The following is a 56995-nucleotide window of genomic DNA, read 5'->3' as shown; positions in this document are numbered from 1 at the left end:
TCCCCCGTCGACTTGGTGCCGGTCGTCTCCACCGTGATGATGCCCTGCCCCGGCCGGGACCGGGACAGCCGCTTATCGAGGATGCGGCTCGTCGCATAGAGGGTGTCGCCGACGAAGACGGGGCTCTTCAGACGGACCCTGTCCCAGCCCAGGTTGGCCACCGCCCGCGCCGACAGCGCCTGCACGGTCATCCCGCCGACCAGGCACAGCGTGATGCCGCTGTTGACCAGGACCCTTCCGTACTCGGCGCCGGCGCCGTAGTGCTGGTCGAAGTGGAGCGGGTGCTGATTCATCGTCAGCAGGGTCAGCCAGGTGTTGTCGGCCTCGGAGAGGGTACGGCCCGGCCAGTGTCGGATCACCATGCCCGGTTCAAAGTCCTCGTAGTCCCCGCCGTGCTCCTCGACGTACTCGTTGTCCTTGACGTGACGCAGGGTCATGCGGCATCTCTCCGGTGATGTCACTCGATCAGGGGCGGCGCGGGCGGGCGCGCCGGTACGCGGGGCGGGGCGTGAGCGGTGCTGCGGTCAGATCGCCACCATCACGTTGTCGGAGCTGCTCGTTCCGCCCCGGACGCTGACGATCCCGGCGGAGCCGTCGCCGAAGAACCGGCAGAACAGCCCGGCCGGCCGGCCGCCGAAGATCAGGGGCCCCAGCACCGGGGCGACATCGGCGTCGTACGGCTCGTCGACCCCGTCGGCGATCAGCGATACCCGGCAGGTCCCCGGCTCCACGAACTCCTGCACCACGCTGGTGCGGCCCTGGACGGCCTCGCCGACGGCCGACTCCCACGCGGCCTGTTCGGCTTCGCGGCCGATGGTCACCTGTTGTCCGCTCTCCCCGAGCGCGGCCTTGAGCACCAGCCGCTCACGGTTCTTCAGGACGAACGGCACCAGGTCGACCTGCCGTCCCTCGCGGTCGGTCCTGCGCTCGGAGAGGATCCGCGTCCACGGCAGGTACCGCGCGATGAGCCCGCGCTCGCCCTCGGTCATCCAGGGCCGGCCCTCCGACAGGAGCCCCATGGTGAGCTTGCTGTGCAGGAACGTCGATGTCTGGGTGCCCACCAGCAGGCAGCCGTGGTCCAGGGCGTCCTGGACCGGAGTGGTGTCGAGCCCCGCGTCGAGCCAGTCCGGAATGGTGAAGTTGCGCAGTCCCACCGGATAGCGCAGGTGCGGGGCGCAGTCCCACGCCTCGGGCAGCTCCTCCGGTTCGAAGAAGCGTGCGGTCAGGCCGTGGCTGTTGTAGTAGTCGGCCTCCATCTCGAAGTACCGTCGCTCCACGCCGGTCACCCGGGCGCTGCCGACGACGGCCACCCTCGGCGCCACCGCCGTCTCCGCGCTGAGCGACCGGAACATCTCGGCGCGTACGGCGAACGGGCTCGGCGACCGGAACGGGGCCCGGCCCTCCTCGTCGGCGTGCAGCGCGCGCCACACCGCCAGACGGCTCTGGGTCTCCACCACGCCACCGAGCGCGCCGCTGACGTTGAACTCCAGGAACTGCGGCCCGTCGGGCCCGATGACGAGATCCGGGCGGACCACGGAGTCGGCGTACCGCTCCTCGACGAACGGGTCCCGCGTCCACAGCCGGTCCTCGGTGGCGGGCATCGCGTAGGCGGTCAGCCGGTCGGCGGTGGTGTGCCCGCTCTCCAGGGCGGCACGGCGCAGCAGATCGACCAGCGCGACGCTCACCCGGAAGATCTCGGCGTAGGACGCGCGCGGGATCGCCAGCGGCGCCGCGGGAAGAACCTTCTGGTACGGCCAGCCGGTGTCCCGCAGTTCGTGCCGCAGCATCCGCCGGATCGCGTCGGCCGACGCGGCGGGCCTCAGCCGGTGGCGGCCGAACCACGGGTGCCCGTGGCCCGGACCGAGGTCCTCATGCGTGTCCATCCGGCGCTTCCTCCTCTGTCGGCGGGACGGCGGCCGGGCCGCCGGTTGTCTGCTCGGCCGTACGGTGCTCCTCGAACAGCGCCACCGCGGCGGCGGTGTCCTCGATGGCCATGCCGACCGTCCGCAGGACCGTGGTCCGGCCGGTGACGTCGACCGCGCCGCTCACCAGGCCGCCCAGTTCGTACAGGTCCCCGGCCTTGATCAGGCCGCCGGCCAGTGCGGCCCGGATCTCACCCGCGCCGTCCAGCGCCGCGGTCCGGTCCTCGACGACGGTCACGGCGTCGGCCAGCAGGGCGGGGGCGAGCTCGACGGCGTCCGGGTGGGTTCCGCCGATCACGTTCACATGCGCCCCGGGGGCCACCCAGTCCGCCTCCACCACGGGGGTGCCGTCGTCGGTCGAGGTGGCCGTACAGATGATCGCCGCGTCGGTGACGGCGTCCCTCGCGGTGGCGCAGACGGTCACGTGGACGGGCTGTGGTGCGGTGTCGCGGATCCAGTCGGCGAACTTCTCGGCCCCGGCGCGCGTGCGCGAGTGCAGGCGGAGGTGACGGATCGGGCGGACCGCCGTCACCGCCCGGAAGAGGGCGCGTGCCTGGACCCCCGCGCCGATCACCGCCAGGTCGTCGGCGTCGTCGGGCGTGCAGGAGCGGGTCGCCAGTGCGGCGACGGCGCCGGTGCGGACGGCGGTGAGCTCGGCGCCGTCCAGGAGGGCGGTGATCTGCCCGGTCTCCAGGTCGGTGAGCGCGACGATCCCGTGGATCAGCGGCAGCCCGCGTACCGGGTTGTCGGGGGTGAGCGTGGTGACCTTGACGCTGCCCACCGCGCGCCGCTCCCAGACGGCCGGGCTGACCAGGAGGACGCGCCGGTCGCCGTGTTCGAGCACCGTGCGGGCCGGGGATCGGGTGCGGCCGGCGGCCAGGTCGACGAACATCTCGCCGAGTACGTCGACCACGCGGAGCATCCGCCGGGTTCCGGCCATGTCGGCGGCCCGGACCATCACCGGCGCGCTCACGCGGTTCCTCCGGCGCGGCCGAACCGGCTCGTCCAGGCGTCCTCGCGCGCCACGGTGGTGCGGGCCAGCCGGGCGAACGGCGGGCCGACCATGTTGCCCTCCAGGACGGCGACCCCGCCGTCGGCCGCCGCGACGGCCTCCACCACTCGACGCGCCTGTCCCAGCTGTTCGGGGCGGGGCCGCAGGAGGCGGTTGATCACGTCGAGTTCGCCCGGGTGCACCGTCGCCTTGCCGTGGAAGCCGAGCGCCCGCGCCCGGGTGGTCTCCTCGGTGAGGACCGCCGGTTCGGCGAGCCGGTAGTTGGCGGTGTCGACGCACGCCGTGCCGTACCGGGCGCAGGCCATCGCCATCGCCTGCCGGGCGGCCAGCATGGCCTCCCAGCTGATGTCGACACCGAGTGTGGCGGCCAGGTCGGCCGAGCCGAGCACCAGGCCGTCGGCACAGCGCGCGATGGAGTCGATGCGGGTGACCGCCTCGACCGTCTCCACCGTCGCGTAGACCTCGGGGGACGCGCCCGCCGAGGCCAGCATCCGGCGCAGCAGGTCGACCTCGTCCGCCGAGGTCACCATCGTCATCAGGACGATGCCGGGCCGCACCGGGCCCTCGGCCAGCATCGACACGTCCTGGACCCCCGCGAGGCTGCCGAGCTCGTTCATCCGCACGGCGACGTCGGCCGGTCTCGGAGTCTTCTCCAGCGCGGCCCGGCAGACCGTGCGGGCGGCCTCCTTGTCGGCGGGCGGTACGGAGTCCTCCAGGTCGATCAGGTGGACGTCCGCGTCGTAGGACCAGGCCTTCATCACCTTTTCCGGCGACAGGGCCGGCGTGTAGAGGATGGAGCGCGGGATCGCCCTTGCCGCCCCGGTCACCGGTTCACCGCCCCGGAGGGTGCGGCCGCCGGGCGCGCCCCGGCCTCGGTCAGCGCGGTGCAGAGCCGCTTGATCTGGTCCGCGCTCTGGCCGGCCCGCAGCATCACCCGCAGTCCGGCGGTACCGCGTGCGACGATCGGGAAGAACACCGGTGAGGTGTAGAACCCGGCCGCGAAGACCTGTTTGGCGGCCTCGACGACCGTGTCGTCGCTCATCGGCACCACCCGGATCGGGTAGGTGCCCTCGGCCTGCTCGGTCAGGACGAGCGAGTCGAACAGCGCGATGTTGGACCGCAGACGCTCCTGCAGCCGGGTGAGTTCCTCGGTGCGGTGGATCTCGGCCGAGGCGAGTGCCGCGCCGACCGCGGCGGCGTTCATCTTCTGCGAGTAGCCCAGCGGGCCCGCGAACCGTTCGACGATCCGGCGCGTCTCCTCGGGGTAGCCGTCGAGGAGGACCGCCGTGCCTCCGGCTCCGAAGCCCTTGGTCAGGGTCGCCACGGTGATGGTCCGCTCGTCGAGCACCGGGGAGTGGGTGCGTACGTAGCCGATGCCGCGTTCGCCGTACGCGGACAGCGAGTGCGAGTCGTCGTAGAAGACCAGGAGGTTGTACTTCTCCTGCAGTTCGGCCAGCTCCTCGACGGGCGCGTAGCCTCCGAGACTGTCCGAGCCGTCCACCACGTAGCAGACGCGTTCGTAGGTCCGGCACATGTCCTCGACGAAGTCGAGGTCGTGGTGGCCGCAGGTGACGACCTCGCTCTCGTCGGCACAGCTCGGCTTGGCGTTGCCCAGGGAGACGTGGGCGTTCTTGTCGAAGACCATCAGCGGCTTGACGCCGTTGCCGAGGTGTCCCGAGGCGATCATCGGCAGCAGACCGGTGCTGGCCGCCGCGGTGGAGATCGCGCTGATCACCATCGCGCCGAACAGCTCGCCCAGCGACTCCTCCAGCTCCAGCAGCACCGGTGTCTGGACGCGGGTGCGCGGGATGCAGTGGTCGAGCACCCCGAAGCGCCGCAGCGAGGCGACCGCGCCGTCGATGACCTTGGGGTGGGTGTCCAGGTCCAGGTAGGAGCAGACGGTGAAGTTGACGAATTCATGCCCGTCGGGCATGTGGAACACGCCGTCCTCCAGGTCGCCGACGATGCCGGCGACCCCGTTCTCGTAGGACTGGTTCCAGAAGGCGTTGCCGATCCCGATGAGTTTGTCGTTGTTGCGGTACCGGTGGGTGGGGGTGATGGTCCTGCGCTCGCTCATCGGGAGTTCTCCTCGGTGGGCTTGTAGCTGTAGACGCCCTTGAGCCTCCGGTAGGCGTACGTGTACAGGGCGACGCCGAGCACGTGCGGCCTGCGGAGGATCTTCTTGGACTTGAGCCAGAAGTTGACGTTGATGTTCATCTCGTCAAGCGACTCGGCCTGGTGCCACCAGCCGAGCGGCAGGTAGAGCATGTGGCCCGGTTCGAGGACGAAGTCGCGGCGTCGGGCGAGCTTGGCCGCGAGCCTCGGGTAGCGCGCCAGGTCGACGTCGTCGAGGTCGACCACGTTCGACTTGTCGCCGAACCCGCGCAGGACCGACCTCGGGTAGTAGGCCCGAACGCCCGGTGGAGCGATGATGAACCGCTTGCGGCCTTCCAGCGCGATGTTGAAGTTCTCGAACTCGTCGAAGTGGTTCTTGGTGAAGACGCCCCGGTGGCTGATCCACAGGTTGGCCGCGTACAGGCTGTCGCCGTAGCCGAAGAACTCCTCGGCGTCGAAGCCGATGACGGCGTTCACGTCGGCCGGACTGCTGCGGATGTTCGACACCACCCGGTGCCAGGTGTCCGTGCTGGTCAGGTGCCGCTCGTCCGCGAAGAAGTCGCGGAGCTTGATGTCCCGTGTCTCCCAGCGGCCCGGGTGGTTCTTGTCGCCCGGCTCGGTGAACAGGGTGACGGTCATCTCGGCCAGGCGCGCGGCTACTTCGTCCCGTCCGAGTCCCTGCACGCCGGCGGGCAGCTTGATCACCACGGGGCGGTCGGCCCGGTACAGCCCCCGGGGGCCCACGGCCAGGAACTCGTCGAACGACATACGGGTGATCTCGACCCCCGCTGTCCCGTTCTCCCCGGGCACAGCTTCCGGAACTGCCATGTCGCTGGTCCTCCTCTCTTCGCCGGGTCTCATTCCGCGTCAGCCGTCGGTCCCGCGGCCGACGCCGGGTCTCATGCCGCGTCAGCCGTCGGTCCCGCGGGCGCTCAACTCCGCCACCACGTCCACGATCAGGTCCTCCTGCCCGGCGATGGCCTGCCGTCGGCCGAGTTCGAAGAAGACTTCGCGCGGGTCCACGCCCGCGGCTCCGGAGAGTTCGACGACCCGGTGCTTGAAGCCGGAGAAGACTCCGGCCAGACCGCTGACGATGCTCATCGAGGCGGTCACCGGTGGTGCCGGCATGAGTTCGCGCTCGGCGAGGTCGGCGGCGTCCAGCAGCGCGTACAGGTCGATGCCCGTGGCGAAACCGCTCCGCTCCAGCACCGGCACGAGCACTTCGAGCTGGGTGTTGCCCGCCCCGGCTCCGAAGCCACGGGCGCAGCCGTCGATGATCAGGGCGCCGGCGTCGGCGGCGGCCACCGAGTTGGCGACGGCCATACCGAGGTTGTTGTGCCCGTGGAAGATCACCGGGACGGCGCCGACCGCCTCGACGATGGCGCCGATCCGCGCGGTGACGTCGGGAGGGAGGAAGTGCCCCGCGGAGTCCATGATCCCCACACCCTGCGCCCCGTATCCGACGGCCCGTGCGGCCTGCTCGGCCAGCTCGTCGGGGGAGGCCATATGGCTCATCATCAGGACGCAGTGGGCTTCGGCGCCCGCGTCCCGCAGGAAGCCCAGATGGTGTTCGGCCAAGGACGCCTCGGTGGCGTGCACGCCGACGCGGAAGACGTCGACCCCGTGGGCGATCGCCCGCCGCAGGTCGTCGGAGGTGCCCCAGCCGGGCAGCATGAAGGTGCCCAGCCGGCTGTGGCTCAGCGCCTCGCGGACCGTCGAGAGCATCTCGTCGTCGGTCGCCGCGGCAAGCCCCACCTGCAACGAGGAGGCGCCCAGACCGTTGCCGTGGCCGACCTCCACCACCGGGATCCGCGCCGCGTCCGCCGCCTCCGCGTAGCGGCGCAGTGCGGTCAGGCCGAGCTGGTGGCGGACGGCGTGCTGACCGTCGCGCAACGTCGGGTCGTGGATCACCACCTGTTTCACGGCGACACCCCCGTCCGGGACGCCCGGTCCGGCCGGGCCGCGTACTGCTCGGCGACCATGACGGCGGCGGCGTTGATGATGTCGAGGTTCCCCGCGTGCGGCGGCAGGACCTCGCTGTGCGCCGTGACCTTGAGGACGATCGTCACCAGGTCGTCGACGGCGGTGCAGGCGACGACCTCGTACCCGGGGGCGAACGACCGTACCTGCTCGGCCGCCCGGTCGACCACCGCTCGCACCGCGGTCGCGTCGGCGTCGGGCACCCGGGCGTGGACGACGGTGCGGAAGGTGGCCGGCGGCACCGCCGGGCTGATGTTGAGGATCACCTTGACGTCACTCACGCCGGAGAACGTCGTCACGGCGTGACCGGTGGCCGTCACGTACTCGTCGAGGTTCAGCCTGGTCGCGCGGCCGGCCACGTCACTCGCCACGGTCGACACGACCTCCAGGTACGTCACCGGGAACCGGGCCGCGAGCGCGTGCACGACCGGAACGGACGCCTGGCCTCCGCAGCTGATCAGATTGACGTTGCGCGCGGCCTCGGCCGCGACCCCGGTCACGGTGGGCGCCACCATCTGCCCGACCTTGCTGGGGGTCAGGTCGATCACCAGCGTCCCGAGCGGCTCCAGCAGCGGCCAGTGGTCCCGGTGGGACGCGGCGCTGGTGGCGTCGAAGACGACGTCGAACGGGGTCGGCGCCGCCAGTACGGCCACGATGCCCGCGGCGGTGGTGGCGCAGCCGAGGCTCTCGGCGTACCGCAGGCCCGCCGACTCCGGATTGCGCCCGGCGACCAGTCGGCAGTCCAGCCCGGGCGACCGGTCGATCTTGCTGACCAGGTCCCGCCCGATCGCCCCGGTGCCGATGACGGCGACCGTCACCATCTCGACGATGCCCGGGCGGGCGTTCGTCAGGCCCGCCGCGAGACTCAACGGATGCCTCCGGGGCGCCGGAGGCGGGGGGCCGGCGGATGATGTGAGTGGCGACGGCGGGCGCCGGCCGTCCGGCTCGCCGCGTCGGGTCCGTAGGTTCTCATGAACGTTGTTCCCACCCTTCCATCTGCGCGCGGCTGCTCCGTGGCGGTCCTGGCCGCGGGCGGCCGGGTGCCTCACCGGGATCTCCGTCCGTTCCGGGCCGTGTGCCGACGCGGTCGGTCACGATGCCTCTCCCACCTGCTCGGGCGACCGTCGGTCAGTCGTCTGCGCCGGTCGGCCGCCGAGAGGTGAAGCATCAGTGAGGCGATGCGCGGTCGCACGTGGAGGACGAGGAATCACCAGCCGCAGGTCGTCGCGCCGAAACAATCGGCCGTGAGCGCGAACCGGAGGCTTGACTCGGTGTGCTGAAGCCCCGTTGACGGCATGTCCTCCCCTGCACGCACGTCGCCGGCCGCCGATTCACCCGCCCAGCGGCGGTGAACATATCAGAAGACCGCAGGACACAACCCCCCTCATTCGCACATGGGTTGATCTTCGGGGGAGGCGCTCGGCGGCTCCTCCCGGACACCTGAGCGCCGGATACGCGCCTTTCCCCGCAGGACCTGATCTTTCCCTCGACTCCACCACGGACGCCGACTACTCTCGGGAACCCCGTGCACCTGGCTGCGCGGGTCTCGGCGCACGACGACGGGCTGGTGGGGCGTCGACGGCGGGGCAGCCACATCGAAGGGGGAGGCAATGTACTGCCGATTGCGCCGCCACGCGCGCTCATGACCGCGTCGACGACCGACAAGGCCGACGCGCAACGGCCCGTTCTGGGACGTGACTTCTCCCGGCTGTGGTGGTCCGCCGCGGTGTCGTCGCTCGGTGACGGGGCCACGATCGCCGCCGCGCCCCTGCTGGCCACCCGTCTGACCGACGACCCCCGCCTGATCGGCGCGGCCTCGGTCGCCTTCACCGCGCCCTTCCTGCTGTTCGGCATCCCGGCGGGACTGCTGGTGGACCGCATCGACATCCGGGCGATGATGGTGCGCGTCGACGTCGGCCGGGCCGTCCTGCTGGCGGTGCTCACCTTCGGGATCCTCGTCGGCTGGGGCGGGTTGCCGCTGCTCTACGTCTGCATGTTCCTGCTCGGCGTCGGCGAGGTCCTCTGCCGCAACGCCGCCCAGGTACTCGTGCCCTTCATCACCCCGCAGGCGGGTCTCTCCACCGCCAACGCCCGCATCATGGCCGCGCAGGAGGCCGGCACCGGCTTCATCGGTCCGCTCCTCGGCGCGCTGATGTTCGGTGTGGCGACGGCCCTGCCCTTCGGCGTGGACGCGGCCACCTTCCTGTGCTCCGCCGTCCTGATCAGCCGCATCCGCCGCACCAGGCCCGTCGGGCGCGCACCGGACAGGTCCGGCGTGATGTCGGAGATGCTGGCCGGCGCAAGATGGCTGTTCTCGCATCACCTGCTGCGCAGCCTCGCCCTGGTGTCCTGTCTGATCAACCTCGCCGGGAGCGCGATGCTCGCGGTCCTCGTGGTGCACAGCGGGAAGGAGCTCGGCCTGGGTCCGTTCGGGTACGGCGTCCTGCTCGCCTGCCAAGCGGTGGGAGCCGTTCTGGCCTCACGCTTCGCGCCCGCGCTGACGGAACGGCTCGGCCGGGAAGGCGCGTTGGTCGCCACCGCCGTCCTGATCACCACGAGCGAGACGGTGCTCGCCGCCGTGCCCTCGGTGTACGCGGCCGGCGTGGCCCTCGCGATCTTCGCCTGTGGGACGGTGACGTGGAACGTCGTCGTGGTCGTGCTGCGGCAGACCCTGGTGCCACAGCACCTGCTCGGGCGGGCGAACAGCGTGTACCGGCTCGTGGCCTGGGGCGGACTCCCCGTCGGTGCGGCGGCCGGCGGGTTCGTCGCCGCCGAGGTCGGCACCCGCGCCGTGTTCGGGGCCGGCGCGGTCGTCATGGCGGTGGTCGCCATGGGGCTCCTCGTGGGCGCCCGCCGCCGGTGGATCACCCGCGCCGACCCGGCTCCACGCACGACGGAGACGGACTGAACGAGCAGCCGTCCGGCGCGCCGCGGGACGCCGGCACCGTCCGGACACGGCAGCGCCCTGGACCGCACCGCACCGAACGGGGCACCGTACCGAACGTGCCCATTCCGGAAAGGGACACCCCATGACGACGACCACGAGTCCGCGCACCCCGCCCAGGTCGCGGCTGGGCCACGCGTACGGGGAGCAGCTCGCGCGGAACGGGTCGACGGGCCGTCCCGCGGCCGCGGCCCTGGAGTCCGCCACGTTGAGACTGGCGTACCAGGACCGGTTCCTGACCGGCCCCGCCTTCCTCGGCGAGAGCGAGCTCCGCACCCTCGTGGGAGACCTCCACACGGTCTACGGGCTGCTGCGCTCGCTGCCGGAGCGCGGGTTCGGCGGAAGCGTCACCGCACTGGCCGCGGCGGTCGGGCTGGACCCTTCGCAGTCGGCGCTCATCACGCGGAGCGCCCGGACCGGGTCGCTCCTCCCGCTGGGGCGGGCCGATCTCTACCACGACGGTACGGGGTTCAGGCTTCTCGAATTCAATATCACCAGTGCGCTCGGCGGCTTCGAGAACGCTGACATCAACCGGGCGATGCTGGCCTATCCCCCGCTCGAAGAGTTCGTACGGCGGCACGGACTGCGCTACGAGGACACGCTGGGCCACATGGTGCGGACCATGTACGCGGAGTGCGCCGCGAACATCCCCACCGGCCGGGCCCCTGTCGTCGCCGTGGTGGACACGGTGGAGAACTTCGCCGTCGTGGGACCTCGACTGCGGGTGTTCGCCGAGAAGCTGGCCGACTTCGGGGTCGAGGGGATCGCCTGCGACCTCGGCTCGATCACGTACCCGAACGGCCGTCCGACGGCCTCGGGCCGCACCGTCGACGTCGTCTTCCGGTACTTCCTGCCCGAAGACCTCACCGACCCCACCGCGGCGGCCCAGCTGGAACCGCTGCTGACCGCGGTCGAGCAGGGGAGGCTGGGCCTGTTCAGCCGACTGGACGCGGAGCTGTACGGCAACAAGGGCACCTTGGCGATGCTCTCCGACGAGGAGCACCGTGACCGGTACGACGCCGCCGAACTGGCGTGCCTCGACCGGATCCTGCCGTGGACGCGGTACGTGCGCCCCCGCGCGACGGACCCCGGCGGCACCCGGGTCGACCTGCTCGCCCACGCCCTGGGGCACCAGCACGAGCTGATCCTCAAGCCGACGCTGCTGCACGGCGGCAACGGCATCATCGCCGGCTGGACGGTGGGCCCGGCCGAGTGGGAAAGCAGGGTCGCCTCGGCGATGGGCGGTCCGTTCGTGCTCCAGCGCCGTGTACGTCCCACCGCCGAGCCGTTTCCCGACGGCGCCGGCGGCGTGCGGGAACTCTTCCTGAACTGGGGCCTCTACCTGAGCGCACGCGGCGCCGAGGACGACGGCTACGCGGGAGGCTTCGTCCGGGGCAGCGCCGATCCGGCTGTGGGGGTCGTCAGCATGGGCAGCGGCGCCACGGTCGGCTGCGTCTTCCACGGCGGCGACCGCTGATCCCACGCGTCCGAACCCGGCCCGGCGGCGGCGGCCGCACGAACCGACCGGGTGGACGTGGTCCCCTTCGGTATCGATCACCTGCCCGCACCCGGGCGTTCGTCGGTGCGGGCCTGGTCCCTCGTTTTGCTGGCGCTGGTGCGCCCGAGGGTCCGTGGCCACACACGGCGGAAATGGGCGGGCATGCTCGTCTATGGCGCGGCCGGCGCCACAGTGGTCGCGACGCTGTTCTCCCTCGACCCGGTGATGGGCGCCCTCATCGGCGCCCTCGCCCTCGCCGAAGCTCTCTCCGCACCGGTGCTCGTCGGCATGGGACTGATCGTGTCGGCCGGCGCCGTAGCGACCTGGCGTGCTGAAAGCCTGCCGGTTTCACCGATGCCGACCAGCGCGGACCGCCCGTGACACGGCAACGGGAAAGCAGAGTGCTTCCAGACGCTAGCCGTTCTCCCGTCCCGGCAGAGGCGCGCCATCCAGGAAGGCTTCATAGGCAACGGCCGCGTCCGGCTCGACCTCAGGGTCCGAAGGGGCGTAGCGAGTGTCGGCACGATCCCGCTTTGGACCGGAGACCCAGAACTCCTCGCTGGTCTCGATGTCGTAGAAGTTGGCATCGAACATCCCCCCTGCACGGCGTAGCGTTCGCCCGTGGAAGTTCGCGGTCCCCCACGTCTTCGAAAAGTCCACCCACCCGATCCATGAGGGCCCACGGTCGGTGTCGAAACCCGTTTTCAGCTGCACAAACATGATTCGTCGAGGCATGCGCCCAGGGTCGCAGGATCCCGCTGGGATATCACCAGCATTCTCGCAGCACGCCCTGACAGCCGCGCAAGACACGGTCCCATACGTTTCGGTCGGCGCGGAAGCCAAGGCGCACGCTGCCGCCGTGAGTCAGTGCCTGACCGATCCGCTCGCCGGCCTCATGCCGACCCGGGAACTGGCGTCGCTCCACGGCCACGGGATCGCTCAGCTTCGCCACTCCCCCGCTGTTTGATCACAACTCCGTCACTAACGGAAGAAGTAGATCCTCCGGTCCTGTCCAGCTCGCTATGTTCATGCCTCCGCGAAGCAACCTGGGGGGACCATGGACTGGAACAGCCCGCAACACCCGTCGCGTCAGTCCGACTGGGGGCAGGGCGGTACGGTCACGCCGCCCCCGTCTTCTCCGCCTGGCGGTCCGCGGTGGGCCCGGAAGCGCGTCGTTCTCCCCGCCGCAGGCGCACTGTTCGTCCTGGGCGTCGGAATCGGCACTACCGGTGAACAGCCGCAGGACGTGCGGACAGCCGCAGCGAAGACGAAGCCGGGCCCCACCGTGACGGTGACGGAGACGGCAAGGGTCACGGTCACCGCGAGTCCGGAGCCGGCCCCTACGGTCACGAAGATCAAGAAGGTGCGGGTGACGGTCACAGCAGCGCCACCGCGGCCGAAACCCGAGAAGGAGCCAGTACCCCGCGAAGAGGACGCAGGCAGTGGCGGTTCAGGAAGCACGTCGGCGTACTACGAGAACTGCACCGCGGTCCGCGCCGCCGGCGCCGCACCCATCAGAGCCGGCGACCCCGGGTACGGACGGCATCTGGACCGCGACGGAGACGGGGTCGCCTGCGAATAGGGGCCGCCGGCAAGCTGCTGCGGGCGGTGCCGCCGGTGGGCCACATTCTCCTGCTCGGCAAGGTCCCGGGGAGCGGCGGGAGGGGATCGCGGCGGGAAGCCTGCGTGACGGTCTTCGGCCGGATGCAGGACGGTATGGCGCAGACGCAGCAGCTGTTCAGCGGGACGGGCCCGGCGAGATCTGGTGCGCACGCCGCTGCGGCAAGCCACCGGGTTCGTCGCGGACGGCACCCTCCGCGCGGGCGGCACCGTCGTGCCGCCCGCGCATCTCGCAGATCAGCGGAGTCTTCCACGCGGCTTCAGCGGTACCGCCGGCAGCTCAGGGGCAGGCAGCGGAGCCCCGTCGTACCCCTTGACCTGCCCGAACCGTGTCCCTTCCATCCAGTCCCGACGGGCCTGTTCGATCTCCTCGTGCGAACGTCCGATCCAGTTCCAGAACATGACCAGTTCCTCCTCGAACGGCTCGCCGCCCAGGAGCATCAGCCCGGCGTCGGAGACGGCGCGCAGAGGCAGTTCGGTGCGCCCGCAGCCGAGGTAGAGCATCGAGCCGGGCAGCACGGGGACGCCGTCGATCTCGGCCTCGCCCGACATGGACAGGACCGCGTACTCGAAGTCGGGGTCCAGGGGCAGGCGGGCCTCGGCGCCACCGGCCAGGGTCACGTCGGCGCCGACGATCGGGGTGTACGCGGTGCCGGGCGAGGCCGCGCCGTCCAGTTCGCCCAGGATGACGGTGGCGCTCACGCCGGGGGCGGTGACGACGGGCAGGTCCGTGTGGTGCTGGAAGTGCGGCTCAATGGTGCGGTGGGCTTCCGGGAGGGCCACCCAGAGCTGCGCTCCGTGCAGCAGCCGGGCATGCTCCTTCGGACTCTCCTCGGAGTGGCTGATGGCGCGGCCCGAGGTCATCAGGCCCAGTTCGCGGGGGCGTACCGTCTGCAGGCTGCCGAGACTGTCCCGGTGAAGGACTTCCCCGTCATGGAGCCAGCTGACGGTCTGGAGGCCCATGTGGGGATGCGGCGGGACCTGCATTCCGGGCTCGTCGGCGATGTCGTCGGGGCCGTAGTGGTCCACGAAGGCCCAGGCGCCCACCATGCGCCGGCCCAGATTGGGCAGCAGACGGCGGACCTCGGTGCCCTCGCCGAGCTGGACGCGGCGGGGGGCGAGAAGCTCGCGGACGGGCTCGGCGACGACGAAACCGCGTCCTCCGCAGACGGAGGGCGTGGCCTGGCGATCGAGATTGCTCATGGCGCTCAACCTATTCCCGCAGGGGCGTGGAGCACCGGGTCCCACGCCAGAACTTTAGTGGAATGTTCAACCATTGTGCGGTGTTGTCATGGCTGAACGTACGGCGGGGCGGCCCGGAGCCTGCCCCGCACCCCATGGAGGAGGACGCGTGAGCGAGACCGAGACCTACTACGAGTTCGGCACCGCCGCCGACCGGTGGGACCGGGCGCAGATGTTCTTCGAGGCCAAGGAGTACCTGACGGCCGCCCGGATCCTGGGCGGACTCGTCGGGGAAGCGCCGAAGCAGGTCGCGCCGCGGCTGCTGCTGGCCCGCTCCTACTACCACTCCGCCCGGCTGGGCAAGGCGGAGCAGGAGCTCCGGGCCGTTCTGGAGCTCGACCCGGTGGAGAGCTACGCGCACCTGATGCTGGGCCGGACGCTGGAGCGTCAGGGGCGGACCGCCGACGCGGCGCCGCACCTGCGGATGGCCGCCGCCCTCACCGGAGACTTCGGCCCCGGAGCCACGCGCTCCTGAGCAGTTCCGCGTCACTGGCCGGGCCCGCACCACTCGGTGCGGGCCCGGTCTACTTCACCCGCCGATACGAGCATCGGACCACGGGATCTCCAGGACGAAGGGGTCGAAGACGCACGGATCCAGGAGTGCCGCATTAGGGCGTGGCGCGGTCGGCCGCGCTCATCGGGCTGGCGGTGGCGGTCTCCGCCGGCTGCTCCGGTGCCACGCCTTCGTCAGCGCCCTCGCGCTGCCCGGCCGACCGGGCGTCACGCCCCCTCGCTCTCCCGCCAGTCGGGCCGGACCAGCACGGCCGTGGCGACGATGCCGTCCTCGATCCGCCACTGCCCGCGCAGCGTGGTCGGCAGGGCCGGGTCCGTGAGGAGCAGACGCGCGGCGAACGTGCCCTCGGCAGCGGTGTCCCCGTCGGGCGTATCACCCTTGCCGGCTCGACCGCCCGTCTGCTGGAACGTCAGGTCGGCCTGGATGAAGTCGAGTTCGATTCCCGTGACCGGATACCAGGTTTTGAAGACGCTCTCCTTTGCACTGAACAGAACACGGTCCCAGTGGATTTCGCTCTCGCCTGCCGGTGCGGGCTGACCGATCCGCGCACGTTCGGCGGGCAGGGTCACCAACTCCCTTACGCCGACGGGGAGCGGGGCGTGCGGTTCGGCGTCGATGCCGAGCGACAGCACACCCTTCGCGCGGGCCAGCGCGGCCGCCCGGTACCCCTCACAGTGGGTGAGGCTGCCGACGATTCCCTCGGGCCACAGCGGTCGTCCCCGGTGGCCGTGGAGCACGGCCACGGGTGGCAGGCCGAGTCCGGCCATGGCGCGCCGGGCACAGGCGCGGGCCGTCGCGAAGTCGTTCCGGCGTTTGGCCACGCTCTTGGCGACCAGCGCCTCCTCCTCCGGGAAGAGAGTCCCGTCGGGGGCGGTCTCCGCGCGGGTGGCAGCACAGGAGACGTCGGCGGGCATCAGTCGCTCGATCACGAGGAGCCTCCCGGGGTCCGCCGCTGTGCGGACGGTTCGGCGTCGGTGCGGGCCGGTGGGGCGGGTGGTTGCCCCTCGTAGGGGAGGATCTGCCGCAGCAGGCCTCGCGGGTGTCCCCTCTCGCGCCACTCCCTGGGGTAGCCGATGGAGACCTCTTCGAAGCGCACCCCGTCGTACCAGGTCGTACGGGGGATGTGGAGGTGCCCGTAGACGACGGCGGTGACGTTGAAACGGCGGTGCCAGTCGGCGGTCAGTTCCGTGCCGCACCACTGGGCGAACTCCGGGTACCACATCACCGACGTGGGTTCCCGGACCAGCGGCCAGTGCCCGGCGAGGACGAGGGGTATCCCGGGGTCGTGCGCCGCGAGCCGGCGGCCGGTCGCGGCGACCCGGGCGCGGCACCAGTCGTCCCGCGTCGGGTAGGGGTCCGGGTGCAGGAGGTATTCGTCGTTGCAGACGATGCCCGACTCGTGCGCGACGGCCAGCGACTCCTCCTTCGTGTGCGTTCCCGGGGCGCGGAAGGTGTAGTCGTACAGGAGGAAGAGCGGCGCGATCGCCACCGGTCCGTCCGGGCCCGGCCAGAGCGGGAACGGGTCTTCAGGAGTCGTCACTCCGAGGTCCCGGCACAGCTCGACGAGGTGGTCGTAGCGGGCCTGGCCGCGCAGTTGGACCGGGTCCTTGGCCAGGGTCCACAGCTCGTGGTTGCCGGGGGCCCAGATCACGTGGGCGAAGCGCTCCGCGAAAAGTCCGAGCGTCCACCGGATGTCTTCGGGCGTCTCCGCCACATCTCCGGCGACGATCAGCCAGTCCGCGTCGGACGTCGGGTGCAGGGACTCCACGATGGCCCGGTTGTCGGTCACCGCGGCGTGCAGGTCGCTCACGGCCAGCAGACGGCCCGCGCGCTGCTGTCGGCTCCCGTCGCCGGGGGCGGGAACGGCGGCGGGGGCGGGAACGGCGGCGGGGGCACCGTGCGGTGCGGGGTCGCTCGGAGGCGTCATGGGCGCTGTTTTCCCGATCTGTCGGCAGTGGTCCGGCTCCGTCCGCACGGTGGGGAGCCGCTGAACGTAGCCTCTCACGCCCCCTCCCGGTTCCTCCGGGGTTTCGGATGGCGGGCAGGTCGGGCGGGGTCGCTACCTCCGCTGACGTTCCATCAGTTCCCCTCTGTTCTACGGGAGTTCAGTTCGTTCACCGCACCGAGCGCGTCGCCGACCGTCGTGTAGTCGACGGCGATGAAGGTGACCGGGCTGCCTCGTTCCGCCTCGCAGGCGCGGGTCCGCTCCAGGACCCAGTCGCGGGCGTTGACGCGGCCGGCGTCCAGGCGGCTGCCGCCCGCGTTCGTGATGAAGTGGTTGAGCAGGAAGAGCCGTTTCCCGGTACCGCCCCGGTGGGGTTCGCACGTCATCTCGGAGGGGCTCCGGAAGGCGAACGGGGTCTCCATCCCGTACCGGTAGAAGTTGCGGTACCAGGGCGCCGGGCCATCGGCCTTCTCGGCGAACACCACCAGTCGGCGACCGCTGTCGATCATCTCCGCCAGGGTGGGCCACGGGGCGTCAGGATCCACCGGGGGAGTGTGCAGGAGGTCCTCCAGGCCGGCGGCTCGGAACGCCTCCTCGGTGTCCTCGGGGCCGATGTCGTCCTGGACGATGAGCGTCACGATCTCGGTCGGGTGGGCGCGCAGCCAGTCGCCGATGTCCTCCAGGGCCGGAACCAGTTCGACGGCCCCGGCGCGGCAGACGCCGTGGCAGAGCCAGAGTCCCTCGCGCGGCGGGTTCGCCCGGTCGATGGCGCCGGTGATCAGACGCCGTTGTTCGGGGGTGAATTCGGGAGAGTCGAGACGTCCGGCGATGTCCTGCGGGCGCTCCCAGCGGTACGTGTCGAGCTGGAGGGCCCGGACGCCCGTGTTGAGCTGGGTGGTGATGTCGGGATCCTGGAGAGGGCCGATGAACCGGTCCGCGGTGGTGGACATCGCGTTGTGCGAGGTGAGGTAGGTGGCTTCGTCGTACCGCAGTTCGCACAGGCGGCTGCTGCCCAGGCACTCGCGGGGTACGGACGGGCCGAACACGGGCGGCACGAGGAGTACGCCGGCCAGTGCGGCACAGGCCACGCCCGCCGCCGTCGTCCGTACCGCTCTCGGGGTCGGCATCCGACCCGGGCGCACCAGGAACGCCCAGCCCACGCCCGTGAGGAGCACGCCGCCGACGAGGGCCGTGAGGGCGGCGCTCAGCCCGGTGGCGACCGCCTGGTTCACGGCGTTGCGCTGGAGGTCGTCGACGAGCGCGGCGACGCTCGGGGCCCAGGAGGACGGTGTGGTGAGGAGGCGTCCTCCGGTGATCAGCCGGGCCAGGAGCACGGCCGCGGCGGTCAGGACTCCCGCGCAGGCGAGCGCCTGCCCCAGTCGCATCAGCCGGCGGGCCGGGGCGGCGGGTCCGGTGAACCAGAGCGTCGCGAGCGCGGCCAGGGCGACGGTGAGGGCGAGGGCCTGGAGCAGGGTCAGGAGCCTGATGGCGTCACGGGCCCGCTCCAGGGCCGTGAGGTCCATCCCGGCGGTGGTCAGGGTGCCGGTGAGGTCCCACGTACCGTCCTGGAGAGTGGTGCGGAGGCCGGCGGCGGCGGTCCGTGAGCCCTCGGAGAGCGCGGCGGCCGCGGTGGCTGCCAGCGCGGTCGATACGTCTCCCTCCTCCAGGGCCACCTCGATCTCGGGGCGCAGCGCCGCCCGCTCCCGCTCCGGGACCGTCGTGAGGAGGGCGTCGGCGGCGCGGTCTGCCTGGTCCTCGGTGAGCGGCAGCGTGGGGAGGTCGGGGGCGCGGCCCTCCTTGAGCGCGTCGAGCGCCGTGCCGAGGTCGGCGGCGAACCGTTCAAAGTCCGGCCGGTCGCTCCCCTGGAGGCTCGCCACCAGGTCGCCGAAGTAGACGCGTGCGAGGTCGGCGAGGTTCTCCAGCACCGGGGCCAGGTCGACGGTCAGCCGGAGCTCGTCACGGTCGCCGCGCAGATAGCCGGTCACCGCCTCGATCTGCTGGTCGGTGAGGGCCCGGACCGTGCCGGGCGGCAGCACGACCTTGATGTTCGACGTCACCAGCGCCTCGGGCACGGGCAGGTGCGCGAGCAGGTCGCGGGTGACGGGCGAGATCTCCGGGTCGACGAGCACCTCGGTGTAGAGCCGGTCGTACGCCGACTCCTCGTCCAGCACCGCCTGGTGGAAGCCGGGCGAGGCGACCGTGGACCGGACGGTCGCCGTCAGGGCGACCGTCGTCACGCACAGGACGGCCAGCAGGAAGGCGAGCACCGGCACGAGACGGCCGGGCCGGCGCGGGGGCGCGGGTCCCCAGGACGGCCCGAGCGGGTTTGCGGTCGGCTCGGCACTCACCCGCCCAGCCTATGCGGAATATCAGCTTTTCTGCGTGCATGATGAGATTCAGGAGCTGGGGAGCCCGCTGTGCACTCCGTAGCCGAGGAGCCGCTGTGCACTCCGTTCACCTGGCCGTGCTGATGACGAGTCACGACCGCCGTGCGCGAACGCTGTCCGCGCTGCGTGCCCTGGCGGAGCAGCGCGGGCTTCCCGCCGGGACGACGCTCGGCGTGCATCTCGTGGACACCGGCAGCACCGACGGTACGCCGGAAGCGGTCCGGCTGCGGCATCCGGCGGTGGAGGTCATGTCGGTGGGCGCGGACACACCCCCCAACCTGGCGCTGCGCATCGCGAGCCGCAACAGCCGCAGCGGCGGCGGGGGCGGGGGCGGCGGTCCGCTCGGCGGGCCGACCCACTCGTGGACGCATCAGCTCTGGCTCGACGACGGGGTCGAACTCTTCCCGGACGCCCTCGCGAACCTGCTGCGGACGGCCGGGGCGGCCGGGCCCGGGACCGTCGTCGTGGGCGCGGTGCGGAACGCGTACGGGGACACGGTGTACTCCGGCCGGCGGGGCCGTTCCCTGGCACTCGTCGAGCCCGGCGAGCACCGGCCCGAGCCCTGCGACACGTACGACGGGCGCGTGGTCCTGGTGCCCCGTGCCGTGTACGACCTCGTCGGGGACCCGGACAAGGTCTTCCGCCACCGGATGGGCGACTACGACCACGGCTGCCGGGCGCGGCGGGCCGGGGTGACCGCGTTCGTCGCCCCGGGACATGCCGGTGAGTGCGTGGGCGGGCCGGGCGTTCCCGGATCCCGGGAGCCGGGGATCGGCGTCCGGGAGGCTCTGCGCCGCGTGACCTCCGTACAGGAGCTGCCGCTCCGCCCGTGGTGGGTGTACTGCCTGCGGCACACCTGGCCGTGGGCGCCGTATCTGATGCTCGCTCCGTACGCGCGCGCCGCGGCCCGCGCCACGCTCGGCCGGCTGCGGGGGTGATCAGGGGCCGGGCGGGCGTCAGCTTCGCTCGGCGGCCACCGCGGCGGGCCGGCCGGTGGGCGGGGGCGGCACGGTGGGCTGCCCCGCGGCCGTCCTGGCGGTGCCGGCGGGCGCCCTCTTCCGGGGGGCCGGGCCCGCGACACGCTGGGCGGAGGCGGCGGAGGGGATCGCGGCGCCGGTGGAGGTCGCCGTGGTGCGCCGGGCGGCGTTACGGGGCCGGGCCGTGCGGAGCGGTGCGTACGCCGGAATCCTCAGCAGCGCGAAGACCGCGGCCGCGGTCCCGGCCAGCGGCGGGAGGAGGAGCGCGGGGTGCAGCAGTTCCGCGTACACCAGTGTCGCGGTGGTGACCGGCACTGCCGCCCACAGGCCGAGGAGGACCGCCGTGCCCGGCACGGTGACGCGGACCCGGCGCAGGCGGTGCGCGATGTGGTCGTCCGTGTCGCGCAGCGGGGAACGCGCGGCGCGGCGGCGGGAGATCAGGACCAGGGCGGTGTCGGCGAGGGCCACCGTCGCCAGGACCGGCAGCGCGGCCCAGGCGGCTCGGCCCGACGGGGCCGCTGTCTGGATCAGCGCGCCGGAGGCGGCCAGCGCGAATCCGGTGAACTGAGCACCGGATGCGCCGAGCCGGAGGCGGGCGGGGTGCCAGTTGTGGAGCAGGAAGCCGGCCAGGCCGGCCACCAGGGTCGCCGGCAGCAGGGCGAGGGCGGGGCTCCCGCCGACGGCGGCGCACGCGAGCAGCCCGGCGGCGGTGACCAGCCCGACGGTGGTCAGCAGTCCGTCGGCGTGGTCGAGCAGGGCGAAGGCGTTGGTGACGAGGACGATCCAGAGCACGGCCAGGACGCCCGCCGCCGGTGACAGTCCGGCGAGGCAGACGACGAGGACCGCGGCGGCCGTCTGCACGGGGAGGCGGAGAGCGGCCCGAAAGGGCTTCAGGTCATGGACGAGCCCGAGGGCGGCGACGATCCCGGCCCCGGCGAGCAGCCCCGCGACGGAGCCGGCGGAGTCGTCCACCGCGCCGAGCCACTGGGCCCCGCCGGCTGCCGTGCCGACGCCGAGCACGACCGTGGCACCGCCTGTCCTGCGCAGCGCTGCGGCCCGTGGCGCCCGCCTGCCCGGTCCGTCCGGGGCGTGGGGGCGGAGCGCCGCACGGCGAGCGCCCTTGGCGAGTGCGACCGTGATGAACAGCGCGGCCACACCGGAGGCGATGATCCCCAGCACGTTCACCTGCCCTGCCTTTCCTCGTTCATGACCTGCGGCGCGGGACTCCGGGCGGCCGGTGGAACGGTGGCCGCCCGGCCCCGGGCCGGTTGCGGGTCGGGGGAGACGGGACGCCACTCGGGTGGCGTTTCTCCCCAACCTACGGGCCAATGTCCGCATTCACCCTAAATAACACGAAAAGAGCGACCTATTGTTCTCCCACCGCACTCAACCCGGGCCGCCTCCGGGACTGCCACCGGGCTGCCACCCGCCTGCCGGGAGGAGCTGGGCCGACCGCTCGGCAGTCTTCAAAGAGGCTCGGCGTGAACGGGGTTGGGGGGAGAGAGCGGCGGACGGATGGGGCATCAGTACCCGACACCTCGACCGGCGTTGCGCTCGGCGGCCGCGTGCCACCAGCCGGGCGGAGAGGGACCGGTGACCGTGGCGGCGGGCTGATCGGGGTGCAGGCCCAGGGCGCGCAGCGCGTCCGCGTGGACCCGGACGACGTACTGACCGCGCCGGTGCCCGCCCGCGCCGACGCCGCAGAGGAGATCGAAGCGGACGAGATCCCCGGCGAAGGGCATCCAGTCGACGCCACGGTCCCGCAGTCAGGCGCGGAGTGCCTCCGGGGGCCGTGGAGAGCCCGGCAGGTTCTCGCACGGCCGACGGCCACCCACGCGGCGCTCGACCCGTCCTCCGCCTTCACCGCCTTCTCCCCACGCATGGCGCCGAGCCTGGCGTCACCCAGCGATGCGGGCGTCCCGGCCGTCCACGAAGGTCTCGACGACCGCGATGTCCCCGATCCGCGAGGGGTCCACGCGGTGCGGGTCGTCGCGGGTCGCCGCGTCCACCACGGCGAGGATGTCCTCGACCCGCTCGCACGGGGCGATGCTCGGCGTGCCGGCCTTCAACCCGGCCCAGGCCAGGTGGACATGGCTGCCGATGAAACCGGGCAGCACGGTTCGCCGTCCAGGTCGACGACTTCGCGGGCGGGCAGAGATGTCACGGCCTCGTCCACACCGACGACCCGCCCCCGCCGGATACCCAGGTCGTGGGCGACGGGGTGCCGGGGGTCCATCGCGAGGAGGCGCGCGTTGGTCAGTCGCGTACAGAGCATGGGCAGTCCGTCCTTCGGAGTCGGAGTCCGGTGTGCTGTGCCGGCGCGGGATTCCTCGGAGCCGTACGGCTGGGGGCATCGCCGCCGGGACCTCCCGGCCGTCCGCCCGGAATGCAGCGCCGGGATGCGGCGGGCACCATGTCCCCGGCTCGGGCACGGGTCGGACCTGCGCCCGGCCTGGACACATGAGGCCTGCAACACCCCTTCCACCAACGGGCCTTGCGGACATCCGTCACCCCGGCGAACTCAACCGGCACGACGGAGAGGCGCCGTTTCGCTCCTGGGTCACACCAGAACCCGTACGGGCTTCTCGGCCAGTCTGCCGTGCGCCAGACGGGCAAGACCCTGTCGAGGATGTGCTCAACGACTTGCGCTTCTGCCCGTACCGCCGGAAGAGGAGGTGGCGTGCCTCCAGCCGCCGGCTACGTCGTGGGAAACGAACGCCGTGCGTGTGGAGCTCTCCATCCAGGTGGTCGTTCTCGGTCGTTCTCCCCTCCGTCGACGTGGAGGTCGGAACTGGGGCAGGGAACAGCGCGTCCTCTTTGCCATGGACCTTACGGAGAGCTCGTTCGCCTGGCTCATTCTGCTGATCATCGGGGGGATCTTCGTGACCCCCAGCGTGCAAGAGATACGCCGGACCAGGAAACTGCGACGGACTGGAACCAAGGCGTACGGTCAGATCGTCGGTCACAGCCTCGGCGAGAGCGAGAACGGGAACACGACCTACGCTCCAGTGGTCGCCTGGAGGACTCCCGACGGCCTTCGGCACGAGTACTGCCCTGCCTGGGGGAACAGCGGGAAGGGACGCTTCAAGGCAGGCACCAGTGCGGTGATCTACTACGACCCGGCCGATCCTGACCATAGCGCAGCGCTCCGCAGCTACGACGGGGGTTGGGTCACGTGGTTCGCCCTGTTACCCGGTACCGCGGCCATCGGTTTCGGGTTGTTCGAGATGGTGGCAGTGCTTCTCGGCCGGTAGTGGGGACCAGCGGTGCAAGCCGAGCGTCGTGACGAGCGGGCGGGTGCGAAGAATTCCGCCGGAGGCTGAGGAACGGGCTCCGACCATGGCTGGGTCGTGGGTGGCCCATTTACCGAAGCGTGCGTCCGTCTGTCGTGCCGGCGTGTGGCGTTCAGCGCCGACGGGCGCACACTCGTGGTGAGCCGGCTGGTCGATGTCGACCAGGACACGAGGTCCGTCAACGTCGTGGACGTCGGGACGGGCAGAAAGACCCGGACGCTGGACGGCATCGGGGGCTACCGGATCGCGCTGGGCGGTTCCGGGAACGACCTGGTCCTCGCGACCTCCTCCGGAGACCGGTCGGACCTGTCGGACGGGACCTCGGCACGTAGCGCGCTCGGCATGTTCGAACTCGATGCCGTCGCGTTCAGCCCTGACGGCAAGACGCTGGCCGCTTCCGAACCGAACGGTATCGCGCTGTGGAACGCGGACGGCACCCGGCGGGTGGGACAGCTGCCCGGCCCGGCGGTCTCGCATCTGCGGTTCTCCGCGAACGGTGGGACTGCGGCTCGGGTAAGGGAGGTACAACCGGAGGCGCAAACGTCCGGAGGAACACGCGGAGCCGACCACGGCACGGTGCCACGCCATCGGGTGTCGCGGCTCTGCCAGGCGGGTGACAGCAGCCGGCGCGGACTACTGCCGGGCCGGCCGGTAGTCCAGGATCGGTGCCGCCACCGCCCCCGGCGGAGCGTGCATCGACCTGGTCCGCGCCGGTGATCGGCGCGGTCACGGCTGTTCTGAGGAGCCCCTCCCCATGCGTTCACGCATCATCGCGACCATGGCCGCCGCGGCTGCAGCCACTGCAGCCCTTACACCACCCGCCCACGCCGCCCCCGTCATCGACGGGGTCTACCGGTTCGCTGCTCTCCACGACGGCACATGCCTGGTCTGGCCCACATCGCACGCGAGCATCGGCTCCGTGGGGCTGGGCGCCTGCACGGAGACCGCGTCGACCTCGGCGAACTGGCAGGTACACAAGCGCCCCAACGGAACGATGGAAGTAGCGACACCGGGCTCCAACCCCCGCACCTGCCTCGGCGTGAACACGAACTACAGGCTCAGGGTCAACGAACCCTGCGCCGACAAGTACGCCGAGTGGACCGTGTCCTTCGGCTCCGCAGGGCCCGGCAGCGTGGTGTGGGCCGACATCGAGCACACCCCCGCCGACGGATCGAACTCGTGGGGAAAGGTGGTCGACATTCCCGAGGTGACCGGTCGTGTCGTGGTGAGGCGGGTCCCCATCGAACCGCACTACTGGGAGTTGCAGCAGGTCAGCCAGTGACCTGAGACAGAGATTCAGCGCCGCCAGGCCGCGCACACCGCGGCCTGGCCGCTGAAGGCGTGCCCACTGGACCGGGACCCGGTACGCCGTTCATGACGACGACGGGCCCAGGGAAGGCCCGGTCGCTCACGCCGCCAGGGCCTTCGCCGGAAAGGCCACTGGAGCGGCTGATCCCCGTGGGCTTCCCGGCCCACCCGCTCGCCGGCGAGTCCTCGGTCGACCTTCGCCGGCTGTCCTCGGAAGTCTTCGTGGACCTTTTGGCGAAGACCGCCGGCCGAGCACAGTCCGATCTCGCCTTCGCCGCCGCCGGTCTCACCCGCGAGGTCGCCTTCGAGGTGACGAACACCGACTACCTGGCCCGGCTGGTCGCCGCCGGCCTGAGTGTGGCCCTGCTCCCGCCCGCGTACGTCGCCGGCATCGCCGGAGTGACCACGATCGAGGTCACGGACGCGCCGGCCCGCGTCGAGTACGTGATCTGGGGCCGGGAGAGCCGAACCCCGGCGGCGGCCTTCCTTATGCCTGGGCATCGAGGCGGAGTGACCGCGGGGCACTCCGGCGGCCCGAGCCGCCGCGCGCGCTGGTGTCGCGTTCCGGGACGGCCGCTGGTCGGGCGTTCCAGAACGGCCGCTGTGATCGGCCCCACTTTCCGGGTGCTCCGGACGGACGTACGCGATCATGGCCGGATGGAAGCTCGTTTCCTCGGCATCGCCGAGCTGGCCGAAACTCCGTCCGTGGCGGTCGTGGTCGACGTCATGCGGGCGTTCACGGTGGCCGCGTGGGCGTTCGGCCGAGGCGCCGAGAAGATCGTCCTGGCCGAGTCCATGGCCGCCGCACTGGCGCTCAAGGCACGCCATCCCGATTGGGTGGCCCTCAAGGACGGTCCGCCCGCACCCGGCTTCGACACCGTCAACTCACCCGGTCTGCTGCGATCCCTCGACCTCTGTGGACGGACCGTCGTACAGAAGACCACGGCGGGGACGGTCGGCGCCCTCGCGGTCAAGGAGGCGTCGCTGGTGCTGTGCGCCGGCTTCGTGGTGGCGGGAGCGACGGCTCGGCTCCTGCGTCAACGCGGCTGTGACGCCGTCACGTTCGTGGTCACCGGCGAGGAGGGGCGCGCCGAGGAAGACCTGGCGTGCGCTCAGTACATCGCGCGGAGGACCGACGGGGACGGGACGGACGCGGCCCCGTTCCTGCGCCGTGCCGCCCGGTCACGCGCCGCCGCCGAACTGACGGAGGGCGTACGGCAGGGAGCCCATCCGGATGACGTCGCGCTCTGCCTCGAACTCGACCGGTTCCCCTTCGCCATGGTCGCGTCGCCGGAGGACTCGTTGACGGTCCTCCGCCCGTGCGCCGCTCCCGCGCCGGGCGACGGGGCTTCACCATGATCAAGCCGGGGCATGTCAACAACGTTCGTGATCAATACGCCTAGGCCACTGCCTCCGGCGCGATCTCGGCGATCAGCCCCTCGACGAGGGTCCTGATCTCGTCGCGGATCGGGCGGACCGCGGCCACACCACGACCGGCCGGGTCCTCCAGCTTCCAGTCGAGGTAGCGCTTGCCGGGGAAGACCGGGCAGGTGTCGCCGCAGCCCATCGTGACGCAGACGTCGGACTCGCGGACCGCGTCGGCCGTGAGCACCTTCGGCGTCTCGGCGGAGATGTCGATCCCCACCTCGGCCATCGCCTCGACGGCGGCGGGGTTGACGGCGTCCTGGGGGTTCGAGCCCGCGGAGCGGACCTCTACGCGGTCCCCGGCCAGGTGGGTCAGCCAGGCGGCGGCCATCTGGGAGCGGCCGGCGTTGTGGACGCAGACGAACAGGACGGACGGCTTGCCGGAGGACTCTGCCATGGTGATCGTTCTCTCCCGTCGCACGGCGGAACCGGGCCGCCGATGACTCCGATGACTTCAGCACCCGCTGGTATCAGCGAGCAATGATGTGAGAATATCAGCGCATGCTGACTTCAGTCGATCCTGATGTGATCCGGGTACTGGGCGATCCGCTCCGCCTGCGGATCGTGACCCTGCTCGCCCGCGAGACGCTCTGCACGACACACCTGGTGGAGGAGACCGGAGCCAAGCAGACCAACCTGTCCAACCATCTGAAGGTGCTGCGCGAGGCCGGGTTGGTGGAGACCGAGCCGTGCGGCCGCTTCACCTACTACCGGCTCAGGCCCGAGGTCCTGGCCGGACTGTCGGAGCAGTTCGCCGCGCTGGCCGAGTCCGCCCGTACCGCCGGCGAGAAGAAGAGGGCCTGCCCGTGACCTCCACCGAGCCCACCGCCACCGCGGCCCGGGGCGCGGGCCCGGGCGGGGACGACTCGATCGTCAGGAAGCTCTCCACCCTCGACCGCTACCTCGCGGTGTGGATCCTGCTCGCCATGGCCGCCGGGCTGGGTCTGGGCCGCGCCGTTCCCGGGATGGACGACGCCCTCGCGAAGATCGAGATCGGCGGGATCTCCCTGCCGATCGCGCTCGGCCTGCTGGTGATGATGTACCCGGTGCTGGCCAAGGTGCGCTACGACCGGCTCGACCGCGTGACCGGCGACCGCAAGCTGCTGGTCTCCTCCCTGGTCGTCAACTGGATCGTCGGCCCCGCGGTCATGTTCGCCCTGGCGTGGATCTTCCTGCCGGACCTGCCCGAATACCGCACCGGCCTGATCATCGTGGGCCTCGCCCGCTGTATCGCCATGGTCATCATCTGGAACGACCTCGCCTGCGGCGACCGGGAGGCCGCAGCCGTCCTCGTCGCTCTGAACTCGGTGTTCCAGGTGTTCGCGTTCGGCCTGCTGGGCTGGTTCTACCTCGACCTGCTGCCCCGCTGGATGAACCTCGGAGACGGCCAGGGCCTCGACGTCTCCGTGTGGCACATCGCCCTGAACGTCGTCATCTTCCTCGGCGTCCCACTGCTGGCCGGATTCCTCACCCGCCGCCTCGGGGAGAAGAGGATGGGGCGCGAGCGCTACGAGCAGCGGTTCCTGCCGAGGATCGGGCCCTGGGCGCTGTACGGACTGCTGTTCACGATCGTCGTCCTCTTCGCCCTCCAGGGAAAGACGATCACCTCACAGCCGCTCGACGTCGTGCGGATCGCCCTGCCGCTGCTGGCGTACTTCGCGATCATGTTCTTCGGAACCTTCCTCCTCGGGAAGAGCCTCGGCCTGGCGTACGACCGCACCACCACGCTCGCGTTCACCGCGGCGGGCAACAATTTCGAACTCGCCATCGCGGTGGCCATCGCCACCTTCGGCGTCACCTCCGGACAGGCCCTGTCCGGTGTCGTCGGCCCGCTCATCGAAGTGCCGGTGCTGATCGGTCTGGTGTACGTCGCGCTCGCCTGGCGGCGCGCATTCCCCTCCGGTGCGGTGACGACGGCACCGTGACGCGGCGCGGGCGCCCCGCGACGCCGTACGCGGGACGGCGCGGCCGAACCGACCCTCACATGACGGCGGGGCTGCGGCGCTCGACGAGAACGACGTCGCGCCAGACGCCGCGGTGGCGCCCGATCCGCTCGCGGATGCCGATGACCCGGAAACCCGCCCGCTCGTGAACGGCGAGACTGGCGGTGTTCTCCGGGAAGATCCCGGCCTGAAGGGTCCAGATCCCGGCCTTCTCGGTGGAGTCGACCAGGGCCTTCAGCAGGACGGAAGCGATCCCGCGGCCTCGCGCGGCGGGATCGACGTAGACGGAGTGCTCGACGACGCCCGCGTACGCGCACCGGTCCGAGACCCGGCCGGCCGCCACCCAGCCCAGGACCTCACCGACCTCGCCGAGGGCGACGAAGCGGTGGCCGGGCAGCTTCGCGGCGTCGAAGCTCCGCCAGTCGGGCGGGCAGGTCTCGAAGGTGGCGTTGCCCTCGTCGATGCCCGCCCGGTAGATCGCCAGCACCTGCCCGGCGTGGTCCGCGGTCAGCGGCGCGATCACGAATCCCGGCGCCCCGCTCACCGCGCGCTCCATCCCCGTCCCTCTCGAGGTCAGGCGGCCGGCTGCGTCAGCAGCCTGCCCATCCCGGCCAGCACCGACGGTTCGACCCGGTAGTAGACCCAGGTGCCGCGCCGCTCGGACGTCAGCAGCCCGGCCTCCTTCAACTTCTTCAAGTGGTGGGACACGGTGGGCTGGGAGACCCCGACATCGGAGATGTCGCACACGCATGCCTCGCCGCCCTCGTGCGAGGCCACGGCGGAGAACAGCCGCAGCCGCACCGGGTCGCCGAGCGCCTTGAACATCCGCGCGGCCGTCTGCGCCTCGTCGGCGGTCATCGGGCGCTCGGTCAAAGGCGGACAGCACGGCACAACACCCCGGCCGCCGGCGGGCTCGATCAGCGGCAGCACCTTCGCATTCGACATATGTCTATGTTGACACACGTCAAACCAGGACGGCAGAGGTTCACCCGCGCGCGAGAGACGTACGAGGGCGAGCAAGGAGGGCCGACGAACCACGTGGCTCCTCCCGGCCGCCCCCACCACCCCGCCAAAGCACCACGCGGGCAGGACCATCACTTCGACGACTATCTATGTTGACGCTTATCGATACAAGTGCCATCCTGGGCCGCACAAGGCATCGACAGATGTCGAAACGCAGAGGGAGTCGCCGCCGTGAACGCGCTCGCCACCAACGAACTGCCCGTCGTCGTGATCGGAGCCGGGCCCACCGGTCTGGCCGCCGCGGTCCACCTGATCGACCGGGGCATCGAACCCCTGGTCCTGGAAGCAGGCGCCACCGCCGGCGCCGCGGTGCGCGACTGGGCGCATGTGCGCCTCTTCTCCACCTGGGGCGAGGTCGTCGACCCGGCCGCCGAGAAGCTGCTGGCCCGCACCGGCTGGACGCGGCCCGCCCCGGACACGTACCCCTCCGGCGGGGACTGGGCCGAGCAGTATCTGCGGCCGCTCGCCGGCGCCCTGGGCGACCGGATCCGCCTCGGCGCCCGGGTCACCGGCGTCTCCCGCACCGGCCGCGACCGGATCGTGGACGCCGACCGCGACCAGCAGCCGTTCGTCGTGCACATCGCCCACGCCGACGGGCGCGAGGAGCGGCTCTTCGCCCGCGCCGTCATCGACGCCTCCGGCACCTGGTCCACACCGTCCCCCGCGGGCGCCGACGGCCTGCCGGCACTCGGTGAGAAGGCCGCCGCCGACCGCATCGCCTACCGTGTCCCCGACCTCAGGGATCCGGTCGTCCGCGCCCGTTTCGCGGGACGCCGCACCGCCGTCATCGGCTCCGGGGCCTCCGCCTTCACCGCCCTCGCCTCCCTCGCCGGCCTCGCGAAGTCCGACGACGGCACGGGCACCACAGGGGTGTGGGTCCTGCGCCGGGGCCTCTCCGACTCCACCTTCGGCGGGGGCGCGGCCGACCAGCTGCCCGCCCGCGGGGCACTCGGACTGGCGGCGAAGGCCGCTGTCGACGAGGGGTACGTGGACGCGGTCACCGGCTTCCGGACCGAAGCGATCGAGCGCGACGCCCACGGCCGACTCGTGCTGGCGGGCGAGGACGGACGCCGCCTGGACGCGGTCGACGAGGTGATCGTACTGACCGGCCTCCGCCCCGACCTCGGCTTCCTGGACGAGCTGCGCCTCGGCCTGGACGATCGACTGCGCGCCCCGATCGGACTGGCCCCACTGATCGACCCCAACCAGCACTCCTGTGGCACCGTCTACCCGCACGGGCACCGCGAGCTGTCCCACCCGGAACCGGGGATCTACCTGGTCGGCATGAAGTCCTACGGCCGCGCCCCCACCTTCCTCGCCATGACCGGCTACGAGCAGGTCCGCTCCGTGGCCGCCGCCCTCGCCGGCGACCTGGAAGCGGCCGACCGCGTCGAACTCACCCTCCCCGAAACGGGTGTTTGCGGCGGGGCAGGCCTCTTCGACGACCCGGCCGCCGCCCAGGCCGACACCGGAGGCTGCTGCGCGACGCCCGAACCCGCCGTGGTCCGGCTCGGCGCCGGAGCGCCGGCCGGCGGCGGCTCGGCGGGCGGCGGCGGCTCGGCGGGCGGCGGCGGCTCGGCGGGCGGCTGCTGCTCCTCCCCCTCCTGAACGGCCCGACGCCTGAGCGCTTCTCTTCCGTCGCGCCCGGTCAGCACCCGCTCAGCGCCTGCTCAGCTTGCTCAGCGCCGCGAGAGTGGCGTCGAGATCGGCCGCGCCGGTGCGGTTGTGGGGCAGCTTGGCGAGCATCGCGGCCATGCCGCAGGTATTGGTCAGGGCGGAGAAGACCAGCCCGGCCGCGATGCCTGCCGAGAGGATCTGGAACGCGGGGTGGACGAGGAGGCCGAGGAGCAGGCCCAGGAGGACGACGGTTCCGGCGGTGAGGCGGACCTGCCGCTCCATGCCCCAGACCGCACGGGTTCCCTGGGGGCGGTGCAGGTCGTGACCGTCGGCCGCCCAGGCGTTGGTGCCACCGCTGAGCGTGGCGGTGGTGATGCCGTTCTCGGCGAGGATCCGGCAGGCGTTCTCCGAGCGGGCTCCGGACGCGCAGACGATCAGGACCTCACCCCGGTCCGCGGCCTGCCGGATGTCGGCGAGGGCCCGCTGGATCCGGTCGAGGGGAATGTTGAGGGCGCCGGGCAGGTGGCCGCCGGCGTACTCACCGGGTGTACGGACGTCGATGACGGTCAGCTCGTGGAGGCGGCTGCGGGTCTCGTGGGTGGCGAGGACGGTGGGCGTGGTCATGGCGGGTGTCATCCTTTTTTCTGTCGGTGGGGCCCCCACCGAGGGGGAGTACATTACCCCTGGGGGTATTCATGAGGAGTGATGATGGAGCTTGATCTGGCAGGAGCGGAGCTCAAGTCGGTCCTGAACCGGCTGCGCCGGGCGCAGGGGCAGATCTCCGGGGTGATCCGGATGATCGAGGAGGGGCGGGACTGCGAGGACGTCGTCACCCAGCTGGCGGCGGCGTCGCGGGCGCTGGACCGGGCCGGGTTCGCGATCATCGCGACCGGGCTCCAGCAGTGCCTGACCGAGGTGGAGGAAGGCCGGCGTTCCGCCGAGTCCCAGGACGAGATGCGCGCCCGGCTGGAGAAGCTCTTCCTCTCGCTCGCCTGACGCCGGGGGCCCTGGGCCCGGTACTCAGGCGACCACGTCGATGATCATGAAGGCCGCCACCGCGAACAGGGTGTAGGCGAAGACTCTCCGCAGAGTGGCGCCGGAGACCTTCGCCGCCAGCCGTTTGCCGTCCCAGGCTCCCAGGATCGCCGCTCCGGCGAAGGGGGCGATCACCTCCCATCGAAGGTCGTCGCCGGTTCCCGACCGGGCCCCGAGGGCGGCGAGGCTGTTGACGGTGATGACCAGGAGGCTGGTGCCCACGGCCTGCTTCATCCGCAGGCCGAGGACTCCGACGAGGGCGGGCACGGCGAGGAATCCGCCTCCCACCCCGAGGAATCCCGTCACGGCGCCGAGACCGGCGCCGGTTCCGGCCGCCTTCGCGGGCCGCACCGCCTCCGTCGGCTCGGCCGCGGAGGGCCGCAGCATCCGCAGCGCCGCCAGGGCGGCGATCACCGCGAACGCCGCTGTGAGAGCCGCTTCGGGCAGGCGATCGGCGACGGCTCCGGCGAGGAACGCCGGAAGGACTCCCGCGGCCGCCATCGACACCCCGGCCTTCCAGGCGACATGGCCGTCTCTGGCGTGGGCGTAGAGAGCGGTGGCCGATGTGGCGGTGACGATGATCAGACTGGCCGTGGTGGCCGAGGCCGCCGAGAAGCCGAGCAGGTAGATCAGTGCCGGAACCGCCAGAACACCGCCACCGCCGCCGAGCGCGCCGAGCGCCAGGCCGATCACCGTCCCGGCGACGAGGGCGAGGACCAAGGTGCTCACGCTATCGAGCCGCCGTCACCGCGCCCGTCGATCACCGGCAACCCTGCGGCGGCCCACGCGATCATGCCGCCCTTGACGTCCACCGCGTCCGCTCCCCGCTCGGCGAGCAGGCTCACGGCCCGCCGCGAGCGCTGCCCGCTGCGGCAGATCACCACGAGCGGCCTCCCCCGCGCGGCGGCAGCCGGCAGCGACGCGCCCGCGGCCAGGGCGGTCAGCGGCGCGTGCACCGCGCCGGGGGCATGGCCGGTTCGCCACTCGGACTTCTCCCGCACGTCCAGCAGAACGGCTCCGGGCCGCTCCCCGCCGACGCGGGTGCGCGCCTCGCCGACGGACAGGCGTTCTCCACGTCCTCGGAATGGGAATCGGAATCGGAAGAGGAACATCGACGTCACCCTTCTTCGGTGACGACGCTCAGCCCGGCCGCCGCCGCGGCGCCGAAGCCGTCGTCCACGGCGACCACGTCCCGCCCCGCCGCGTCCAGCAGCGACGCGGCGATGCCCGCGCGCATACCGCCCGCACAGTGCACCCAGACCGTGCCGTCGGGCACGTCGCCGATACGGCGGTGGATCTGGTGGATCGGGATGTGCACCGAGCCCTCGATCCAGCCCTCCGCCCGTTCGGACGAGCGGCGTACGTCCAGGACGACGATCCGGTCCTTCCCCTGAGCGGCCAGTTCGGCGAACGTGGCACGGGGAAAGGACGCGGGGCTCTCGCCGGCGCGGAGCCAGTCCGCGGGACCGCCGGTCGCGGCGGCCGCCGGGCGGTCGATGCCGACGCGCACCAGCTCCCGCTGGGCCCCGGCGAGCTGCTCGGCCGACTCGGCGAGCAGGGTCACCGGCTTGCCCCAGGGGATCAACCAGGCGAGGTACGTGGCGAGCTTGCCGTCCGCCTCGAAGTTGAACGACCCCGCGACATGTCCTTCGGCGAAAGCGACGCGGTTACGCAGATCCACCACCCACTCCCCCGCCGCGAGCCGCGCGGCGATGTCGTGGGGGTCGGCCACGACCGGCACGGTCAGGTCCACGGGTGCGGGCCCGGCCGCGTTGACGGGGCTCATGTGCGCGTAGTACGCGGGCACGTCCTCCAGCCCCGCCAGCAGCTCGGCGACGAAGGTGTCCACATCCACGGTGAGAGCCGGGTTGACCGCCTTCTCCCTGCCGATCGTGGTCGCCTCCCCGTCGGCCTGGGCGGACGAGCAGAAGCTGCCGAACCCATGCGTCGGCAGCACCTCGGTCCCGTCGGGCAGCGCGTCCGCGAGGCGGCGGGCGGAGGCGTGCTGGGCACGGGCCAGCTGCTCGGTGAGCCGCGGCTCCACGAGATCGGGCCGCCCCACCGTACCGATCAGGAGAGAACCGCCCGTGAACGCCGCGACCGGCCTGTCCGCCTCGCTCAGCACGTACGACATGTGGTGCGGCGTGTGCCCGGGAGTCGCCACCGCGCCCAGGATCAGTCCTGCGTCGATGACGACGGTGTCGCCGTCGGACACGGCGGTCCGGGCGAACGAGACGTGCGCGCCGGCCGGAACGTGGTAGGCGGCTCCGGTGATACGGGCCAGCTCAAGACCGCCGGTCACATAGTCGTTGTGGATGTGCGTCTCGACCACATGGGTGATCGCCACACCACGCCGGGCCGCGGCGGCCAGCACCCCGTCGATGTCACGTGGCGGATCCACTGCGACCGCCGCCCGCCGGCCACCGGCCAGGTAGCTGCGGTTGCCCAAGCCCTCCAGCTCGATGGCTTCAACGAAGAACACGAGAGTCTCCTTCCGACGAAAAATTACCCCCCGGGGTATGCAATTCACCGTAACACTCTTACCCCCGGGGGTATATTTGGCAGGGCGGCGGCCCCGACGGACGAGCCGCGTTCACTCGCCGAGACCTTGTCCGGACAGGGCGCGCCGGGGAGCGCCGGCAGCGCAGCAGGAGGGCGGAAGCCGCGGACGAGGGGGCACGGTGTGGCGCCAGGGGCGACCTCTGCCCTGTCCCACCTCCTTGCGTTCCGGCGTCCGTCCCGCGAGAGAGGCGCTCCCGCCCGCGGGAACCCAGCGAACTTGCGACATCCGCCCCGGCGGGTTCCTCGATTCGTGCACAATGCGGGGCATGCCGGAATACCTTGAACTCGACCTCGGCGGAGCCGCGTTACGCGTGGAGTTGGCCGCCGTGGGGGAACCAGCACCGCTCCCTGCCGCTGCGGCCGCCCCGGACGACGGAGATCTCCCCGACGGCTTCGGCACCGCCACACCCGTGGCCAGGGGGCGACGCGCCGCCGAGGTGGCACAGGACGTGCTGAAATCCGCGCTCAGCCCTCTCGGCCCGCTCCTGGAGGAAGTCCACGCGTCGGTCACCGGCACCGCGCACCCACCCCAGGAACTGACGGTCGAGTTCGGCGTCCAGATCGGCCAGGACCTCAAGCTCGGGATCGTGGGGGTGAACGGCCAGGCGACGATGACGGTGAGTGCCACCTGGCAGAACCAGGGTTCCGGCGAGGTCTGACATGGGCTGGTTCAGCCGCCGTTCCGCCCCCGGCTCCCACACCGCACTGCTGCGTACGAGTGACTCCAGGGCGGCGGGCGGTGCGGTGCTCCTCTCCGCCCGCCGCATCCTCACCTGCGCCCACGTCGTCAACGACGCTCTGGGCCGCGAGTTGCTGAGCCCCGAACACCCCGGGCATGACGGGGCGTTCGCCGTCTCCTTCCGCGGCGCCGACGCGGCCGCCGGGGCGGGAACCGGCCGCGTCTCGCTGTGGCTGCCGCCCCAGAGACGGGCCGGCAGCCCCGTGTGGGGCGGTGACCTGGCGGTGCTGGACCTCGACGAACCCGCCCCCGACTGGACCAGGCCCGTCGTCTGGCAGGACATGCTGGAAGGCATGGAGTTGCGGGCCTGGCACGGTGGCGGCGCCGCGATCACCTACGCGAACACCGTCGCGGGCCTCCAGCACGACGGCTGCTGCTATCTGGACGGATCCCTGACCGGGGCTGCGATCGGCCCCGGGTACAGCGGTGGCCCCCTGTGGGTCAGATCCGACGCCACGGTCGCCGGACTCGCCGTCGCGCAGGTGATGACGGACGGTCCGGCCCTGAAGGCCCAGGACACCGTGCGCCGGGGCTGGGCCGTGCCCTGGCAGACCATACGGGAGGAGATGACGCGGGCGGGGGCCGGTGACGTCGTCGCGGAGTGCCAGGTGGTGCGGCGGGGCCGCACCACGGGCCCCGGCGAGACCTCCGTACAGGCGATGGCGCCCCTGTTGCGCATCCTGCTGGACGACCCGGTGAGGCGGACGGACCACTGCCGCGACCTCTCGTTCGCCCTGGGGTGCGAGGTGCCGGCGGGCGGGACGCAGGCGCCCGCCCTCGACGAACTGGCGGGGGTCCTGCTCACGGAGGACCGGGCACTCGCGACGCTGTCGGAGTCGCTGGCTCCGGCCGTCGAGCACGACCCTCCGCGGCGCCGCGCGCTGAGCGCCCTGCTGGCCCTGGGCCGCGTCGAGGACCACGTCCGGCTGCTCTCCTTCGCCGAACACCGTCAGCTCGTCGCGTTCCTCCGGGCGAGCGTCCACGCCGACCCCGGTCTGATCGCGCGCGCCGCCCGTGAGGCACTCCGGTTCATGAACCTGCCGATCGTGCTCTCGCAGGCCTCCCGTCCGACGGTGGTGGACGTCGACGCGATCGTCCTCGCCCTGGAGGACTACCCCGACGGCGGTCTCGCGGCCGCTCGGACCGTCCCGGTTCCCGCGCTGCTCAGACTGACCGAGTTCACCGCCGCGGCCACCACCGACGCCACCCGTCGCAAGAGTCTGCGCGGATGGTGCGACCGCGTCGCCGACCGACTGGGAATCAGCCCCTCGGCGCTGGCGGAGCGACGGGCCGACGCCGAGGCATGGGCCGCCCACCGGCCGTCCCCCGTCACCCGCGTCGGCGCCCGCCTCACCGCGGCGGACGGCGAGCCGGCCGGCCGCTACCGCTGCGAGATCTGGCTCTGGCACAGGGACGGCACGCGCGTGGGCGTCACCACTCCGAAGGGCTTCCTGACACCCGAGGAGATCGGCAGGCTGCTGCGCCGGACCGCGGAAGGCAGCCGCGTGGCGGGCGAGCCCGCCCCCTCCCAGGTGGACGTGGTCGTCGGCCCCGCCCATCTCGAGATCGACGTCGACGCCTGGGAAACGGGCAGTGAGCTGGCGGACGGCCTCCCCGAACTCGCCGGACTCAGGGACGTCCTCCCCGATGTCAGCGGCCTCAGCGTGGCCTTGGGCAGCCGCTACCAAGTCGCCCTCCGGTGCCCCGAGTTCATCGTCAGGACCGACGGCGAGGTCCAGCGCCGCTGGGCTGCCGACGAACCTCATCCGCTGGTGGTCGGCGATCCCTCCCTCGATATTCAGCATCTCTACGAACTGCTGAGCACCACGCACCGCGACACCGTCCGGGTCGTCCTGCACGGCCCACCGCAGCAGCGAAGCCGTCTTCTGCCGGTGTGCCTGGCGATGGGCGTACCCGTCGTCCTCTGGGACCGGGCAGCGGCGTCGCACGACGACGCCCCCCGGCTCGACCCCCTCGATCCGACCGGCCCGCTGGACAAGCTCCCGCAGCGGCTTCAGAACCTCCGCTCCGCCGTCTACGGAGCGGAGGCGGGTCTCTCCGCCGCGAGACCGGCCCTCGTCTGGCACGACACCGAGCTGTCGCTGCCCGAGCCCCTGCACTTCGCGGATCCCGCATGACGCGCCGGCGCCGTAGCCCTTCGAACCTCCCCGACCTTCCCTCGTACCTCCCCGACAAGAAGGCAGACACACGATGACGGCCCAGGCATCCCAAGGGCACCATGGAGCGGCCGACAGCCGACAGGACTCCGACTGGCGGCTGTTCAAGGGCGACGGCCGGGCACGCCACGTCTCCTTCCCCGAGGCACCGCCGTGGAGGCGCTTCGGGGACAAGGAAGCACGCTCCCGGCGCTCCCGGCCGTATCTGATCGGCCCGCAGGAGGCCGATGTCGTCAACGCCGCGCTCCTCCTGCGCAGGCCACTGCTGGTCACCGGGCACCCGGGGACGGGCAAGTCCTCCCTCGCACACGCCCTTGCCCATGAACTGTCCCTGGGCCGCGTCCTGCACTGGCCGGTCAACAGCCGTACCACCCTCCAGGACGCCCTCTACCGTTACGACGCGATCGGCCGCCTCCGCGAAACGAACAGGCGCCGGAACGCACAGGACGGTGACGACTCACCGCAGGAAGAACCCGGCATCGGCTCCTACGTACGTCTCGGTCCTCTCGGTACCGCGCTCGTGCCGTCGGCTTCGCCACGTGTCCTCCTCGTGGACGAACTGGACAAGGGCGACGCCGACCTCCCGAACGACCTGCTCAACGTCTTCGAGGAGGGCGAGTTCGAGATCCCTGAGCTGGCACGGCTCACGGCGGAGCAGTCCGCCGTGAGCGTCATGACCGCCGACTCCGACGCCTGGACGGACGTCGTCCGCGGACGTATCCGCTGCACCGCGTTCCCCGTCGTCGTCATCACGAGCAACGGCGAACGCGACTTCCCGCCCGCCTTCCTGCGCCGATGCGTCCGTCTGGACCTTCCGGAACCGGACGAGGAGCGGCTGCGCGCCATCGTCTCCGCCCACCTGGACCCGGACGGCGAGGAGGGCGGCACGGACGGGTTCGACGACTTGATGCGCGCGTTCCTCGCCCGCAGGGCCCGTGGTGAACTGGCCACGGACCAGCTGCTCAACGCCGTCTTCCTGCGCCGCGGAGGCGTCGAACTGGACGCCGAGGGGCTGCTGGACGCCGTACTGCACCGCCTCGGCAGAACCTTGTGACCGGCCGGCCGGAGCTCGGGCGGATCCGCAGGGCCCTGGCGGCGGAGGGCGAGCCGCTCGACGCCGAGGAACTCCTCGATGTCCTCTGGCTGGCCGCACGGCTGCCCCCGTCCGCCGCCACGGCACTCGCCCGCGCGGCGGCCCGCGCCGAACCGCCGGCCGTGGTTCCCGCCCACCAGGACGCCGATGACCCCACCCCGTTCGCTCCCCCGCTGCCGGACCACGGCGCGCGGAACACGGCGACGACGGATGGTGAGCCCGGCCCCGTCCTTCGGCCGGCGCGGGAGACCGGCCTGCACGCCGCTCCTGTCGTGCACGAGCCCCCCGCCCGTTCCGACCGGTCGGCGATGGCCGTACGAGCTCCCGGTGTCAAGGCGCTCGGCGGCGCGGAACTCCGCCTCGGGCGGTCCCTCCGTCCCTTGAAGCAGATGCGCCCCGACTTCCTGCGCAGCGAACTCGACGTCGACGCGACGGTCACGGCCATGGCGGAGACAGGGCTCCCGGAAGCCGTGCTCCGCCCGGCGACGACGCGATGGCTCGACCTGACCGTCCTCGTCGACGACGGCGTCTCGATGCTCCTCTGGCAGGGGCTCGCCGGTGAACTCCGACGACTGCTGGAACGCTGCGGCGCCTTCCGGCAGGTACGCGTCCACGGCCTGGACACCCGCGGCTCCACCGGGCCGCGGCTGCGCAGCCGCCCCTATGGCGCCTCCGCGGCGACGCTGCCCCTGTCCGCGGTGCTCGACCCGGCCGGCAACACGCTGCTGCTCGTCATGAGTGACGGTGTCGGCGGGTCCTGGCGGGACGGCTCGATGCACGCGGCACTGCTGCGCGCCGCATCGGCCGGGCCGACGGCGGTGGTGCACACGCTGCCCCGGCGCCTGTGGGCCGGGACGGGCATCGGCGCGCGGTCGTGGCGGGTGACGGCCAGGCGCCGAGGCGCGGCGAACCGGTCCTGGCACATCGAGGACCCGTTACTGCCCCCCGCACTCGCCCCCTTCGACGGGGTACCCGTCCCGGTGCTCGCCACCGATGGCGACGCCGTCGGTACGTGGGCCCGGCTGGTCGGTTCCCCGGGGGAGACCGCGGTGTTACCTCTGCTCACGCTGCCGCCCGGCACGGTCTCCGCTTCGGAACAGCCCCGCTCGCCGCATCGCGATCGTACGGGCGGCGCGCGGGAAGCCGTGATGCGCTTCCGGGAATCCGCGTCCGCGGACGCCTACCGCCTCGCGGCGCATCTGGCCTCCGTCGCACCCCTTCCCGTGCCGGTCATGCGCATCGTCCAGCACGCGGTGACTCCGGCCGTGGACACGTCCCACCTGGTCGAGGTCTTCCTCGGCGGGCTCATGCGCAGCGCCGACGAGACGGAACGCCCACCGCACCAGAGGACGTTCGACTTCACGGAGGAGACCCGACAGATTCTGCTCGGCACCGTCCCGCCCGCCGAACTGGTGCGCACCACACGGAGGGTGACGGACCACCTCAGCGAACTCAGCGGCTCTCCGGCCGACTTCCCGGCCTGGCTGCCTCACCCGGGCGGCGCGGATCGGGTAGCGGCCGACTCACGAAGGCCGTTCGGCTGGGTGGGCGAGACTCTCCTGCGCAGGCTCGGCGTCTCGCCGCCGGACGTCTCCCAGCACGAGGCTCCGCCGCAGTCACCGGAACTACGGCCGCTGCCGCCCGGTCTGGGACTCGACCTCGACGCGACGCGGTGGCGCGGGCTCACGATCTCCGATCGACGATTCGAGGGCCGGTCGGCTCTGCCGTACGACGTCTTCGCCGAGTACGGACCGGTCGAGAGCGGTGTCTTCCTCGCGCACGACGGGGAGGGACGTCTGCTGGTCATCCGGAGACTGGACGGGGAACCCGGCGCCCACGACCTGATCGCGACGGAAGTCCTCGCACTTCAGCGCATGAACGGCTCCTGCGCTCCGCTTCTGATGGCGTGGGAGCCCGACCACGAGCGACCGTGGCACGCCGTCCTGTGTTCCCTCGACGATCCGTCGCAACCCGCGGCCAACCTGTACGACTTCACCACCCGGCACGGGCTCCTCCACCATGCGGGCCTGTTGGCGGTCGCCCGTCAGCTCGCCGGCGGCCTGGCCCGGGCCCACGAGCTGAGGCTGGTCCATGGGGCCCTGACGTCCGGCAGGGTGCTCATCGCAGGGCGCGACGCACAGATCCTGGGGTGGTTGACCGCGTCGGTGGACGATGTGGACAGCCGGTACTGGTCCGTCCACCGCCAGCACCCGCGTTACCGGGCCCCGGAACTGAGCGACGCCACAGGGGGTCCGAGCCGGGAGGCCGACGTCTATGCGCTCGGGTGCGTCCTGGTGGAGGCCGCGGTCGGCCAGGGCTACCACGGGGGCCCGGCCGATGCCCTGGAGGTGGCCAGGGAGACGCTCGAACCCGCCTTCATCGGCCTTCTCCGCGCCTGTCTTCAGGATGACCCCGCCCGCAGGCCCACCGCACTTCAGCTGCGCCAGGCCCTCGACTCCCTGGCGAATCGGGAGACCGACGCGTTCACGATCGCCCTCGGCTTCGACGCCGAGCTGAACTCCGTACAGCTCGACCTGCGCGGCGAGTCCGGCAGTGGCGACGGCCCTCACCTGCTGTGCCAGGGGCGTCCGGCGCGGGTACGCAGAGACCTGTTGCTGGACATGCTGGAGCAGATCTCGCGTCAGGCGGGCGACGGGGTGCGTTTCCTCCTGGCCGACTACGACAACCGCAGCGATTTCGACCGGTTCGCGCAGCGCCCACGCGACCTCTCTTTCCTCGGCCTTCGCCGAGGTGGAACGGCCGTTTTGATGCTGGGCGATCTGCTGCGGCGGGAAATGAGGCGCCGCGAGAACTTCTGGAGTCGGCGAAGCACTTCCCCGGGCACCCGCGAGGTCTCCGAACAGGACCGCCCGCCGCACCTGGTCGTGGCTGTGGACGACTTCCCCCGGGTCCACCGTCTGGCCCCCGAACTGCACACCGCCCTGCGCGAGGTGGTCCGGGCCGACGGGCGGCTCGGCATCCATCTGATCATGTCCGCCGATGACATGGAGCTGGCGGCCATCGACGACGCCTCCGTCAGTCTGTGCGCCCGTGTCGACTTGCTGAGCCGGACCGTCGAGGGCGGCGCCCCGTCACTGGACGGGGCCGTTCTCCACATCCCTTCCGGGGAGGGGCCGATCCACTTCACCACGGGGTACGAGTCGACCACCGCGGCACATCGGCCAACGTGAACGACGGCCCTCGCCGGCGCCCGGCCCGTGGAGCGGACGGCAGCGCGACGGTGCCCCCCGCGGCCGCCTGTGCCGGCCCCCGCACGGGACGCCGGCACAGGCGACTGCATCGGCGCCGAGCCGCACCCTGTGCCTACAGGCTGCGGGCCAGGCGGTCGGCGAGCAGCCGGGTGAAGCGGGCCGGATCGGGCAGGTCTCCTCCTTCGGCGAGCAGTGCGCTGCCGTAGATGAGCTCGGCGACCTCTGTGAGCGCGGGGTCGTCGGCGCCTGCGGCGTGTGCCGTGCGCAGGGCGGTGACCAGCGGGTGCGAGGGGTTCAGTTCCAAGATCCTCTTGACCGTGGGCATCTGCTGGCCCATCGCCCGGTACATCTTCTCCAGGGTCGGCGTCACGTCGTGGGCGTCGCCGACGATGCAGGCGGCCGAGGTGGTCAGGCGTGATGACAGGCGGACCTGCTTGACCTGTTCGGACAGGGCGGTGGTCAGCCAGGGCAGCAGGGCGGCGAAGTCCTCCTCGCGCTGGGCCCTGGCGGCGTCGCCCTCCTTCTCGCCGTCGGTGGACTCGCCGAGGTCGACCTGGCCCTTGGCGATGGACTGCAGGGGGTGGCCGTCGAAGGCCGGGACCCGGTCGACCCAGACCTCGTCGACGGGGTCGGTGAGGATCAGGACCTCGTAGCCGTTCGCGGCGACGGCTTCCATGTGCGGGGAGTTCTCCACCATCGCGCGGCTCTCGCCGGTCAGGTAGTAGATGGTGTCCTGGCCGTCCTTCATGCGCTCGACGTACTCGCGCAGCGTGGTGGTCCTGTCGGGGTCGTGGGTGGAGGCTGCCGATACCAGCTGAAGCAGGGCATCGGTGTTGTCCGCGTCCTCGACCAGGCCTTCCTTCAGGGCCCGGCCGAACTGCTCCCACACCTTGGCATAGCGCTCGGCGTCCTTGGACTGCATGTCCTTGAGGGCGCCGAGGACCTTCTTGACCAGGCGTCGGCGCACGCCGTGGATCTGGCGGTCATGCTGAAGGATCTCGCGCGAGACGTTCAGCGACAGGTCGTGGGCGTCCACGACACCCTTGACGAAGCGCAGGTAGTTGGGCATGAGCGCTTCGCAGTCGTCCATGATGAACACCCGCTTGACGTACAGCTGCACGCCGGGCTTGGTGTCGCGGGAGAACAGGTCGAAGGGCGCCTGCGAGGGGATGAACAGCAGCGCCTCGTACTCGAAGGTGCCTTCGGCGCGCATGTGGATCGTCTCGGCCGGGGGCAGCCAGTCGTGGCTGATCTGCTGGTAGAACTCGTTGTACTCGTCGTCGCTCACCTCGGTGCGGGGGCGGGCCCACAGTGCCTTCATCGAGTTGAGCGTGTCGGTCTCGCGGGTGGTCGCTCCATCAGCGGAGGTGCGCTCGGTGGCCATGCGGATGGGCCAGCGGATGAAGTCCGAGTACTGCTTGACGATCTGCCGGATCTTCGGCTCGGAGAGGTAGTCGGCGCGTCCGTCCTCGCTGTCGGCGGGCTTCAGGTGCAGGGTGACCGAGGTGCCCACGGGCAGGCCGTCGACGGCCTGGATGACGTAGGTGCCCTCGCCGTCGGACTCCCACCGGGTGCCGGTGTCGGTGCCGGCCCGCCGGGTGCACAGGGTGACCTTGTCGGCGACCATGAAGGCCGAGTAGAAGCCGACGCCGAACTGCCCGATCAGGTTCTCGGCGGTGGCGGCGTCCTTGGACTCCTTGATCTTCTCCAGCAGGCCGGCGGTGCCGGACTTGGCGATCGTGCCGATCAGCTCCACCAGGTCCTCGCGGGTCATGCCGATCCCGTTGTCACGGACGGTCAAGGTGCGGGATTCCGGGTCGACTTCCAGGGCGATGTGCAGGTCAGCCGATTCGATGTCGAGGCTGGAGTCGGTCAGCGATTCCAGCCGCAGCTTGTCCAGGGCGTCGGAGGCGTTGGAGATCAGCTCGCGCAGGAAGATGTCCTTGTTCGAGTAGATCGAGTGAATCACCAATCGGAGCAACTGGCGGGTCTCCGCCTGGAATTCCAGCGTCTCGACACTGCCGCTCATGTGGATCTCTTTCTGTGGGAACGTCATGAAGGGATTAGGAACAGGGCCGGGACGGGTCGTCGTCGACCGTCACCGGCGTGGTTCGGCATGGGTCGGGCCACACCCGCATGGCGTACCTCTGCGTGGTGGGAGTCAGTCATCACCGGCCGCGTGGCTGTGCGCCTGGGCGTCCAGGACGTCGAGGGCGTCCAGGGATTCAGCGAGGCGGGCATGACGGGCATCGAGGTAGGGGCGGATGCCGGCCAGCGGGGCGATGAGCTCAGCCGCGTCCGCGGCGCCGAGAGCGGCATGCAGGGCGTCCTGGGCCGAGCGCGCGCCGGGCGCGAGGTGGGCGAGCGCGGCGATCTGCCCGGAGAGGCGGCGCAGGTCGGCGGCGTTGGCGCGGGCCCAGTTGGCGGTGGCGCGGTCGGCGGCTCTTGCCTGACGGGTGGCCGCCACACGCTGCTCGCCGGTGGTTCCGGCGGCGCCGGGGCGGCCGCGCAGGTAACGGCGTTCGGCGGCCTGGCGGCTGGCGACACCGAGAGGGCGGGCGAGATCGGCCCAGCTGGCGCCCGCGCCGCGGGCGGTTTCGATCAGGCCGGTCTCCCAGCCGGCGAGATGCTCGCGCACCTGCCGCAGCAGCATCAGGGAGGCCAGCGCCTGCTCGGGGCCGGGGCCGACGGCGTCGGGGGACTCGCTCTGCGCGTCGCGCAGAGCGTCGTCCATGGCGGCAAGGGCCGCCGCGGCGGCGATGAAGGACGCCGGGCTGCGGGCGCCGGTACTGGCCGTGGACGGCTGGTCTGCTGCGTTCACGGCACCTCCCTTGTCTTGTCAGCCGGCCGACGACATCAGCATTGTCGTCCATCGGATGACAAATGACAACGGGATCAGTGCAGCGCATCGGCATCTCTGTTCTTCGTCAGGCATGTGGGCAGCTTCTGCCCGAGGTTCGATCTTCTTCGTGGGGCATGAGACTGTCCGGTCGTGCCAGAGATGCCGAGTGGGTTGGAGGCGGCCTTGGCCGCAGCGTCGTCCCACTCCTGGACGCAACGTGTTCTGTGCCGGGCGTGACCTGCTTACCCTCCAGAGGGGGCGGGCAGGCCGAGAAGAACTGATCGCGGGCCCGCGGCGCCACGCCCCTGCCCATGTCCCGATCACGGCGCCTCGAACCCGACAGGCGCCCGCCCGGGCCGGGCCCCTCGTACCGTCGCAGTCCGCGTTCCGGCGCAGTTCGCCCAAGGGGGACAACGGAGGTGTACAGCCACGCACACCGCCGCCGCATCACCTGCCCGATGCCCGGCCCCTCCACGAGGATCTGCGCCGCGCCTACGAGCGGATCGGCGCTCTCACCCGGGACACCGCCGAGACCCTGCTCGCAGTCGACGTGGACGCGCTGCGCGGCGAGGTGAACCCGCTGCTCCTGCGCGCCAGCGAGCTGGTCCGGGCGGCAGTCCCGGTACGCAAGAAGAACCATCGGGACGCTAGGACACCGGCTTCATCGTGTCCTTGGGGCGCACCCGGGAGACGGCGACGGCCGTGAGCAGCGCCGCGGTCAGCAGGAGGCCGCCTGTGACCGTGAAGGCACGCCCGTACCCCGCCGCCAGAGCGGCGGCCGTTCCGGCGCCGGAAGCCTCAGCCGTGCGGGTGACGGCTACCGCGATGGTCGACAGAGCGGCAAGACCGACGCTGCCACCGCACTGACGCCCGGCATTGAGGAGGCCGCTGGCCAGGCCCGCCTCGTGCGGAGCCACACCCGCGGTGCCCATATAGGTGTTGGTCACCATGCTCAGCCCGATGCCGACACTCGCCAGCAGCGAGGGTCCGAGGAATCCCCCGGTGAAAGTGGAGGAAGGTTCCAGCGCACCGAACCAGATCATTCCCGCCGAGGCCAGGAGAAGCCCCCCGACGATCAGGGTCCGCCGGTCCACGGTTCTGACCAGGCGCATTCCGGCGATGCTGCCGGCCATCGCCCCGAAGCAGAACGGCAGGAACGCCGCCCCCGCGACCAGTGGGCGGTAGCCCAGGATGTTCTGGAGGTAGAGCGAGGCCAGGAAGAAACCGGCCACCATGCCGGCGCCCACGAGAAGGGAGTTCACATTGGACACCCAGACGGTCCGGCTCCGGAGGATGCCCAGCCGGACGATCGGCGCGGCGCAGCGCTTCTCCCACCGGACGAAGGCGAGCCCGAGGAGGAGGGCCGTGCCGAGTATCAAGAGGGTGCGGGTGGAGCTCCAGGGGTGCTGTTCGGTTTGCAGGACACCGTAGGTGAGCGTGGTCACCGCAGCGGTCCCCAGCAGCGCGCCGGGCAGGTCGATCCGGGGGCGGTCGCCGGCCTGCCGGTCCCGCACCGAGGCCAGGGCGATCGGCAGGGTGACCGCGACCAGCGGCACATTGACGAAGAGTACCCACCGCCAGCCGAGCGTGTCGGTCAGCAGTCCTCCCGCCAGGACACCGAGCGCGGTGCCCGACGCGGCGACCGTGGCCCAGATGCCGAGCGCCCTGGAACGTGCCGGCCCCTCGGCGAACGTCACCATGATCACGGTCAGGCCGATGGGTGCGAGCACCGCGCCCGCGAGCCCCTGACCCGCCCGAGCGGCGATCAGTTGGCCCGGCGTCTGGGCGAATCCGCCGAACAGCGAGGCCGCGGCGAACAACAGGAGTCCGGCGACCATGGTCCGGCGGTGGCCGAGGAGATCGGCCAGTCGGCCGCCCAGCAGCAGCAGGCCGCCGAAGACCAGGGTGTACGCGTTCACCACCCAGGCCAGCGAACCGGCCGAGAAGCCGAGGTCACGGCTGATCTCCGGCAATGCCACGTTCACCACACTGATGTCGAGCGCCACGATCAGCTGGGAGAGGCATACCGAGACCAGGACCAGCGTCGCGCGTCTCGCCGTCCCGCCGCGCTCCCGCCCAATTCCCAGGATCACGTCCGGTGCGGCGCGCCCGCCCGCGGGAGGTCCGGCGGACCCGTCGGCATCACCCATGGCTACCTCCCACGCTATTCAGTCACAGTGATCGGGTAAGGTATGCCTAACTTTCGTTCTTCGCAAGGTCAATGGGATTCCGGTCGCTCCAACGTGCCTATCTGGCACGTTGATTGGAGTAGCGAACGTTGGTTAGGCTCTCCTCAGCGGACGAGCGACGGGTCGCTGGGTACGGACAGGAGAGACCGGGTGGCGCAAGGACCGCACAGCTCGGCCGGCATGCGGGCGGCCGGGCGGTGAAGTCGGACGAAAGGGCCGCGGCACCCGAGGGCTTCGACGCCCGACAGCCACCGGCTGACGGTGGCTCGCGGGCGTCGGGGAAAGCGCCCGGCGGAGCCCTGCCGGACACAGCCCCCACGGCCCCGCGGCCCGGTCCGCCGGGCCACCGCAGGGCATCGGCGATCCGCTGGGGCGGGCTGCTGGCCGCCGCGGTGCTGCTGACCTCGGTCTGCGCGCTCAGCCTCGCCATCGGCGCGAAAAACATCCCTCTCGATGTCGTCTGGAACGTCCTGGTTCATCAACGGGGCGGCGAAGACGCCTTCGTCATCGAGAAGTTGCGTCTCCCGCGGACCGTGCTCGGCGTCCTGGCCGGGGCGGCACTGGGGCTCGCCGGTGCGCTGATGCAGGGGCTGACCCGCAACCCCTTGGCCGATCCCGGCCTCCTCGGGGTGAACAACGGCGCCTCGGCCGCGGTCGTGGTGGCGATCTCCTTCCTGGGCGTCGGATCGCCCATCGGCTACGTCTGGTTCGCCTTTCTCGGCGCGGCGGTGGCGTACGGGATCGTGTACCTGCTCGGCTCGACCGGACGGTCCGTCACGCCCGACCGGATGGTGCTAGCCGGAGCCGCCGTCAACGCCACGCTGATCGCCTTCGTCTCCGCCGTGATACTCCATGACACCCGTACCTTCGACGAGTTCCGCTTCTGGGATGTGGGCTCGCTCGCCGGACGTGATCTCGGCGTGGTGTTCCAGGTGGGCCCGCTGATTCTCGTGGGAGTGGTGACCGCGCTCTGCCTGGCCCGCCCGCTCAACGCCCTGGCCCTCGGTGACGACACCGGCAGGGCACTCGGCGCGCGCACCGAACGGACTCGGCTGCTCGGCGCGGTCGCGGTCGCCCTGCTCTGCGGCGGAGCCACCGCGGCGGCGGGCCCGATCGCCTTCGTCGGCCTGGCGATTCCGCACATCGTCCGCATGGTGACCGGGCCGGACCAGCGTTGGGTGATGGCGTACTCGCTGCTCCTGGCACCGGTGCTGCTGCTCGGCGCCGACGTCCTCGGCAGACTGCTCGCCTCACCGGGGGAACTGGAGACGGGGATCGTCACCGCGTTCCTCGGCGCGCCGATCTTCATCGTCCTGATCCGCCGACGCAGGATCTCCGCGCTGTGAGCGCCGGGCAGAAGGCGCGACGCCCCGGGACGGCGCCGATCACCGGCCAGGTGCTGCGCACCCGGAGCGGCGGCATCTCCTTCCGGTTCCACGGGCGTTCTCTCATCGCTGGAGTCGGTCTGGCCCTGGCCACGGCAGTGGTGGGCGTGGTCAGTCTGACCACCGGGAGCTACGCGGCCACGGTCCCCGATGTGATAGCCACCGTTCTCGGCGGCGGCCCCGACGGACTCGACTTCATCGTCAACCAGCTACGGCTGCCACGGTTTTCGGTCGCCGTCATGGTCGGGGCTGCCCTCGGCATCAGTGGAGCGATGTTCCAGAGCATCTCCCGGAATCCGTTGGGCAGTCCGGACGTCATCGGGTTCACCACGGGTTCGGCCACCGGTGCTCTGGTGGTGATCCTGCTCCTCGGCGGCGGCCTCCAGAACGTCGCCATCGGTGCGGTCGCAGGCGGTCTGGCAACCGCCGCCCTCGTCTACACGCTGGCTTTCCGCAGGGGGGCACAGGGCTTCCGGCTCATCCTGACGGGTATCGGGATCTCCGCGATGCTGGCGGCCTTCAACTCCTATCTGCTGACCCGTGCCGCCCTCGTGGACGCACATGCCGCGCAGCTCTGGCTGACAGGCAGTCTCAACGGACGCCGCTGGGAGCACGCGCTACCGCTGTCGCTGGCGCTGCTGGTGCTGGTGCCCGTCGCGCTCGCGCTCGGCCGCCGCATGTCTCTCCTGGAAATGGGAGACGAGACGGCACGGGCTCGTGGGGTTCCTGCCGAACCCACCCGGCTCGCGCTGCTGGTGACCAGCGTCGCCCTGGCCGCGGTGGCGACTGCCACCGCCGGACCGATCGCCTTCGTGGCGCTTGCCGCCCCGCAGCTCGCCCGTCGGCTGACCGGCTCTCCCGGCTCCGGTCTGCTGCCCGCAGCGTTGATGGGTTCGCTGCTGCTGGCCGCGAGCGATCTGGCGGCACAACGGGTGCTGGCACCTACCCAGTTGCCGGTGGGGATCGGCACCGCGGCGATCGGTGGTCTCTACCTCGCCTGGCTGCTGGGCCAGGAATGGCGGAAGCGATGAACGAGGTACGGACGGATGGGCCCCGGGCCGGACGAGGACATCGCTTCGGCGCCACTCCGCGAACGGGCAAGGACTGAGATGAGCGAATCCGCGCACGACGACCGGTTGCACGGCGAGGGTCTGACCCTGGCCTACGACGAGCGGGTGGTGGCCGACGCCTTGGACGTCAGCATCCCGGACGGGTCCTTCACCGTGATCGTCGGACCCAATGCCTGCGGCAAGTCCACACTGCTCAAGGCGCTCTCCCGGATGATCAAGCCCCGGGCCGGAACGGTCCGGCTGGACTCGGCGCCGATCTCCTCCTACTCGGCGAAGGAAGTGGCGCGGCTCCTCGGACTCCTTCCGCAGTCCTCCACCGCGCCCGGCGGTATCACGGTCGGGGACCTGGTCGCCCGGGGGCGCTACCCACATCAGCGGATGCTGCGCCAGTGGTCCGCCGCGGACGAGAGCGCGGTCGTGTCGGCGATGGAGATGACGGGGGTGCTCGAACTCGCCGACCGTTTCGTCGAGGAGCTCTCCGGCGGACAACGCCAGCGGGTCTGGCTCGCCATGGTGCTCGCCCAGCAGACTGGAATCCTGCTCCTGGACGAACCCACCACCTACCTCGACCTCGCCCACCAGGTCGAGGTGCTCGACCTCTGCTGGGACCTGCACCGCGGACGCGGGCACACCCTGGTCCTGGTTCTGCACGATCTCAATCAGGCCTGCCGTTACGCCACTCATCTGATCGTGATGAAGGACGGCAGGATCGCCGCACAGGGCGACCCGGCCCTGATCGTCACCGCGGAGTTGGTGGAGGAGGTCTTCGGACTCTCCTGCCGGATCATTCCCGACCCGGAGGTGGGCACCCCCCTGGTGGTGCCACTCGCCCGGCCCGACGACCCGCGACGCCGGCACTCCCTCCCCTCCGCGAGGCCGGCGCCCACGCACCACGGCTGAGGCTCCTCCCGGCTCGTACAACGGTGACCCGGCACTCCGGCGGCGGCCTGCCAGCTGCTGCGGCAGATCGGCTCATTTCACCAATTCCCTTCTGCTCATGGGTATTTCCCGATCATGCACAGTAGTGCGCGGAACGCAACTTAGGTTAGACTTCCCTAAGTGCCGACAAGGCTGGTCAGCGCCACGGGCCATGCAGACCGACGACGTGAGGACCGACTCCCCATGACGACGAACCCCTTTGACGACGAAGGCGGAACCTTCTACGCCCTGGTCAACGACGAGGGTCAGTACTCCCTTTGGCCGTCCTTCCTCGAACTCCCCGAGGGATGGACGGCGGAGCACGGAGCAGACAGCCGCGCCGCATGTGTGGAACACATCGAGCGGCACTGGACTGACATGCGGCCCAAGAGTCTGATCGCACAGATGGAGAGCGACGCGCGGAGCGGCTCGCGCCCCTGAGGCCCGCGGCAGTGAAGCGAGCATCCCACCCGCAGGTCCCCGCCTGCGTCTGAGCCGTCCAGGACCCGACTCCGACACGGCGCACTTCGTGCTGCCAGAAGAGGACTTCCCATGCGGACCACGTTGCACCACCGGCACGCCGTGAGCGTTCGGTGACCCATCTCTCCCAGCGACTCGCCTACCGGGTCGGCACTTCCGCGGCGCTCGGCGACTCCTCGGCCGTCGCCGCCGCGCTCGCCTCCGGCTCCACTCCACCCTTCGTCCTGTACGAACATGCCGGGCGCTGGGCCTTCGGATCCGGAGCGGCATTCGAACTCCTCCTGTTCGCGGACCGGATCGAGGCGCGCTCCGGCGGCGGTGCGTACCGCACCGTCCCGACGGGCCCGGAACCCCTCCAACAGATAGCCGACCTGCTCGCCGACTGTCCGCTGAACAGCTGGCGTGCCTACGGCTGGGCCGGGTTCGAGCTGTCGTATCTCCTGCACGGGCTTCCGCTTCCGGCCAGCCCCGAACCCCTGTTGCACCTCATCGTGCCCGAGCGCGAGGTCCGCCGGGAGAACAACAAGACGATGCTGAGAGCCCTGGACCCGCAGGATCTTCCGGGACTGCAAGCACTGCTGGCCGAGGCTCCCGACCCGGTCGCCGGCGAGGCGGTGGAGCTCTACGAAGGCGAACCCGCCGAGCAGTACCGGAAATCGGTCGCCGCCGCCATCGAGGACATCCGGGCGCACCGCCTCCAGAAGGTCATCCTGTCCCGGGTCGTTCCCGTGCCCGGCGAGATCGACCTCGCCGCCACGTACCTCCTGGGCCGTCGCGGCAACACTCCGGCCCGTTCCTTCCTGCTGGACCTGGGAGTGCACCGGGCGGCCGGATTCAGCCCGGAGACCGTGGTGGAGGTGGACCCGCAAGGCCGGGTCTCCACCCAGCCACTCGCCGGAACCCGGTCGCGCTCCGGCGACCAACTGGCCGATCGGGCCCAACGCGAGGAACTGCTCGGCGATCCCAAGGAGATCTTCGAGCACGCGGTCTCGGTCAAGGCCGCCTGCGAGGAGTTGCACCCGATCTGCGAGCCCGATTCGGTCACCGTGAACGAATTCATGAACATCCGTGAACGCGGCAGCGTCCAGCACCTCGCCTCCCGTGTCGGGGGGCGGCTGGCCCCGGGACACAACGCCTGGCACGCCCTGGCCACGCTGTTTCCGGCGGTGACGGCATCCGGCCTGCCCAAAGCCCCTGCCTGTGAGGCCATCCGCAGATACGAGATCGCACCCCGGGGCCTGTACAGCGGCGCTGTCCTCACCGTCGACGCCGACGGTTCCCTGGACGCCGCGTTGGTACTGCGGACCGTGTTCCAGCGCGACGGTCAGACCTGGCTGCGAGCCGGGGCCGGAATCGTCGAACATTCGACTCCGGAGCGGGAGTTCGAGGAAACGTGCGAGAAGTTGCGTAGCACCAGCAGATTCCTCGTACCCGTCACGCCACGCGCCGGATCGTGAGCGAGGAGCAACTCGCCGAACCGTACGGTTTCGGCGGGTTGCTCCGCGTGCTCCGACTCTCGTCCCCCTCCACCGCCAAATGCCAGGCAGCACCTGGCACACCGTGCTATCCGCGATTCGGGAGAGCGACACCCTGATGAACCCCACGGAACTGACGCCCGCCGCACTGCGCCGCCAGATCGCCGAACTCGTCGGCGAGGAGCCGGAATCGCTCGACGAGGACGGCAATCTGTTCGAGTACGGGCTCGCCTCCGTCACGGTGATGCGGCTGATCGGCACATGGCGCCGGGACGGGCTGTCGGTGAACTTCGCCGAACTGGCCGAGGAGCCCACTCTGCGAGCCTGGACCGCACTGGTGACTGCCCGGCTCCCGGAGGCAGACCCCGCCCCACCCGGGCCCGGCGGGAAAGCTCGTCCGCGGCCGAGCGAGCCGGACGACCCCGACGGCGCGCAGGACGGTCAGGACGCGGAATTCCCGCTCGCGGTGATGCAGCACGCCTACTGGGTCGGCCGCACCGACGGACAACATCTCGGCGGCGTCGCCGCCCATCTCTACACCGAGTTCGACACCGCCCCCGGCAGCGGTGTCGACCCGGAAAGGCTGCGCACCGCGCTGGAGCGCCTGGTCGATCGGCACGCGATGCTGCGCGCCCTGTTCACCGAGGACGGACGGCAGCGGATCGAGAGCCTGCCCGGCCGGCGCGGACTGACCGTGCACGACCTGCATGGCCTCGACGAGGCCGAGGCGGTGGCACGCCTCGACGGGATCCGGGAGACGCTCTCCCACCAGTTGCTCGACATCGACCGGGGCGAGGTCTTCTCCACCGCGCTCAGTCTGCTTCCCGGCGACCGCACGCGGCTCCACCTCGATGTGGACATGGTCGCCGCCGACGCGGTCAGCTACCGGATCCTTCTTGCCGACCTCGCCCGGCTGTACGGCGAACCGGACGCCCAGTTGCCCACGATCGAGTACAGCTACCGCCAGTACCGGACCGCGCAGCCCGCCGCCCGCGCCGACGCCGCGCGGGAGGCCGCCCGCTACTGGCAGGACCGGCTGTCCGAGCTGCCCGGCGCCCCCGAGCTGCCGCTCGCGACGGCTCCGGCGCCCGCCACCCGGGTCACACGCCGGCACTTCTTCCTCGATCCGGACGCCCGCCGACGCCTCACCGAAGCCGCCCGGCGCCGGGGGCTGACCCCGGCGATGGCCGTGGCCACCGCCTTCGCCGAAGTGCTCGGCGCCTGGTCGGCCAACCGCCGGTTCCTGCTCAATGTCCCGCTCTTCGACCGCGAACCCCTCCACCCCCATGTGGACCGGATCATCGGCGACTTCACCGGCTCCGTCCTGCTCGACGTCGACCTCTCCGCTTCGGTGTCCTTCACCGACCGCGCGCGAGCGGTCCAGGCCCGGATGCACGCGGACATGGCCCACACCGCCCACTCCGGCGTCGAGGTGCTGCGCGACCTCACCCGCCGCGCGGGAGAACAGGTGCTGGCGCCCGTGGTGTTCACCAGCGCCCTGGATCTCGGCGACCTCTTCCACCCAGCTGTGAGCACCGTCTTCGGCGACCCGGTGTGGATCGTCTCCCAGGGCCCCCAGGTGCTGCTCGACGCGCAGATCACCGAACTCGGCGGCAGCCTGCTGGTGAACTGGGACATCCGGGAGGAGGCGCTGGCCCCCGGAGTGGCACCGGCCATGTTCGCCGCCTTCGAGGAGCTGGTGCACCGGCTCGCCGAGGACGGCCCCGCCTGGGGCCTGCCGGTCGAAGGACTCTTGCCCGCCGAACAGTTGGCGGCCCGCGAAGCGGCCAATGACACCGCGGTGCCGCGCCGTGACCGCCCGCTGCATCAGGACTTCTTCGCGCTGGCCCGGACGACACCGGACGCCCCCGCGCTGATCTGGGGCGACGACGCCACGATGACCTACGCCGAACTCGCCGACCGGGCCCTGCGGGTGGCCGCAGCGCTTCGGAAACGTGGGGTCCGTACGGGCGACCGGGTCGGGGTTACCCTGCCGAAGGGGCCTGACCAGGCCGTCGCGGTGCTCGGCGTACTGGCCGCCGGGAGCACCTACGTACCTGTCGGGGTGGACCAGCCGCCGGCGCGGGCCGCCCGCATCTCGGCCGCCGCCCGACTCGCCGTCGTACTCACCGATCGTGGCGAAGGCGCGTCCGACGACCGCCCCGGAGCGGATTCCCGAGGCGCCGGGCTGCCCTGGGACGAGGCACTTCGTACCCCGCCCCTCCCCGCTCCGCTCGCCGTGGACGAGTCCGGACGGCCGTCTCCCGAGGATCCGGAGCGCCCCGCGTACCTGCTCTTCACCTCCGGCTCGACCGGAGAGCCCAAGGGCGTCGACGTACCCCACAGGGCAGCCGTGAACACCGTCGACGATCTGACGGAGCGGTACGGCATGGGTCCGGACGACCGCACCCTCGCGGTCTCCGCACTCGACTTCGACCTCTCGGTCTTCGACCTCTTCGCCCCGCTCTCCACCGGTGGCGCCGTGGTGCTGCCGGGCGAGGACGACCGCCGGGACGCGGAGCGCTGGGCCGGACTGATCCACCGGCACCGTGTCACGGTGCTCAACTGCGTGCCCGCGCTGCTCGACATGGTGCTGAGCTGCGGAGCGGCGCTCGGCAGCAGCCTGCGGATCGTACTGCTGGGCGGTGACCGGGTCGGCGCGGACCTGCCCGGACGGCTGGCCGACGCGGTGCCCGGCTGCCGCTTCGTCGCCCTCGGCGGCACCACCGAGACCGCCATCCACTCGACTGTCCGCGAGGTGGAGACGGTGCCGGAGCACTGGCACTCGGTCCCGTACGGCTCGCCGCTGCGCAACGTCGCCTGCCGGGTGGTGGACCACCGGGGCCGGGACTGTCCCGACTGGGTGCCCGGCGAGCTCTGGATCGGCGGCGCCGGCGTCGCGCTCGGTTACCACGGCGACCCCGGGCGCACCGCCGACCGGTTCGTCCGGCACGAGGGGCAGCGGTGGTATCGCACCGGTGACCAGGCCCGCTGGACGCCCGTCGACGGCATCGAGTTCCTGGGGCGCCTCGACCACCAGGTCAAGATCCGTGGTTTCCGGATCGAGTCGGGGGAGGTCGAAGCCGCACTCACAGCCGACCCCCGGGTGCGCTCCGCGGTCGCCGTGGCCGCCGGGGCTCCCCCGGCGCTCGTCGCCGCCGTAGTCCTCGCCGACGCGGCCGACGGCCTCCTCGACGGCGCGAACGAACTGCCGGACCTGCTGCGTGAGGAGTTGCGAACGAAGCTGCCCCCGCACATGGTCCCCGACCGGATCACCGTTCTGGACTCCCTTCCACTCACCGCGAACGGCAAGACCGACCGTGCCGCTCTCACCGCTCTCACCGCCCGCGAGCAGCCCGGGGCCGGGCGCGCCGCACCCAGCGGGCCGCTGGAACGGGCGGTCGCCCACGTCTGGCAGGAGGTCCTGGACGTCCGGGCCATCGCCGCCGACGAAGAGCTGTTCGCCCTCGGGGGCGACTCGGTGCGTGCCACCGAGATCGTCGCCCGGCTGCGCGAGGCGCTCGACGCCCCCCAGGCATCCGTGCGGATGCTCTTCGGCGCGCCCACCGTCGCCGGGCTCGCCGGGGCGCTGGCAGCCGCCCACCCCGACCCGGGCAGGCTGAACCGGCTCGCCCAGCTCTTCCTGGACATCGAAGCCCTGAGCGACGAGGAGGTCGCCAAGGCCCTCGACGCCGAAACCGCCGTGGACGAGAGCGCGATCCGCCCCGGCTCCGAATCCGACCAGGCAGGTGGACAGTGAGCACCGAGATCATTCACTCGGGACCGGGCTTCACTCCGTGGCCCGCCGCCGACGCCCGGCGCTACCGCGAACGCGGGCACTGGCAGGAGACCACACTCGGCGATCTGCTCCGGCGCTGGGCCGCCCGCTCCGGCACCCGGACCGCCGTGGTCTCGGGTGAGAGGCGTCTCTCCTACGCCGAACTCGACCACCGGGCCGACACCATGGCCGCCGGGCTGATCGCTCTGGGCATCGCCCCGGGGGACCGGGTGCTGGTTCAACTCCCCAACACCGCAGATTTCGTGGTGCTCTTCTTCGCCCTGGCGCGCTGCGCCGCGATCCCCGTCCTCACCCTTCCCGCGCACCGGCGCTCCGAGATCGTTCACCTGGCGGAGCTCTCCGAGGCCGTCGCCTATGTCGTCCCCGACCGCCACGCGGGCTTCGACCACCGGCGACTCGCGGCCGAAGCGGCCGCCGCCGTCCCGTCGTTGCGCCACATCCTGGTCGCAGGCGAACCCGGCCCCTTCCTCGCGCTCGGCGAGGTGACCGCCGCCCCGGGGCCCCAGCCCGGGGCCGACCCGGCGGCCCCCGCGGTGCTGCTGGTCTCCGGCGGCACCACCGGCAAGCCCAAACTCATCCCGCGCACCCACAACGACTACGCCTACAACGCCCGGGCCAGCGCGGAGGTGTGTGAACTCACCGCGGACGACATCGCTCTCGCGGCCCTGCCCGTCGCCCACAACTTCCCGCTGGCGTGCCCCGGCCTCCTCGGCGTGCTGGGAGCGGGCGGTACGGTGGTGATGGCCCCGGCGCCCAGCCCCGATGTGGCCTTCGGGCTCATCGAACGCGAACGCGTCACGGTGACCGCCCTCGTGCCACCCATGGCACATCTGTGGACCGAGATGGTCGAGTGGGCCCCGGAGGATCTCTCCTCTCTCCGGCTGCTCCAGATCGGCGGCGCCCGGCTCGATCCGGAACTCGCCCGTAGAATTCCCGCCGCGCTCGGCTGTGAGCTGCAACAGGTCTTCGGAATGGCCGAGGGGCTGCTCAGTTACACCCGGCCGGAGGACTCCGCGGAGACCGTCGCCACCACCCAGGGCCGCCCGCTGTCCCCGGACGACGAGGTGCGCGTCCTCGACCGTGACGGCGAACCGGTACCGCCGGGCCACCTGGGGGAGCTGTGGGCCAGGGGCCCGTACACGCTGCGCGGCTACTACCGCGCCGCGCGTCACAACGCCGGCGCCTTCTCGGACGACGGCTTCTTCCGCACCGGCGATCTGGTCCGGCGGCTGCCGTCGGGCCACCTGGTGGTGG

The 56995-nt window shown here is 71.5% G+C and carries 50 protein-coding genes and 3 pseudogenes (2 of these 53 cut by a window edge); 27 read left to right on the top strand and 26 right to left on the bottom strand.

Translation table 11 applies throughout. The features are described from left to right. The 8 genes from D581_RS0103165 to D581_RS0103130 all read right to left on the bottom strand — a co-directional run. On the bottom strand, window positions 1-437 hold the 5' portion of the coding sequence (locus tag D581_RS0103165; RefSeq protein ID WP_018955779.1) for a MaoC family dehydratase. It extends 118 nt beyond the left edge of the window; the window shows 437 of its 555 coding nt (coding positions 1-437); it begins with the start codon at window positions 435-437; the stop codon falls past the left edge of the window. Window positions 438-524: 87 nt separating this feature from the next. Beyond that, complete coding sequence (locus tag D581_RS0103160) at window positions 525-1883, bottom strand: hypothetical protein (RefSeq protein WP_018955778.1); 1359 nt, start codon at window positions 1881-1883, stop codon at window positions 525-527. After that, complete coding sequence (locus D581_RS0103155) at window positions 1870-2895, bottom strand: ornithine cyclodeaminase family protein (RefSeq protein ID WP_018955777.1); 1026 nt, start codon at window positions 2893-2895, stop codon at window positions 1870-1872. Before D581_RS0103155 ends, D581_RS0103160 begins: the two co-directional genes overlap by 14 nt. Beyond that, entirely contained in the window at window positions 2892-3761 is an 870-nt protein-coding gene (locus D581_RS0103150) for an HpcH/HpaI aldolase/citrate lyase family protein (protein ID WP_026290145.1), read from the bottom strand. Before D581_RS0103150 ends, D581_RS0103155 begins: the two co-directional genes overlap by 4 nt. Next, window positions 3758-5011, bottom strand: coding sequence for an 8-amino-7-oxononanoate synthase family protein (locus D581_RS0103145; protein WP_018955775.1), 1254 nt, complete (start codon window positions 5009-5011; stop codon window positions 3758-3760). Before D581_RS0103145 ends, D581_RS0103150 begins: the two co-directional genes overlap by 4 nt. Beyond that, on the bottom strand, window positions 5008-5877 hold the full coding sequence (locus D581_RS0103140; RefSeq protein ID WP_199787764.1) for a cupin-like domain-containing protein: 870 nt from the start codon (window positions 5875-5877) through the stop codon (window positions 5008-5010). Before D581_RS0103140 ends, D581_RS0103145 begins: the two co-directional genes overlap by 4 nt. An 81-nt stretch (window positions 5878-5958) precedes the next feature. After that, window positions 5959-6972 carry a 4-hydroxy-2-oxovalerate aldolase gene (dmpG, locus tag D581_RS0103135; RefSeq protein ID WP_018955773.1) on the bottom strand — a complete coding sequence of 338 codons (1014 nt, stop codon included), beginning with the start codon at window positions 6970-6972 and terminating at the stop codon, window positions 5959-5961. After that, entirely contained in the window at window positions 6969-7898 is a 930-nt protein-coding gene (locus tag D581_RS0103130; protein WP_018955772.1) for an acetaldehyde dehydrogenase (acetylating), read from the bottom strand. The genes dmpG and D581_RS0103130 overlap by 4 nt, the downstream gene beginning before the upstream one ends. 773 nt (window positions 7899-8671) lie before the next feature. On the opposite strand from D581_RS0103130, the gene D581_RS0103125 reads away from it, so the two are divergent. The 3 genes from D581_RS0103125 (at window position 8672) to D581_RS1000000141550 (ending at window position 11852) form a co-directional block, all read left to right on the top strand. Beyond that, the gene (locus D581_RS0103125) at window positions 8672-9937 is read left to right on the top strand and encodes an MFS transporter (RefSeq protein ID WP_018955771.1); all 1266 of its coding nucleotides are present in this window, start codon (window positions 8672-8674) and stop codon (window positions 9935-9937) included. Between the two features lie 121 nt (window positions 9938-10058). After that, window positions 10059-11450: a hypothetical protein gene (locus D581_RS0103120; protein WP_018955770.1), complete on the top strand. Its 1392-nt coding sequence runs from the start codon at window positions 10059-10061 to the stop codon at window positions 11448-11450. A 51-nt stretch (window positions 11451-11501) separates the two neighbouring features. Then, on the top strand, window positions 11502-11852 hold the full coding sequence (locus D581_RS1000000141550) for a hypothetical protein (RefSeq protein ID WP_199787763.1): 351 nt from the start codon (window positions 11502-11504) through the stop codon (window positions 11850-11852). A 33-nt stretch (window positions 11853-11885) separates the two neighbouring features. On the opposite strand, the gene D581_RS0103110 is transcribed toward D581_RS1000000141550, so the two are convergent. Further along, window positions 11886-12206: a hypothetical protein gene (locus tag D581_RS0103110; protein ID WP_026290143.1), complete on the bottom strand. Its 321-nt coding sequence runs from the start codon at window positions 12204-12206 to the stop codon at window positions 11886-11888. Window positions 12207-12528: 322 nt separating this feature from the next. Between D581_RS0103110 and D581_RS0103105 the strand changes: the two genes are divergently transcribed. After that, window positions 12529-13053, top strand: a complete 525-nt coding sequence (locus tag D581_RS0103105) for an excalibur calcium-binding domain-containing protein (RefSeq protein ID WP_026290142.1) — start codon at window positions 12529-12531, stop codon at window positions 13051-13053. Between the two features lie 275 nt (window positions 13054-13328). On the opposite strand, the gene D581_RS0103100 is transcribed toward D581_RS0103105, so the two are convergent. Continuing rightward, complete coding sequence (locus D581_RS0103100; protein ID WP_018955766.1) at window positions 13329-14294, bottom strand: pirin family protein; 966 nt, start codon at window positions 14292-14294, stop codon at window positions 13329-13331. Window positions 14295-14442: 148 nt separating this feature from the next. Between D581_RS0103100 and D581_RS0103095 the strand changes: the two genes are divergently transcribed. Beyond that, on the top strand, window positions 14443-14808 hold the full coding sequence (locus D581_RS0103095) for a tetratricopeptide repeat protein (protein ID WP_018955765.1): 366 nt from the start codon (window positions 14443-14445) through the stop codon (window positions 14806-14808). 245 nt (window positions 14809-15053) lie between these two features. Here the strand turns inward: D581_RS0103095 and D581_RS0103090 are convergent, their stop codons facing one another. The 3 genes from D581_RS0103090 to D581_RS0103080 all read right to left on the bottom strand — a co-directional run bounded on the left by D581_RS0103090 (window position 15054) and on the right by D581_RS0103080 (window position 19140). Continuing rightward, entirely contained in the window at window positions 15054-15776 is a 723-nt protein-coding gene (locus tag D581_RS0103090) for a 4'-phosphopantetheinyl transferase superfamily protein (protein WP_018955764.1), read from the bottom strand. Beyond that, a complete protein-coding gene (locus D581_RS0103085; RefSeq protein WP_018955763.1) occupies window positions 15773-16774 on the bottom strand; it encodes a metallophosphoesterase family protein in 1002 nt (333 codons plus the stop codon). Before D581_RS0103085 ends, D581_RS0103090 begins: the two co-directional genes overlap by 4 nt. A 152-nt stretch (window positions 16775-16926) precedes the next feature. After that, window positions 16927-19140: a phosphoinositide-specific phospholipase C-related protein gene (locus D581_RS0103080; protein WP_026290141.1), complete on the bottom strand. Its 2214-nt coding sequence runs from the start codon at window positions 19138-19140 to the stop codon at window positions 16927-16929. A gap of 95 nt (window positions 19141-19235) precedes the next feature. Here D581_RS0103080 and D581_RS0103075 point away from each other — a divergent pair, with 95 nt between their 5' ends. After that, window positions 19236-20117: a glycosyltransferase family 2 protein gene (locus tag D581_RS0103075; RefSeq protein ID WP_018955761.1), complete on the top strand. Its 882-nt coding sequence runs from the start codon at window positions 19236-19238 to the stop codon at window positions 20115-20117. An 18-nt stretch (window positions 20118-20135) separates the two neighbouring features. On the opposite strand, the gene D581_RS0103070 is transcribed toward D581_RS0103075, so the two are convergent. From D581_RS0103070 to D581_RS1000000139305, 3 genes and pseudogenes are all read right to left on the bottom strand, one after another. Next, on the bottom strand, window positions 20136-21341 hold the full coding sequence (locus tag D581_RS0103070) for an undecaprenyl-phosphate alpha-N-acetylglucosaminyl 1-phosphate transferase (protein ID WP_026290140.1): 1206 nt from the start codon (window positions 21339-21341) through the stop codon (window positions 20136-20138). A 338-nt stretch (window positions 21342-21679) separates the two neighbouring features. Further along, the gene (locus D581_RS0103065) at window positions 21680-21898 is read right to left on the bottom strand and encodes a hypothetical protein (RefSeq protein WP_018955758.1); all 219 of its coding nucleotides are present in this window, start codon (window positions 21896-21898) and stop codon (window positions 21680-21682) included. A gap of 217 nt (window positions 21899-22115) precedes the next feature. Continuing rightward, a pseudogene (locus D581_RS1000000139305) lies at window positions 22116-22431 on the bottom strand (amidohydrolase family protein); the annotation flags it as partial. A gap of 451 nt (window positions 22432-22882) precedes the next feature. Here D581_RS1000000139305 and D581_RS1000000141200 point away from each other — a divergent pair. From D581_RS1000000141200 to D581_RS0103040, 5 genes and pseudogenes are all read left to right on the top strand, one after another. Continuing rightward, entirely contained in the window at window positions 22883-23410 is a 528-nt protein-coding gene (locus D581_RS1000000141200) for a DUF3592 domain-containing protein (RefSeq protein WP_158688575.1), read from the top strand. A gap of 144 nt (window positions 23411-23554) precedes the next feature. Further along, entirely contained in the window at window positions 23555-24166 is a 612-nt protein-coding gene (locus tag D581_RS0103050; protein WP_018955755.1) for a hypothetical protein, read from the top strand. A gap of 37 nt (window positions 24167-24203) precedes the next feature. Next, window positions 24204-24731, top strand: a complete 528-nt coding sequence (locus tag D581_RS0103045) for a hypothetical protein (protein WP_018955754.1) — start codon at window positions 24204-24206, stop codon at window positions 24729-24731. Window positions 24732-24892: 161 nt separating this feature from the next. Then, window positions 24893-25271 (top strand): annotated as a pseudogene (locus D581_RS1000000139295) (LysR substrate-binding domain-containing protein); the annotation flags it as partial. Window positions 25272-25414: 143 nt separating this feature from the next. Further along, window positions 25415-26116, top strand: a complete 702-nt coding sequence (locus D581_RS0103040) for a 2-phosphosulfolactate phosphatase (protein WP_026290139.1) — start codon at window positions 25415-25417, stop codon at window positions 26114-26116. 40 nt (window positions 26117-26156) lie between these two features. Here D581_RS0103040 and D581_RS0103035 read toward each other — a convergent pair whose 3' ends face one another. Then, window positions 26157-26579, bottom strand: a complete 423-nt coding sequence (locus D581_RS0103035; RefSeq protein ID WP_018955752.1) for an arsenate reductase ArsC — start codon at window positions 26577-26579, stop codon at window positions 26157-26159. Between the two features lie 104 nt (window positions 26580-26683). Here D581_RS0103035 and D581_RS0103030 point away from each other — a divergent pair, with 104 nt between their 5' ends. Both D581_RS0103030 and arsB read left to right on the top strand, forming a co-directional pair. Then, on the top strand, window positions 26684-26992 hold the full coding sequence (locus D581_RS0103030) for an ArsR/SmtB family transcription factor (RefSeq protein ID WP_026290138.1): 309 nt from the start codon (window positions 26684-26686) through the stop codon (window positions 26990-26992). Then, window positions 26989-28107 carry an ACR3 family arsenite efflux transporter gene (arsB, locus tag D581_RS0103025; protein WP_018955750.1) on the top strand — a complete coding sequence of 373 codons (1119 nt, stop codon included), beginning with the start codon at window positions 26989-26991 and terminating at the stop codon, window positions 28105-28107. Before D581_RS0103030 ends, arsB begins: the two co-directional genes overlap by 4 nt. Window positions 28108-28162: 55 nt before the next feature. On the opposite strand, the gene D581_RS0103020 is transcribed toward arsB, so the two are convergent. Then, on the bottom strand, window positions 28163-28681 hold the full coding sequence (locus tag D581_RS0103020) for a GNAT family N-acetyltransferase (protein ID WP_018955749.1): 519 nt from the start codon (window positions 28679-28681) through the stop codon (window positions 28163-28165). A gap of 17 nt (window positions 28682-28698) precedes the next feature. Further along, the gene (locus D581_RS0103015; protein WP_026290136.1) at window positions 28699-29070 is read right to left on the bottom strand and encodes an ArsR/SmtB family transcription factor; all 372 of its coding nucleotides are present in this window, start codon (window positions 29068-29070) and stop codon (window positions 28699-28701) included. Between the two features lie 249 nt (window positions 29071-29319). Between D581_RS0103015 and D581_RS0103010 the strand changes: the two genes are divergently transcribed. After that, the gene (locus tag D581_RS0103010; RefSeq protein WP_018955747.1) at window positions 29320-30756 is read left to right on the top strand and encodes an NAD(P)-binding domain-containing protein; all 1437 of its coding nucleotides are present in this window, start codon (window positions 29320-29322) and stop codon (window positions 30754-30756) included. Window positions 30757-30807: 51 nt separating this feature from the next. Here the strand turns inward: D581_RS0103010 and D581_RS0103005 are convergent, their stop codons facing one another. Further along, the gene (locus D581_RS0103005; protein ID WP_018955746.1) at window positions 30808-31389 is read right to left on the bottom strand and encodes a rhodanese-like domain-containing protein; all 582 of its coding nucleotides are present in this window, start codon (window positions 31387-31389) and stop codon (window positions 30808-30810) included. 84 nt (window positions 31390-31473) lie between these two features. On the opposite strand from D581_RS0103005, the gene D581_RS0103000 reads away from it, so the two are divergent. Further along, window positions 31474-31761: a metal-sensitive transcriptional regulator gene (locus D581_RS0103000; protein ID WP_018955745.1), complete on the top strand. Its 288-nt coding sequence runs from the start codon at window positions 31474-31476 to the stop codon at window positions 31759-31761. Between the two features lie 24 nt (window positions 31762-31785). Here D581_RS0103000 and D581_RS0102995 read toward each other — a convergent pair whose 3' ends face one another. The 3 genes from D581_RS0102995 to D581_RS0102985 are packed head-to-tail and all read right to left on the bottom strand — an operon-like array spanning window position 31786 to window position 34282. After that, window positions 31786-32529, bottom strand: coding sequence for a sulfite exporter TauE/SafE family protein (locus D581_RS0102995; RefSeq protein WP_018955744.1), 744 nt, complete (start codon window positions 32527-32529; stop codon window positions 31786-31788). Next, entirely contained in the window at window positions 32526-32912 is a 387-nt protein-coding gene (locus D581_RS0102990; protein ID WP_032752518.1) for a rhodanese-like domain-containing protein, read from the bottom strand. The genes D581_RS0102995 and D581_RS0102990 overlap by 4 nt, the downstream gene beginning before the upstream one ends. Window positions 32913-32917: 5 nt before the next feature. After that, window positions 32918-34282: an MBL fold metallo-hydrolase gene (locus D581_RS0102985; protein ID WP_018955742.1), complete on the bottom strand. Its 1365-nt coding sequence runs from the start codon at window positions 34280-34282 to the stop codon at window positions 32918-32920. A 346-nt stretch (window positions 34283-34628) separates the two neighbouring features. On the opposite strand from D581_RS0102985, the gene D581_RS0102980 reads away from it, so the two are divergent. The 4 genes from D581_RS0102980 (at window position 34629) to D581_RS01000000136770 (ending at window position 41562) form a co-directional block, all read left to right on the top strand. Beyond that, window positions 34629-35021: a CU044_2847 family protein gene (locus D581_RS0102980; protein WP_032752517.1), complete on the top strand. Its 393-nt coding sequence runs from the start codon at window positions 34629-34631 to the stop codon at window positions 35019-35021. A 1-nt stretch (window position 35022) separates the two neighbouring features. Continuing rightward, window positions 35023-37239, top strand: coding sequence for a VMAP-C domain-containing protein (locus D581_RS0102975; protein ID WP_018955740.1), 2217 nt, complete (start codon window positions 35023-35025; stop codon window positions 37237-37239). A 73-nt stretch (window positions 37240-37312) separates the two neighbouring features. Next, window positions 37313-38332 (top strand): AAA family ATPase, encoded by a 1020-nt coding sequence (locus D581_RS0102970; RefSeq protein ID WP_018955739.1) that lies wholly within the window; start codon window positions 37313-37315, stop codon window positions 38330-38332. After that, on the top strand, window positions 38329-41562 hold the full coding sequence (locus D581_RS01000000136770; protein ID WP_051114526.1) for an SAV_2336 N-terminal domain-related protein: 3234 nt from the start codon (window positions 38329-38331) through the stop codon (window positions 41560-41562). Before D581_RS0102970 ends, D581_RS01000000136770 begins: the two co-directional genes overlap by 4 nt. A gap of 133 nt (window positions 41563-41695) precedes the next feature. Here the strand turns inward: D581_RS01000000136770 and htpG are convergent, their stop codons facing one another. Beyond that, window positions 41696-43612, bottom strand: a complete 1917-nt coding sequence (gene htpG / locus D581_RS0102960) for a molecular chaperone HtpG (RefSeq protein WP_018955738.1) — start codon at window positions 43610-43612, stop codon at window positions 41696-41698. Window positions 43613-43744: 132 nt separating this feature from the next. Continuing rightward, the gene (locus tag D581_RS0102955; RefSeq protein ID WP_018955737.1) at window positions 43745-44404 is read right to left on the bottom strand and encodes a hypothetical protein; all 660 of its coding nucleotides are present in this window, start codon (window positions 44402-44404) and stop codon (window positions 43745-43747) included. A 490-nt stretch (window positions 44405-44894) separates the two neighbouring features. Between D581_RS0102955 and D581_RS1000000141860 the strand changes: the two are divergent. Next, window positions 44895-45074 (top strand): annotated as a pseudogene (locus tag D581_RS1000000141860) (pentapeptide repeat-containing protein); the annotation flags it as partial. Here the strand turns inward: D581_RS1000000141860 and D581_RS0102950 are convergent. Next, the gene (locus D581_RS0102950; protein ID WP_018955736.1) at window positions 45073-46575 is read right to left on the bottom strand and encodes an MFS transporter; all 1503 of its coding nucleotides are present in this window, start codon (window positions 46573-46575) and stop codon (window positions 45073-45075) included. The pseudogene D581_RS1000000141860 and the gene D581_RS0102950 overlap by 2 nt on opposite strands. Before the next feature lie 236 nt (window positions 46576-46811). Here D581_RS0102950 and D581_RS0102945 point away from each other — a divergent pair, with 236 nt between their 5' ends. The 7 genes from D581_RS0102945 to D581_RS0102915 form a co-directional block, all read left to right on the top strand. After that, window positions 46812-47960, top strand: coding sequence for a FecCD family ABC transporter permease (locus tag D581_RS0102945; protein WP_018955735.1), 1149 nt, complete (start codon window positions 46812-46814; stop codon window positions 47958-47960). Further along, entirely contained in the window at window positions 47957-49030 is a 1074-nt protein-coding gene (locus D581_RS0102940) for an iron chelate uptake ABC transporter family permease subunit (protein WP_018955734.1), read from the top strand. The genes D581_RS0102945 and D581_RS0102940 overlap by 4 nt, the downstream gene beginning before the upstream one ends. A gap of 78 nt (window positions 49031-49108) precedes the next feature. Beyond that, a complete protein-coding gene (locus D581_RS0102935) occupies window positions 49109-49969 on the top strand; it encodes an ABC transporter ATP-binding protein (protein ID WP_018955733.1) in 861 nt (286 codons plus the stop codon). A 222-nt stretch (window positions 49970-50191) separates the two neighbouring features. After that, window positions 50192-50428 carry an MbtH family protein gene (locus tag D581_RS0102930; protein WP_018955732.1) on the top strand — a complete coding sequence of 79 codons (237 nt, stop codon included), beginning with the start codon at window positions 50192-50194 and terminating at the stop codon, window positions 50426-50428. Between the two features lie 152 nt (window positions 50429-50580). Beyond that, window positions 50581-51924, top strand: coding sequence for a salicylate synthase (locus D581_RS01000000136765; RefSeq protein ID WP_032752460.1), 1344 nt, complete (start codon window positions 50581-50583; stop codon window positions 51922-51924). Window positions 51925-52060: 136 nt separating this feature from the next. After that, on the top strand, window positions 52061-55702 hold the full coding sequence (locus tag D581_RS01000000136760; protein ID WP_051114525.1) for a non-ribosomal peptide synthetase: 3642 nt from the start codon (window positions 52061-52063) through the stop codon (window positions 55700-55702). Beyond that, window positions 55699-56995, top strand: the 5' portion of a protein-coding gene (locus tag D581_RS0102915; RefSeq protein ID WP_018955731.1) for an AMP-binding protein. 335 nt of this gene lie beyond the right edge of the window; only the first 1297 of its 1632 coding nucleotides appear in the window; its start codon is at window positions 55699-55701; its stop codon lies beyond the right edge, outside the window. Before D581_RS01000000136760 ends, D581_RS0102915 begins: the two co-directional genes overlap by 4 nt.

It is taken from the genome of Streptomyces sp. CNB091 (assembly GCF_000377965.1).
The sequence above is the reverse complement of the archived record's forward strand: the minus strand, read 5'-3'. Positions and strand labels throughout refer to the sequence as shown.

Coding starts and splice junctions, on each gene's coding strand:
- D581_RS0103160 (WP_018955778.1), bottom strand. CDS start 1,883: ATGGACACGCATGAGGACCTCGGTCCGGGCCACGGGCACCCGTGGTTC.
- D581_RS0103145 (WP_018955775.1), bottom strand. CDS start 5,011: ATGAGCGAGCGCAGGACCATCACCCCCACCCACCGGTACCGCAACAAC.
- D581_RS0103140 (WP_199787764.1), bottom strand. CDS start 5,877: ATGGCAGTTCCGGAAGCTGTGCCCGGGGAGAACGGGACAGCGGGGGTC.
- D581_RS0103125 (WP_018955771.1), top strand. CDS start 8,672: ATGACCGCGTCGACGACCGACAAGGCCGACGCGCAACGGCCCGTTCTG.
- D581_RS0103120 (WP_018955770.1), top strand. CDS start 10,059: ATGACGACGACCACGAGTCCGCGCACCCCGCCCAGGTCGCGGCTGGGC.
- D581_RS0103110 (WP_026290143.1), bottom strand. CDS start 12,206: ATGCCTCGACGAATCATGTTTGTGCAGCTGAAAACGGGTTTCGACACC.
- D581_RS0103105 (WP_026290142.1), top strand. CDS start 12,529: ATGGACTGGAACAGCCCGCAACACCCGTCGCGTCAGTCCGACTGGGGG.
- D581_RS0103100 (WP_018955766.1), bottom strand. CDS start 14,294: ATGAGCAATCTCGATCGCCAGGCCACGCCCTCCGTCTGCGGAGGACGC.
- D581_RS0103085 (WP_018955763.1), bottom strand. CDS start 16,774: ATGACGCCTCCGAGCGACCCCGCACCGCACGGTGCCCCCGCCGCCGTT.
- D581_RS0103065 (WP_018955758.1), bottom strand. CDS start 21,898: ATGCCCTTCGCCGGGGATCTCGTCCGCTTCGATCTCCTCTGCGGCGTC.
- D581_RS0103045 (WP_018955754.1), top strand. CDS start 24,204: ATGCGTTCACGCATCATCGCGACCATGGCCGCCGCGGCTGCAGCCACT.
- D581_RS0103040 (WP_026290139.1), top strand. CDS start 25,415: ATGGAAGCTCGTTTCCTCGGCATCGCCGAGCTGGCCGAAACTCCGTCC.
- D581_RS0103035 (WP_018955752.1), bottom strand. CDS start 26,579: ATGGCAGAGTCCTCCGGCAAGCCGTCCGTCCTGTTCGTCTGCGTCCAC.
- D581_RS0103030 (WP_026290138.1), top strand. CDS start 26,684: ATGCTGACTTCAGTCGATCCTGATGTGATCCGGGTACTGGGCGATCCG.
- D581_RS0103020 (WP_018955749.1), bottom strand. CDS start 28,681: ATGGAGCGCGCGGTGAGCGGGGCGCCGGGATTCGTGATCGCGCCGCTG.
- D581_RS0103015 (WP_026290136.1), bottom strand. CDS start 29,070: ATGTCGAATGCGAAGGTGCTGCCGCTGATCGAGCCCGCCGGCGGCCGG.
- D581_RS0103005 (WP_018955746.1), bottom strand. CDS start 31,389: ATGACCACGCCCACCGTCCTCGCCACCCACGAGACCCGCAGCCGCCTC.
- D581_RS0103000 (WP_018955745.1), top strand. CDS start 31,474: ATGGAGCTTGATCTGGCAGGAGCGGAGCTCAAGTCGGTCCTGAACCGG.
- D581_RS0102990 (WP_032752518.1), bottom strand. CDS start 32,912: ATGTTCCTCTTCCGATTCCGATTCCCATTCCGAGGACGTGGAGAACGC.
- D581_RS0102980 (WP_032752517.1), top strand. CDS start 34,629: ATGCCGGAATACCTTGAACTCGACCTCGGCGGAGCCGCGTTACGCGTG.
- D581_RS0102975 (WP_018955740.1), top strand. CDS start 35,023: ATGGGCTGGTTCAGCCGCCGTTCCGCCCCCGGCTCCCACACCGCACTG.
- D581_RS0102970 (WP_018955739.1), top strand. CDS start 37,313: ATGACGGCCCAGGCATCCCAAGGGCACCATGGAGCGGCCGACAGCCGA.
- htpG (WP_018955738.1), bottom strand. CDS start 43,612: ATGAGCGGCAGTGTCGAGACGCTGGAATTCCAGGCGGAGACCCGCCAG.
- D581_RS0102950 (WP_018955736.1), bottom strand. CDS start 46,575: ATGGGTGATGCCGACGGGTCCGCCGGACCTCCCGCGGGCGGGCGCGCC.
- D581_RS0102935 (WP_018955733.1), top strand. CDS start 49,109: ATGAGCGAATCCGCGCACGACGACCGGTTGCACGGCGAGGGTCTGACC.
- D581_RS0102930 (WP_018955732.1), top strand. CDS start 50,192: ATGACGACGAACCCCTTTGACGACGAAGGCGGAACCTTCTACGCCCTG.
- D581_RS01000000136760 (WP_051114525.1), top strand. CDS start 52,061: ATGAACCCCACGGAACTGACGCCCGCCGCACTGCGCCGCCAGATCGCC.